The organism is Pseudacidovorax intermedius (assembly GCF_003350475.1).
Taxonomy (GTDB): Bacteria; Pseudomonadota; Gammaproteobacteria; order Burkholderiales; family Burkholderiaceae_C; genus Xenophilus; species Xenophilus intermedius.
Genome location: NZ_QQAV01000001.1, coordinates 1,305,539 through 1,362,175, shown reverse-complemented (window position 1 = coordinate 1,362,175; position 56,637 = coordinate 1,305,539). Strand labels below are relative to the sequence as shown.

General features: G+C 70.8%; 49 protein-coding genes (2 of these 49 only partly in view). 27 read left to right on the top strand and 22 right to left on the bottom strand.

Annotated elements, in window-relative coordinates:
• From DFR41_RS06085 to DFR41_RS06065, 5 genes are all read right to left on the bottom strand, one after another.
• Positions 1-685, bottom strand: partial view of a ShlB/FhaC/HecB family hemolysin secretion/activation protein gene (locus tag DFR41_RS06085; RefSeq protein ID WP_244917660.1) — the start only. 971 nt of this gene lie to the left of the window's left edge; only the first 685 of its 1,656 coding nucleotides appear in the window; the start codon lies at positions 683-685; its stop codon lies off the left edge, out of view.
• Positions 686-693: 8 nt separating this feature from the next.
• Positions 694-2,829, bottom strand: coding sequence for a CHAT domain-containing protein (locus DFR41_RS06080; protein WP_211322552.1), 2,136 nt, complete (start codon positions 2,827-2,829; stop codon positions 694-696).
• Between the two features lie 240 nt (positions 2,830-3,069).
• The gene (locus tag DFR41_RS06075) at positions 3,070-3,558 is read right to left on the bottom strand and encodes a hypothetical protein (RefSeq protein WP_147284322.1); all 489 of its coding nucleotides are present in this window, start codon (positions 3,556-3,558) and stop codon (positions 3,070-3,072) included.
• Complete coding sequence (locus DFR41_RS27320) at positions 3,555-4,817, bottom strand: DUF6402 family protein (protein ID WP_147284321.1); 1,263 nt, start codon at positions 4,815-4,817, stop codon at positions 3,555-3,557. Before DFR41_RS27320 ends, DFR41_RS06075 begins: the two co-directional genes overlap by 4 nt.
• A 465-nt stretch (positions 4,818-5,282) precedes the next feature.
• The gene (locus DFR41_RS06065) at positions 5,283-5,798 is read right to left on the bottom strand and encodes an Mpo1 family 2-hydroxy fatty acid dioxygenase (protein WP_017759549.1); all 516 of its coding nucleotides are present in this window, start codon (positions 5,796-5,798) and stop codon (positions 5,283-5,285) included.
• Between the two features lie 96 nt (positions 5,799-5,894).
• On the opposite strand from DFR41_RS06065, the gene DFR41_RS06060 reads away from it, so the two are divergent.
• The 8 genes from DFR41_RS06060 to DFR41_RS06025 all read left to right on the top strand — a co-directional run bounded on the left by DFR41_RS06060 (position 5,895) and on the right by DFR41_RS06025 (position 15,481).
• Complete coding sequence (locus DFR41_RS06060) at positions 5,895-6,590, top strand: Crp/Fnr family transcriptional regulator (protein ID WP_114802034.1); 696 nt, start codon at positions 5,895-5,897, stop codon at positions 6,588-6,590.
• 120 nt (positions 6,591-6,710) lie between these two features.
• Entirely contained in the window at positions 6,711-7,415 is a 705-nt protein-coding gene (locus DFR41_RS06055) for a MerR family transcriptional regulator (RefSeq protein WP_114802033.1), read from the top strand.
• Positions 7,416-7,425: 10 nt separating this feature from the next.
• Complete coding sequence (locus DFR41_RS06050) at positions 7,426-8,850, top strand: TolC family protein (protein ID WP_244917659.1); 1,425 nt, start codon at positions 7,426-7,428, stop codon at positions 8,848-8,850.
• A 2-nt stretch (positions 8,851-8,852) separates the two neighbouring features.
• Entirely contained in the window at positions 8,853-9,839 is a 987-nt protein-coding gene (locus tag DFR41_RS06045) for an HlyD family secretion protein (RefSeq protein WP_114802031.1), read from the top strand.
• Between the two features lie 74 nt (positions 9,840-9,913).
• Complete coding sequence (locus DFR41_RS06040; RefSeq protein WP_114802030.1) at positions 9,914-11,119, top strand: ABC transporter permease; 1,206 nt, start codon at positions 9,914-9,916, stop codon at positions 11,117-11,119.
• Entirely contained in the window at positions 11,119-12,291 is a 1,173-nt protein-coding gene (locus tag DFR41_RS06035) for an ABC transporter permease (RefSeq protein ID WP_114802029.1), read from the top strand. The genes DFR41_RS06040 and DFR41_RS06035 overlap by 1 nt, the downstream gene beginning before the upstream one ends.
• A 63-nt stretch (positions 12,292-12,354) precedes the next feature.
• Positions 12,355-13,746: a class II fumarate hydratase gene (fumC, locus tag DFR41_RS06030; protein ID WP_114802028.1), complete on the top strand. Its 1,392-nt coding sequence runs from the start codon at positions 12,355-12,357 to the stop codon at positions 13,744-13,746.
• Positions 13,747-13,768: 22 nt separating this feature from the next.
• Positions 13,769-15,481 carry a phosphoethanolamine transferase gene (locus tag DFR41_RS06025; protein ID WP_342354295.1) on the top strand — a complete coding sequence of 571 codons (1,713 nt, stop codon included), beginning with the start codon at positions 13,769-13,771 and terminating at the stop codon, positions 15,479-15,481.
• A 284-nt stretch (positions 15,482-15,765) separates the two neighbouring features.
• On the opposite strand, the gene katE is transcribed toward DFR41_RS06025, so the two are convergent.
• A complete protein-coding gene (gene katE, locus DFR41_RS06020) occupies positions 15,766-17,949 on the bottom strand; it encodes a catalase HPII (RefSeq protein WP_114802027.1) in 2,184 nt (727 codons plus the stop codon).
• A gap of 29 nt (positions 17,950-17,978) precedes the next feature.
• Positions 17,979-18,128, bottom strand: a complete 150-nt coding sequence (locus DFR41_RS27655; protein ID WP_017761439.1) for a hypothetical protein — start codon at positions 18,126-18,128, stop codon at positions 17,979-17,981.
• A gap of 300 nt (positions 18,129-18,428) precedes the next feature.
• On the opposite strand from DFR41_RS27655, the gene DFR41_RS06015 reads away from it, so the two are divergent.
• Complete coding sequence (locus tag DFR41_RS06015) at positions 18,429-19,247, top strand: transglutaminase-like domain-containing protein (RefSeq protein WP_017761438.1); 819 nt, start codon at positions 18,429-18,431, stop codon at positions 19,245-19,247.
• Here DFR41_RS06015 and ligD read toward each other — a convergent pair.
• The 4 genes from ligD to DFR41_RS05995 form a co-directional block, all read right to left on the bottom strand.
• Complete coding sequence (gene ligD / locus DFR41_RS06010; protein ID WP_114802026.1) at positions 19,237-22,035, bottom strand: DNA ligase D; 2,799 nt, start codon at positions 22,033-22,035, stop codon at positions 19,237-19,239. The two genes, DFR41_RS06015 and ligD, sit on opposite strands and share 11 nt — an antisense overlap.
• Positions 22,032-23,018: a non-homologous end joining protein Ku gene (gene ku, locus DFR41_RS06005; RefSeq protein WP_114802025.1), complete on the bottom strand. Its 987-nt coding sequence runs from the start codon at positions 23,016-23,018 to the stop codon at positions 22,032-22,034. Before ku ends, ligD begins: the two co-directional genes overlap by 4 nt.
• A gap of 92 nt (positions 23,019-23,110) precedes the next feature.
• On the bottom strand, positions 23,111-23,911 hold the full coding sequence (locus DFR41_RS06000; protein ID WP_114802024.1) for an SDR family oxidoreductase: 801 nt from the start codon (positions 23,909-23,911) through the stop codon (positions 23,111-23,113).
• A 225-nt stretch (positions 23,912-24,136) separates the two neighbouring features.
• Positions 24,137-24,928 carry a YecA/YgfB family protein gene (locus tag DFR41_RS05995; RefSeq protein WP_114802023.1) on the bottom strand — a complete coding sequence of 264 codons (792 nt, stop codon included), beginning with the start codon at positions 24,926-24,928 and terminating at the stop codon, positions 24,137-24,139.
• A 104-nt stretch (positions 24,929-25,032) separates the two neighbouring features.
• Between DFR41_RS05995 and DFR41_RS05990 the strand changes: the two genes are divergently transcribed.
• The 3 genes from DFR41_RS05990 to DFR41_RS05980 all read left to right on the top strand — a co-directional run bounded on the left by DFR41_RS05990 (position 25,033) and on the right by DFR41_RS05980 (position 27,379).
• The gene (locus tag DFR41_RS05990; protein ID WP_114802022.1) at positions 25,033-25,914 is read left to right on the top strand and encodes a BUD32 family EKC/KEOPS complex subunit; all 882 of its coding nucleotides are present in this window, start codon (positions 25,033-25,035) and stop codon (positions 25,912-25,914) included.
• Positions 25,911-26,498, top strand: a complete 588-nt coding sequence (locus tag DFR41_RS05985) for a nucleotidyltransferase family protein (protein WP_211322551.1) — start codon at positions 25,911-25,913, stop codon at positions 26,496-26,498. Before DFR41_RS05990 ends, DFR41_RS05985 begins: the two co-directional genes overlap by 4 nt.
• A 125-nt stretch (positions 26,499-26,623) precedes the next feature.
• Positions 26,624-27,379: a TetR/AcrR family transcriptional regulator gene (locus DFR41_RS05980; RefSeq protein WP_170159315.1), complete on the top strand. Its 756-nt coding sequence runs from the start codon at positions 26,624-26,626 to the stop codon at positions 27,377-27,379.
• Between the two features lie 228 nt (positions 27,380-27,607).
• On the opposite strand, the gene DFR41_RS05975 is transcribed toward DFR41_RS05980, so the two are convergent.
• The 4 genes from DFR41_RS05975 to pdeM all read right to left on the bottom strand — a co-directional run bounded on the left by DFR41_RS05975 (position 27,608) and on the right by pdeM (position 31,741).
• Positions 27,608-28,813, bottom strand: a complete 1,206-nt coding sequence (locus tag DFR41_RS05975) for an ABC transporter substrate-binding protein (RefSeq protein WP_114802020.1) — start codon at positions 28,811-28,813, stop codon at positions 27,608-27,610.
• Positions 28,814-28,912: 99 nt separating this feature from the next.
• On the bottom strand, positions 28,913-29,941 hold the full coding sequence (locus DFR41_RS05970; protein WP_114802019.1) for an aromatic ring-hydroxylating oxygenase subunit alpha: 1,029 nt from the start codon (positions 29,939-29,941) through the stop codon (positions 28,913-28,915).
• Positions 29,942-30,467: 526 nt separating this feature from the next.
• On the bottom strand, positions 30,468-31,031 hold the full coding sequence (locus tag DFR41_RS05960; RefSeq protein WP_114802017.1) for a Crp/Fnr family transcriptional regulator: 564 nt from the start codon (positions 31,029-31,031) through the stop codon (positions 30,468-30,470).
• Positions 31,019-31,741, bottom strand: a complete 723-nt coding sequence (pdeM, locus tag DFR41_RS05955; protein WP_114802016.1) for a ligase-associated DNA damage response endonuclease PdeM — start codon at positions 31,739-31,741, stop codon at positions 31,019-31,021. Before pdeM ends, DFR41_RS05960 begins: the two co-directional genes overlap by 13 nt.
• 180 nt (positions 31,742-31,921) lie before the next feature.
• Here pdeM and DFR41_RS05950 point away from each other — a divergent pair, with 180 nt between their 5' ends.
• Together DFR41_RS05950 and DFR41_RS05945 are read left to right on the top strand one after the other, a co-directional pair.
• The gene (locus DFR41_RS05950) at positions 31,922-33,640 is read left to right on the top strand and encodes an Hsp70 family protein (protein WP_114802015.1); all 1,719 of its coding nucleotides are present in this window, start codon (positions 31,922-31,924) and stop codon (positions 33,638-33,640) included.
• Between the two features lie 8 nt (positions 33,641-33,648).
• Positions 33,649-35,451 carry a TonB family protein gene (locus DFR41_RS05945; protein ID WP_114802014.1) on the top strand — a complete coding sequence of 601 codons (1,803 nt, stop codon included), beginning with the start codon at positions 33,649-33,651 and terminating at the stop codon, positions 35,449-35,451.
• Between the two features lie 39 nt (positions 35,452-35,490).
• Here DFR41_RS05945 and DFR41_RS05940 read toward each other — a convergent pair whose 3' ends face one another.
• Entirely contained in the window at positions 35,491-38,223 is a 2,733-nt protein-coding gene (locus DFR41_RS05940) for a ligase-associated DNA damage response DEXH box helicase (protein ID WP_114802013.1), read from the bottom strand.
• Positions 38,224-38,465: 242 nt separating this feature from the next.
• On the opposite strand from DFR41_RS05940, the gene DFR41_RS05935 reads away from it, so the two are divergent.
• Complete coding sequence (locus DFR41_RS05935; protein ID WP_114802012.1) at positions 38,466-39,437, top strand: tripartite tricarboxylate transporter substrate binding protein; 972 nt, start codon at positions 38,466-38,468, stop codon at positions 39,435-39,437.
• 100 nt (positions 39,438-39,537) lie between these two features.
• Entirely contained in the window at positions 39,538-40,326 is a 789-nt protein-coding gene (locus tag DFR41_RS05930) for a GntR family transcriptional regulator (RefSeq protein ID WP_114802011.1), read from the top strand.
• A gap of 12 nt (positions 40,327-40,338) precedes the next feature.
• Here DFR41_RS05930 and DFR41_RS05925 read toward each other — a convergent pair whose 3' ends face one another.
• Genes DFR41_RS05925 through DFR41_RS05900 form a run of 6 tightly spaced genes read right to left on the bottom strand, consistent with a single transcriptional unit; the run spans position 40,339 to position 45,469 of the window.
• A complete protein-coding gene (locus DFR41_RS05925; RefSeq protein WP_017758158.1) occupies positions 40,339-40,620 on the bottom strand; it encodes a BrnA antitoxin family protein in 282 nt (93 codons plus the stop codon).
• Positions 40,601-40,873 carry a BrnT family toxin gene (locus DFR41_RS05920; protein WP_114802010.1) on the bottom strand — a complete coding sequence of 91 codons (273 nt, stop codon included), beginning with the start codon at positions 40,871-40,873 and terminating at the stop codon, positions 40,601-40,603. Before DFR41_RS05920 ends, DFR41_RS05925 begins: the two co-directional genes overlap by 20 nt.
• 53 nt (positions 40,874-40,926) lie before the next feature.
• Positions 40,927-42,735, bottom strand: a complete 1,809-nt coding sequence (locus DFR41_RS05915) for an ATP-dependent DNA ligase (protein ID WP_114802009.1) — start codon at positions 42,733-42,735, stop codon at positions 40,927-40,929.
• The gene (locus DFR41_RS05910; protein ID WP_114802008.1) at positions 42,732-43,763 is read right to left on the bottom strand and encodes a ligase-associated DNA damage response exonuclease; all 1,032 of its coding nucleotides are present in this window, start codon (positions 43,761-43,763) and stop codon (positions 42,732-42,734) included. Before DFR41_RS05910 ends, DFR41_RS05915 begins: the two co-directional genes overlap by 4 nt.
• 56 nt (positions 43,764-43,819) lie before the next feature.
• A complete protein-coding gene (locus tag DFR41_RS05905) occupies positions 43,820-45,088 on the bottom strand; it encodes an RNA polymerase sigma factor (RefSeq protein ID WP_017760773.1) in 1,269 nt (422 codons plus the stop codon).
• A 30-nt stretch (positions 45,089-45,118) separates the two neighbouring features.
• The gene (locus DFR41_RS05900) at positions 45,119-45,469 is read right to left on the bottom strand and encodes a YciI family protein (RefSeq protein WP_425326681.1); all 351 of its coding nucleotides are present in this window, start codon (positions 45,467-45,469) and stop codon (positions 45,119-45,121) included.
• A gap of 154 nt (positions 45,470-45,623) precedes the next feature.
• Here DFR41_RS05900 and DFR41_RS05895 point away from each other — a divergent pair, with 154 nt between their 5' ends.
• From DFR41_RS05895 to DFR41_RS05845, 11 genes are all read left to right on the top strand, one after another.
• A complete protein-coding gene (locus tag DFR41_RS05895) occupies positions 45,624-46,529 on the top strand; it encodes a LysR family transcriptional regulator (RefSeq protein WP_114802007.1) in 906 nt (301 codons plus the stop codon).
• Between the two features lie 154 nt (positions 46,530-46,683).
• Positions 46,684-47,730 (top strand): tripartite tricarboxylate transporter substrate binding protein, encoded by a 1,047-nt coding sequence (locus DFR41_RS05890; RefSeq protein WP_114802006.1) that lies wholly within the window; start codon positions 46,684-46,686, stop codon positions 47,728-47,730.
• 144 nt (positions 47,731-47,874) lie between these two features.
• Complete coding sequence (locus tag DFR41_RS05885) at positions 47,875-48,804, top strand: polysaccharide deacetylase family protein (RefSeq protein WP_114802005.1); 930 nt, start codon at positions 47,875-47,877, stop codon at positions 48,802-48,804.
• 63 nt (positions 48,805-48,867) lie between these two features.
• On the top strand, positions 48,868-49,578 hold the full coding sequence (locus DFR41_RS05880) for a GntR family transcriptional regulator (protein ID WP_170159314.1): 711 nt from the start codon (positions 48,868-48,870) through the stop codon (positions 49,576-49,578).
• Positions 49,579-49,641: 63 nt separating this feature from the next.
• Positions 49,642-50,340, top strand: a complete 699-nt coding sequence (locus DFR41_RS05875) for an aspartate/glutamate racemase family protein (RefSeq protein WP_114802003.1) — start codon at positions 49,642-49,644, stop codon at positions 50,338-50,340.
• Positions 50,341-50,467: 127 nt separating this feature from the next.
• Positions 50,468-51,703, top strand: a complete 1,236-nt coding sequence (locus DFR41_RS05870; protein WP_114802207.1) for a ring-opening amidohydrolase — start codon at positions 50,468-50,470, stop codon at positions 51,701-51,703.
• A gap of 6 nt (positions 51,704-51,709) precedes the next feature.
• Entirely contained in the window at positions 51,710-53,113 is a 1,404-nt protein-coding gene (locus DFR41_RS05865) for an amidase (RefSeq protein WP_114802002.1), read from the top strand.
• Entirely contained in the window at positions 53,110-54,366 is a 1,257-nt protein-coding gene (locus DFR41_RS05860) for an FAD-dependent monooxygenase (RefSeq protein WP_114802001.1), read from the top strand. The genes DFR41_RS05865 and DFR41_RS05860 overlap by 4 nt, the downstream gene beginning before the upstream one ends.
• Before the next feature lie 31 nt (positions 54,367-54,397).
• The gene (locus DFR41_RS05855; RefSeq protein WP_114802000.1) at positions 54,398-54,934 is read left to right on the top strand and encodes a VOC family protein; all 537 of its coding nucleotides are present in this window, start codon (positions 54,398-54,400) and stop codon (positions 54,932-54,934) included.
• Positions 54,921-55,907, top strand: coding sequence for an ABC transporter substrate-binding protein (locus tag DFR41_RS05850; RefSeq protein ID WP_114801999.1), 987 nt, complete (start codon positions 54,921-54,923; stop codon positions 55,905-55,907). The genes DFR41_RS05855 and DFR41_RS05850 overlap by 14 nt, the downstream gene beginning before the upstream one ends.
• A gap of 8 nt (positions 55,908-55,915) precedes the next feature.
• Positions 55,916-56,637, top strand: partial view of an ABC transporter ATP-binding protein gene (locus tag DFR41_RS05845; protein ID WP_114802206.1) — the 5' portion only. It continues 112 nt past the right edge of the window; the window shows 722 of its 834 coding nt (coding positions 1-722); it begins with the start codon at positions 55,916-55,918; its stop codon lies off the right edge, out of view.

Genomic DNA, 56,637 nt, shown 5'->3' with positions numbered 1-56,637 from the left:
CGCGGTAGCGGCCCGACTCCTTGGTGCCATGGTTGTCGGCATCGGCGCTGAAGGAAAAGCGCTGTCCCGGGTTCACCTCCACCGCCAGGTCGGTGGTGCCGGGCTGGCTGCCTTCCTGCAGGCCGGAGCCGACGGCGATGCCAGGCTGGTCGGACAGCAGCAGCATGGCGCGTTCGTAGGCCGGCGCGCTCACGGCCGCCCCGGGCTGCAGCGCGGCCAGGAAGCCGCGCACCCGCGCCTCGCTGGTGGGCGCCTCGGGCGCCACCTGCACGTCCACCTTGCCGATGCGGCCTTCGGCGATGCTGATCTCGACCACGCCGTTCTGCACCGTCTGCACCGGCACCACCGCCTGGGCCAGGAAGTAGCCGCGGGCGTGGTAGCGGTCGGTGATGGCCTGGGCCAGCTGCTCCAGGTCGGCCAGCGTGACGTCGCGGCCAATGTAGGGGCCGGTGATCTCCCGCAGCTCCTCCGCCGACAGGGCCTCGGCGCCCGTGAGGCGCAGGTCGTTCAGGCGGAAGGAGACGGCCGGCGCGGCGGGCGCCGCGGGCAGGGCCTGCGCACCGGGCGCGGCGCAGCTGGTGCACGGCGGCTGCACGGGCACCAGCTGCTGCTGCGCCAGCGCGGGCACCATGGCCGTCAATGCAGCGGCCAGTGCCGTTGCACGGATCGCGAAGGATGAGGTCATGGCGGGCTTCATTGGACGGTCAGGCGCCAGTTGCCGATCAGGTTGAAGGGGGCCCAGAAGAAGGGATGGGCCATCTTGGGATCGCGCAGCACCGCCAGCTGCCCGGCCTGCATGGCCTGCTGCAGGTCGCGGCCCTTGGCGAGTTCGCCGTAGAGCGTGCTCATGAGCACCGCGGTGGCGTCGTCCGACACCGGCCACAGCGAGGCGATCAGGCTGCTGCTGCCGGCCGACAGGAAGGAGCGGGTGAAGCCCAGCACCTCGTCGCCGGAGGCGATGCGGCCGAGGCCCGACTCGCAGGCCGAGAGCGTGACCAGCGCCGTGCCTTGCATGGGCAGCTCCAGGATCTCGTGCGCCTCCAGGAAGTTCTGGCGCCCGTTCTCGTTGGCCAGCAGGATGCGCGAATAGAGCGGGTCGACCTGGTCGGCCTCGGCATGCGCGGCCACGTGCACCAGCGGCGAGCCGCCGGCCGCCTGGCGGAACTGCGTCTTGGTGGCCTGCGCGCCCATGAAGACGGTGTGGCGCGGAAAGAGCTGCTCCAGCCGCTGGACCTCGGCCTCGGAGCCGGGCAGGTCGTACTTGTCCTCGATGCGCGGGTTGCCGAAGGCGGTGAGCCGCCCTTCCACCCGCGGCGTGCGGCGCGCCAGCTGCACCGCGATGCTCATGGAGGGCGAGACCGACACCGGGTTGGTCTCGATCAGGTAGCGGCCGTTGACCCGCAGGGCCTGGAAGGGCAGGTAGTGCAGCGGTCCGTGCGGCACCACCACGATGCGCTGGCCGGGCTGCAGGCCCAGCGGGCCGATCAGCGCCGCGCCCATCTTGTCGGCATTGCCGATGGCCGTGCGGCGCCCGCGCACCACCGAGTTGCGGAAGGTGTCGACCAGCTCCACCAGCTCGTCGCGGCGGATCGGCAGGCTCTGGCTGCGCACCTCGGTGCTGCTCACCACCCACACCTGCAGCCGGTCGGGCAGCGCGTGGTACTGCACCAGGCGCTCGTCGGGCGCCAACGTGGCCTGCAGGCTGGCCAGGTCGACCACGGCCGTGGCCTGCGTGGCCAGCTGGGCGCGGCCGCGCACCGCGTCGAGCAGGGCGCGCGAGCGGCTGTGCTCGCTCACCTCGAAGGCGCGGCGCGGCTCGCCCATGTCGGCATACAGGCCCACGGCGCGCTCGAAGAGCTGCTGCAGGTCGGAGAACACGCCCATCTTGAATTCGTCGCTGCGGAAGCGCGCGCGCACCTTGTCCACGCCGGCCAGGGCGCGGTCCAGCGCCTGCGCGGCCTCGGCCTTGCGGCCCAGCGCCAGTTCGCTGCGGGCCACGCCGTCCCAGGCCCAGAGCTGGAAGTAGCCGGCGTCGGTGCCGGCGCGGCGCGTGGTCAGTTGCTGGAAGACGGTCAGGGCCTCGGCGGGCAGGCCTTCGGCCAGCAGCAGGTTGGCGCGGGTGCGCTCCACCTGCGCGGCCAGCGAGGCGTCGCGCTGCGGGGGCAGGCTGTCCACCAGCTGCCGCGCGCGCGCCAGGTCGGCGGGCTTGCCGCTGTCGATCAGCGCATTGGCCAGCGAGGCCTGCACCAGCGGCGCATAGCGCGGCGAGCTGGCGGCCAGGGCCTCGTCGTAGCTGCGGATGGCGCCGGCCAGGTCGCCGCGGCGCGCGTCCACATCGCCCAGCACCTTGAGGGCCGGGCCGCGGATGAGCTGCGGCTCGCGCGTGGGCAGCTGCAGCGCTTCGCGCGCGAACTGCTCGGCCTTCTCCAGCTGGCCGGCATAGCTGTAGACGATGGCCAGGTCGCGCTTGGCGGCGGCCAGCAGGGCCGGGTCCTGCGTGGCGCCGGCCAGGTGCAGCGCCTTGCTGGCGGCGCGCACGCTCTGGCGGAAGTCGCCCGCCTCGGCCAGCGACACGGCCTGGCTGCAGTACTGGTAGGCACTGAGCTTGACCTTGTCCTGCGAATACAGGATGGCGCCCTCCTGCGTGAGCGCCAGCAGCGTGTCCGAATCGGCCAGCCGGGCCTGCTCCTGCTGGCGGGCGGCGGCTTCGGCATCGGGCGCGGCGGCCTGTGCCCAGGCGCCGGCGGCGGGCCAGGCCAGTGCCGCGGCCACGGCCCAGGCGCCCCACCCGGCGCGGTGGCGGCCGGCGCGCCCGGCCGGCTTGTGCATCTTGCGTTCCATTCGACCCCCAGGCGTCCGGCCGTGGGGCACGCCCGGGCGGCGGGCCCCGCAGGCGCAGGATGCGACCTGCCCGTCGGACGTCGTCGGGGCAGTCTAGGAACGGGCCCCCGCGGGGCCAATTTGCAGGAAGGTCTAGGGCGAACGGCGTAGGGGCACGCCGAGGGTGCTTTCGGCACCGGCAGAAATCCTCAGCGGCCCATCCAATTTGCTCGCTGGTCCCATGGACGATTACCTTTCGAATATTTTGGCCGACAGCCGGTCCCAAATCGACGGAGGCAAACGAATATTGAGGCGCGCATTTCCGGAAATCATAGCTTGGCCGTCTTGCCATTCCACATTTTTCCATGCCGCGTCGAATTCCCGTACATCCTCCCAGGTGCGGACGGCGAGCAACTCACCGGACTTCGCGTCATAGACGTGCAGACTATTCCAGCAGTACAGCGCCCGGAATTGGGCGTCGGGCGACACCGACCATATGCACGATTCGCGCAGACTTCGCAACTTTTCCTCGTGCCAGTAGAGATAGGAGAAAAAAAGCAACCCAGCCAGAATGGCAGTGACGTTAAGCATTCTCAGGCGCCGCCACGATCCCGCCAAACCGTGATCGTGGATTGAAGCCAGCCAGGCGACCAAAAACACCAGAAGCAAGCCGAAAAATAATACGGCAATCCAAAACCCGGTCAACACCCCTGAAAAATCAAATCCGCCATTTGTCATAGCTCAACGACGATAGGTGGACTTAGCCTGACGGGCTTCTCATCAGAGAACAACAGCATGTCGCCTCCTTGTTTATGCAAGATCTGCCAAGCACGGAAATCCTTATTTCTCACACTGTAGTACACCGCATCTCTGATGTTCACGTCTTCCCCGACCAGTACCGGAAATTCAGCCCACCCTTCAATGCCTGCGGGCGTACTGTTGCTGCGCGTTTTGATGTGCGCTTCCAGGTCGCCCATGCCGATCTTCGACGCAATGAAACTGGCTGGCGCCAGTAATACACCTTTCTTGTTCCAATGGCCAAGATATTGGGAACTACCGTCATTACCGTCGTCGAAGAAAGAATACGGATTCTTCATGTAGAAAAAAGCGTGCGTAATGGTCGCCACACGCCTGCCGCCGTGAAAATGCTCAATTTCCGCGGCACCGATTCTGGCGTAGAAGGCAAAGCCACCGAGTGCGCCAGCCAAATCGTCAGGAACACCACCGCGTGCGTCTGAATCGAGGTATTGCTTGGCCTTTTCCGTCCATGTCGTGTCCACCGTAATGATCTGGAATTGGAACATGTCGTGGAGTTTTCTTCGATCATTGCCGACTTCTCTGTGCGGCATGACGCTTCGCGTTCCCCTGGGAAACTTGTTAATTATTCTTTTGATCTGTGTAATGCTCTCTGGCGTCGTCAGATACTCATGCGTCTGCAATTTTTCGAATTTCTCTCTTGCTCTTGGAAATCCGAGGATCCAATCCAACTTCAAGGTGGTCGTGTCGATGTTGGCGGCGGAATAGGGATTGCCGTTCTGATCTATACCAGAGGTCTTCCCGCTTTTTGAAGTTGGATACGTCAGCGCCAAGCGGAACCACTTTCTGAGCAGCGCAGCACTTATGCTCATGCCCATGTTGTCCATAGCACCAGGCACATCCTGCAAATCAAATGGTGGTACCAGCTTTGGTTTTTTCGGCGGAGAACTACGCGCGCCCGCTCTTGGCGGCGCAGGAGCGGCCACGTCGTGTACAAATTGCGCAAACGCCGCAATATTCTCCAGAAACTGCTCATTCCTCGTCTTTTTTGTTGCCCGTATGGCTGGCGAGGGCGCCGCAACGACTGGCGAAGGATTAAGCAGTAGAGGCGGGGATTTGGCCAATGACAGCGCAACTTCATCCATATCGACGCGATGCCCAGTCGTCCTCTCCCAATAAGGTGGCGTCAGAAGTGCATTTTTTGGTTTGAAGCAAATTAACTTTTCATCGCTGCGGCTCACGATTGTCCCTTCGTGAGTACTGATGCGCCGACCGCCAAGGTGCTGATGCCTTGACAAGTTGAAACATTTTGCATTGCCGTTCCTGTTTGATGTGTGACGCGGCAGAGCTTAGCAGCACCTATGCGGTGGCCACGCTGAAAGCAAGCAACTTCTACATGACAGGAGCGCGCGGATTTCCCGCTGAGGGGCAAATCGGCTTATTTTCCAATTCAGACACAAATGTGGAGGGACTATTCAAACCACCATTGGAATGGCTGCATGTTCATTCAAAGATCAGGCCTAACGAGTTCGCTCGGGCCGACACCGCGGCATTCCGGCTACAGCCAGACGTCGTCGGCCCAATGTGGCAACTGGACCGCGCGGGACCCACTTACATCAGCCGACCCGGCGGGGCTGTCCAAGATGCGCTCACCTACGCCATTCGGCTCCGCTAACAGTCTCCCGCACCCGGCCGGGCCGGGCTACTCAGGCGGTCACGCGGTGGCGCACCGGGCCGGCGCGCTGCTCCACCGCCTGGCGCAGCGGCTGGCACAGGCCGAGCATGAAGGCGGCCTCGGCCACCACGAAGAGCGGGCCGATCAGCAGGCCCATCAGGTCGTCGACGAAGGCCGGCTTGCGGCCCTCATACCAGTGGCCGACGAACTGGAAGGCCCAGCCGACCCCGAAGCCGCCGACGCCCACGGTCAGCCATTGGGCCGTGGGCAGCGCCGCGGCCCAGCCGCCGAACCACAGCGCCAGCACCAGCAGTGCCGCCATGACGGCGCCGAAGCGCAGGTCCAGCCGCAGGTAGTAGGCCATCGCCAGCAGACTGGCGATGACCGCGGGCGTGAGCGACAGCCCGGCCAGCATGAAGCCAGGCCGCGACAGCAGCACGACGACCGCCAGGACGATCATGGGAATGCCGACGAAATGCGTGGCGATGTTGCGCGGGTCCCGGTGGTAGCCCGCGTAGGTGGCCAGTTGCTCGGTCAGTGTCTTCATCGTTGTCTCCTTGGCGCAATGCGGCGATGCTAGGGCGGGCCCCCCGCGCGCCACTGTCGGCTGCCGGACACAAGGCGCCCGACGCCCTTCCGCCCCATGAACGACGACAACTGGCCCCGCATCGCCGCCGGCGGCAGCTGGTTCAAGGCCGCGCCCGCGCCCCTGCAGCAGGCGCTGCTGGGCCTGGCCGTGGCGCGCCGCCATGCGGACGGCGCCTGCCTGTTCCGGCGCGGCGACCCGCCCGACGGCCTCTATGGCGTCGCCGAGGGCGCGGTGCGCATCACCGGCCTGGCGGCCGATGGCCGGGAAGCCCTGCTGGCCATCGCCGAGCCCTCGCAGTGGATCGGCGAGATCGGCCTGCTCGACGGCCTGCCGCGCACGCACGACGCCCACGCGCAGGGTGCGGCCGTCACGCTGCATGTGCCGCAGGCGGCGCTGCTGGCCGTGCTACAGGCGCAACCCGCGCTGTGGCAATCCATCGGCCTGCTGGCCACCAGCAAGCTGCGCGCGGCCTTCCAGGCGCTGGAGGACATGGCGCTGCTGCCGGCGGAGAACCGCATCGCCGCGCGCCTGCTGGCGATGTCGCAGGGTTACGGCGAGTGGACCCATCAGACGCGCCGCGTGGTCCGGCTGTCGCAGGAGCAGCTGGCGTCCATGCTGGCCCTCTCGCGCCAGACAGTGAACCAGGTGCTGCAGGGCCTGGCGCACCAGGGCATCGTGCGGCCGGGGCGCGGCACGGTGGAGATCCTGGATGCGGCGCGGCTGCGCGTGCTGGCCGGCCGCGTCGGCTGATCTGCACGCCGGGGCTGCACGTACACCAGGCGCTGGCGGGTGTTGCGGACCGACGTCGATCCGGCCTTGTTATTTGACATGAGGCATGTAACATAGAAAACGACACATCACGCCCACCCCATGCCCACCGACCCGACCGCCACCGATGCACTGACCATCGAAGCCCTGGCTTCGGGTTCGGGCGTGACGGTGCGCAACATCCGCGCCTACACCACGGCCGGCCTGCTGCCGCCGCCGAAGCTGCGCGGGCGGCTGGGGCTGTACGGCGAGGAGCATGCGCAGCGGCTCGAACTGATCCGCGCGCTGCGCGAACAGGGCTTCGGCATCGAGGCCATCCGCCGCGTGTTCGAGCAGGCGCCGGCCAGCTCCTGGCGCAGCCTGGCGGCGGTGGCGCAGTCCATCTCGGACAACCTCTTCGCGGCCGAGGCGCCGCTGGTGGTGCCGGCCGAACAGCTCAACGCCAAATGGCAGGGCCGCCTGACGCCCGCCCTGCTCGACCGCGCGCTGCGCGCCGGCTTGGCGCGCCGCCTGCCCGACGGCAGCCTGCAGCACCTGAGCCCCGCCCTGGCCCGCATCGCCGAACAGCTGGCGGCCCTGGGCCTCTCGCCCGAGCAGGCCATCGACATGCAGGAGGCGCTGGTGCGCACCCTGCGCAGCGTGGCGCGGCGCTGGCTGCGCACGCTGGTCGATGCGGTGCTGGCGCAGCCCGAGCGCGCATCCGCGCTGCTGCAGCAGGCCGGGCCGCTGGCCACGGGGGCCGTGCAGGCGGCCTTTCCGCTCATCCTCCAGCAGGAGCTGGATGCTTTCGTCGCCCGCCAGAAATGACCCTCACGCCATGACCCACCTGCGACGCCCTTTCCCGCTTGCGGCCTTCGCGCTGGCCGCGGGCCTGGCCGCTTCGGCGGCGCATGCGCAGACCGCGCCCGACGGCCTGGCGCTGAGCTTCGAGGCCGCCCGCCAGCGCATGCTGGAGCGCTCGGACAAGCTGGCCGCTGCGCGCGCCGGTGTCGAGTCCAAGTCGCTGCGCGCCGATGCGCTGCGCAACCTGGGCGGGCCGGTGGTCAGCGTGACCGGCGTGGGCTATGCCTACGACGCGCGGCTGAACGTCGATCTGTCCTCCTTCGATTCGGGCCTCACGCAGATCGGCCAGCTGCTGCCCGCCAGCCTGCAGAGCAGTCTGGCCCGGCTGCCGGTGCGGCTGCCCGACAGCTACACGCTGCAGCGCGACGGCCATGGCTTCACGTCCTCGGTGTCGGCCATCTGGCCGCTCTACACCGGCGGTGCCACCGACGCGGTGCGGGGCTTTGCCGGCGCGCAGACGCGCGAAGCCCGCGCCGATGCCGACCAGACCGGTGGCGAAGTGGACCAGACGCTGGTGGAGCGCTACTTCGGCGCCCAGCTCGCGCAGCGCGCCGCCGACCTGCGCGCCCAGGCCGAGCGCAGCATCGCCGGCCACGACGAGGCGGCGCAGAAGATGCTGGCGGCCGGCGTCATCTCGCGCGTGGAGCGCCTGCAGGCCCGCAGCGCCTATGAAGAGGCGCGCCGCAACGCCGCCAAGGCCCGGGACGATGCCGAGCTGGCCGCCGTCGCGCTGGCGCGCACCGTGCGGGCCGACCAGCCGGTGCTGCCGCGCACGCCGCTCTTCGTCCTCAGCCAGCCGGTCGAGCCGCTCGGCTACTTCCTCGATGCGGCGCAACTGCACCATCCGGGCCTGGCCAAGGTGGCGGCGAAGAAGCTGCAGGCCGAGGAACTGCATGCCGGCGAGGAAGCATTGCGCCGCCCGCAGGTGCTGGCCTTCGGCACGCACGACCTCAAGCGCCGCGAAGAGGCCGGCTGGGTGGCCGGCGTGGGCGTGTACTGGACCCTCTACGACAGCATCGACCGCGACCAGCTGGCCGCCGCCAGCCTCAAGCAGGTGGAGCAGGCCGAGCGCACCGATGCGCAGGCGCGCAGCGACATCTCGCTGCTGGTGGAGCGCAACTGGCGGGCGCTGGAGAACGCGCGGCGCCAGTTCGCATCGATGCAGGCCGGCGTCGACCTGGCGCAGGAGGTGGTGCGCCTGCGCAGCGCCGGCCTGCGCGAAGGCACCAGCACGACGCAGGACCTGATCGACGCCGAGACCAACCTGGCCAAGGTGCAGACCGAACGCGCCCAGGCCGCCAACGAGTACGTGCAGGCCCTGGCCCGCCTGCTGCAGAGCGCTGGCATCTCGGAGCGCTTCACGGACTACATCGCCCGCGCCGATATCAAGATCGAATGACCATGACCCAACGTCGCAAGACCCTGCCCCTGGCCATCGTGGCCGGCCTCGTCGTCCTCGGCCTGATCGGCTGGGGCTTCTGGCGCGCCAGCCGGCCGGCGCCCGAGGTGTTCCAGGGCCAGATGGAGGCGAAGGAAACCGACATCGCCGCCAAGATCCCCGGCCGCATCGCCGAGGTCATGGTGCGCGAGGGCGACCGCATCGCGGCGGGGGCGCCGATCCTGCGCATGGCCTCGCCCGAGGTGGACGCCAAGCTGGCCCAGGCGACAGCCGCGCAGCAGGCCGCGCAGGCGGTGGCGAAGAAGGCCGAGAACGGTGCCCGCCCGCAGGAAATCGAGATGGCCCGCATGCAGTGGCAGCGCGCCGAGACCGCCGCCGAGCTGGCCCGCAAGTCCTTCGACCGCGTGGACGGCCTGGCGCGCGACGGCCTGGTGGCCGCGCAGAAGCGCGACGAGGCCGAGGCCAACTGGAAGGCCTCGCGCGATGCCGCCATCGCCGCCCGCGCGCAGTACGACCTGGCCCGCCAGGGCGCCCGCGGCGAGGACAAGGCCGCCGCCGAGGCCCAGGCCCGGCAGGTGGCCGGCGTGGTGGCCGAGGCCCAGGCCGCCAAGGCCGAGACCGAGCTGCGCAGTCCGGTCGCCGGCGAGGTGGCCAAGGTGCTGGCCCGCGCCGGCGAGCTGGTGCCGCAGGGCGTGGCCGCCGTCACCGTGGTCGACCTGGCCGACCAGTGGGTCGTGCTGAACGTGCGCGAGGACCGGCTGTCGCGCTTCGCCGTCGGCCAGGAGTTCGACGCGCGCCTGCCCGCGCTGGGCCCGCAGGCGGCCACGGCCCGCTTCAAGGTGACGTACAGCGCGCCGCTGCCCGACTTCGCGACCTGGCGCGCCACGCGGGCGGGCGCGGGCTTCGACGTGCGCACCTTCGAGGTCCGGGCCAGGCCGCTGCAGCCCATCGCGGGCGCGCGGCCGGGCATGAGCGTGCTGGTCGACTGAGGCTGGGTGGACGAAGCCGCCATGCCTCTTCGCCACGCGCACGGCCCATGGCGCCCCATCGCGACCTCTGCCCGATGAGCGTGTTCACCCGCAGCCTGCGCCGCGAAGCCCGGCGCCTCGCCGGCCAGCCCTGGGAGTTGGCCATGGTGAGCTGGGTGCCGGCCCTGGCCGCCGCCCTGATGTGGTGGATCTTCTCGGCCGGCCTGCCCAACCGTCTACCCATCGGTGTGCTGGACGAGGACCATTCGGCCATCTCGCGCCAGATCGAGCGCTTCCTGGAAGCCTCGCCGGGCCTGCAGGTGGCCGAGCGATATGCCGACGCCGCCGAGATGGACCGCGCGCTGGTGGCCGGCCGCGTGCATGCGGCGGTGTGGCTGCCGCGCGAACTCTCGCGCGACCTCAAGCAGGGCCGCGCCGGCCAGGTGGTGCTGCTGCACAACGCGCAGCGCGGCACGCACTCCAGCCTGATCCAGCGCGACGTGCGCACGGCCGTGGGCACGGTGTCGGCCGGCATCGAGCTGACGGCACGCGCCAAGCGCGGCGAGTCGGCCCCGGCGGCGCGGGCGCACCTCGACCCGGTGCGGGCCAACACGGTGGCGCTGTTCAATACGTCGAGCAACTACGAGCAGTTCCTGGGCGCGGCGCTGATCCCGGCGCTGCTGCACATCTTTGCCATGACCGCGGGTGCGTGGACGCTGGGCCGCGAGTTGCGCGACCACAGCCTGGGCGAGTGGCTCGCGCCGGGCGCGGGTGCGAATGCGGGGATGGCGGCCGGCACCGGCTGGGGCGAGGCAGCCGCAGCGCTGGCCGGCAAGCTGCTGATGCCGTGGCTGTCGCTGTCGATGGTCGGGCTGCTGGCGCTGCTGGGCCTCACGCTCGGGCGGGGCTGGCACCCGGCCGGCTCGCTGGCATGGGTGGGCGTGGCGCTGGTGCTGTTCCTGGGGCTGTCGGTGGCGATGGGGGCCTTCCTGGCGGCGCTGACCCGCTCGCTGCGCACGGCGCTCTCGGGCACGGGCTTCATCACCGCGCCGGCCTTCGCCTTCGGCGGCGTGGGCTTTCCGCTGGTGGCCATGCCCGCGGCGGCGCGCGCCTGGGCGCTGGTGCTGCCGTACACGCACTACGCCCGCGTGCAGATCGAGCAGTTGCAGATGGGCGCGCCGCTGGCCTATTCGATGGCCACGCCGCTGTGGATGGCCGTGGCCGCGCTGGCCCTGCTGGCCGCCAGCGCCGGCCTGGTCGGCCGCGCGGCGACGGCGCCCGAGAGCTGGGGCAAGCGCTGATGACGAACGAGAACGTGCCCGCCGCCGACCGCACCCGGCAGCGCTTCGCCGACGCCTGGCGCGCCACGGCCCTGGCCGTGCTGCGCGATCCGGGCGTGCTGCTGATCCTGCTGCTCGCGCCGGTGATCTACGGCTTCTTCTATCCCTGGCCCTACGGCACCGAGGCGGTCACGCGCGTGCCCGTCGCGGTGGTGGACCAGGACGGCAGCAACCTCTCGCGGCAGATCACCCGCTTCGCGCAGGCCAGCCCCCGCATCGACGTGCGGCTGGTGACGGGCGACGAGCAGGCTGCACGGCAGGCCCTGTGGCGCGGCGAGATCGAGGGCTACGCGCTGCTGCCACGCGACCTCAAGCGCGACGTGGTGCGCGGCGCGGCGGCGGGCGTGACCATCGAGGGCAACGGCGCCTATGCGCTGCTCAACAAGTCGGTGCTCTACGGCTTCTCGGAAGCGGTGGGCACGGTGTCGGCCGGCATCGAGATCCGCCGCCTGCAGGCCGCCGGCCAGAGCGCGCCGCAGGCCCAGGCCAGCCGAAGTCCGCTCAACACGCAGCTGGTGCCGCTGTTCAACCCGACCGAGGGCTACGGCAGCTATGTGGTGCCGGCGGTGGCGCTGCTGATCCTGCACCAGACGCTGCTGATGGGCTGCGCCATGCTGGCCGGCACCTGGGCCGAGGCCGACCGGCTGCGTGCGCGCCCCGCAGCCTGGCTGGGGCGCCTGGCGGCGCTGTCGGGCTTCGGGCTCATGACGGGGCTGTTCTTCTTCGGCTGGATCTTCGTGCTGCAGGACTATCCGCGCGGCGGCAATCCGCCTGCGGCCGCACTGCTGCTGGCCTTCTACGTGCCCACGGTCTGCGCGCTGGGCCTGCTGCTGGGCTGCTGGTTCCGTGACCGGGAACGGGCCCTGCAGGTGATCCTGTTCAGCTCGCTGCCGCTGGCCTTCCTCTCGGGCTTCTCCTGGCCCAGCGAGGCACTGCCGATGCCGCTGCAGTGGCTGGGCGGCTGGCTGCCCAGCACGGCGGGCATCCAGGCCTCGCTGCGGCTCAACCAGATGGGCGCGCCGCTGGCGGACGTGCTGCCCTGGCTGGGCAAGCTGGCCACGGTGTTCGGCCTGGCACTGGCGGGACTGCTGTGGGCGGGACGGCTGCGCGTCGGGCCATACCCGCGCCGTTGAGAATTTCTCTCATCGCGGGGGATACTGGCGGACTTTTCCTTCCTCCATCCGACACTCGCCGCCATGAGCTCCAGCACCCGCATCGAGAAAGACACCTTCGGTCCCATCGAAGTCCCCGCCGACCACCTGTGGGGCGCGCAGACGCAGCGCTCGCTGCAAAACTTCGACATCTCGGGCGAGCGCCAGCCGCTGGAGATCATCCAGGCGCTGGCCCTGGTGAAGCGGGCCTCGGCCGTGGTCAACCAGCAGCTGGGCCTGCAGGACGCGAAGAAGACCGATGCCATCGTGGCCGCCGCCGACGAGGTGCTGGCCGGCAAGCATCCGCATGAGTTCCCGCTGGTCGTCTGGCAGACCGGCTCGGGCACGCAGACCAACATGAACGTCAACGAGGTGCTGGCCAACCGCGCGAGCGAGCTGCTCGGCGGCCAGCGCGGCGAAGGCCGCCTGGTGCACCCCAACGACGACGTCAACCGCAGCCAGTCCAGCAACGACGTCTTTCCCACCGCCATGCACGTGGCGGCCGTGCAGGCGCTCACGCACAAGCTGCTGCCGGCCATCGCCAAGCTGCGCGCCACGCTGGCGAAGAAGTCCGAGGACTTCATGGACATCGTGAAGATCGGCCGCACCCACCTGCAGGACGCCACGCCGCTGACGCTGGGTCAGGAGGTCTCGGGCTGGGTCGCGCAACTGGACCAGAACGAGCGCCATGTGCGCGCCGCCCTGCCCCACCTGTGCGAACTGGCCCTGGGCGGCACCGCGGTGGGCACCGGCCTGAACGCGCCCAAGGGCTATGCCGAAGGCGTGGCGGCCGAGCTGGCCCGGCTGACCGGCCTGCCCTTCGTGACGGCGCCGAGCAAGTTCGAGGTGATGGCCGCCTGCGATGCCTTCGTGCACGCGCATGGCGCGCTCAAGACGCTGGCGGCCAGCATGAACAAGATCGCCAACGACGTGCGCTGGCTGGCGAGCGGCCCGCGCAGCGGCATCGGCGAGCTGAGCATTCCCGAGAACGAGCCGGGCTCGTCGATCATGCCCGGCAAGGTCAACCCGACGCAGAGCGAGGCCGTGACCATGCTGGCTGCGCAAGTCATGGGCAACGACGTGGCCATCAACATCGGCGGCATGTCGGGCAACTTCGAGCTGAACGTGTTCCGTCCCATGGTGGCCCACAACTTCCTGCAGAGCGTGCGCCTGCTGGCCGACGGCATCGTGAGCTTCAACGACCACTGCGCCGTGGGCATCGAGCCCAACCGCGACCGCATCGCCGAACTGGTGAGCCGCTCGCTGATGTTGGTGACGGCCCTGAACACGCACATCGGCTACGACAAGGCGGCCTACATCGCCAAGAAGGCGCACAAGGAAGGCACCAGCCTGCGCGAGGCGGCCATCGCCTCGGGGCACCTGACGGGCGAGCAGTTCGACCAGTGGGTCATCCCCGAGAACATGACCGGCCGCTGAGCCCACGCAGGAAGCGCAGCGCTTGAACGCCCCCTCGTCCGCCGGCCGCACCGGCCGATCCGCAGCGCCCGCCCGCAGCTGGCCGCTCATAGCGCTTGCCGCCATCGCCATCGGCTTCGTCGTGCTGGGCCACGACGGCCGCCGCGTGGCGCAGATGCTCGTGCTGCTGCTGCCCGCGCTGGCCTGGATGGCCTGGCCGGTGCGCAGCACGGCGGTGCACCGCGCCCGGCGGGTGGCGGTGCTGGCGGCGGTGATGGCCTTTGCGGCCGACGGCGTGGTGCGGGCCTACCTGCTGGACACCTACCAGTCCGCGCCCGACGGCGCGGTGGTGCTGGGGGCGCTGGCCAACACCAATGCGCGGGAAAGCGGCGAGTACCTGCAGATGCACTGGCGCACGGCGGCCCTGTGGTGCGCGGTGCTGGGGGCCGCGGGCTATGCCGTGTGGCGGCTGACGACCTACGGGCGGCGACGCCGCATCGCCACGGCCGCCGGCGCGCCACGCGGTGCCATCGATGGCGGTGCAGCGGGCACGCCGCCCGAGATCGAGGCAGCACCGCACCGGGCCTGGCTCGCCCTGCTGCTGCTGGCCTTCGCCTTCGGCGCTCTCGCCCATGCCAGCAAGCCCTGGCGGCGGCTGCACCCGGTCGTCTTCTGGACGCAATGGGCCGACGATGCGCGCGACCTGCGCACCGCCTGGGCCGATCAGCAGCGCATGCGCGACGCCGCCCTGCAGCATGCCCATGCGGCGGCGCCACAGGTGATGCGCGCTGGCCCGTCGACGGTGGTGCTGGTCATCACCGACAGCATCAACCGCGACAACCTGGGGCTGTACGGCTACGGCCGCAACACCACGCCGCGTCTGGCCGCCGCGCAGCGGCGTGAGCCGCAGCAGATGACGGTGCTGCGCCACGCCTGGTCGGTGGACGCCAGCACGCTGCCGGCCATGGCCAACATGATGCGATTCGGTCAGCCCACGGCCGCCGACGCGCAGCACCTGCTGCCGCTGGCGCGCGCCGCCGGCTACAAGGTCTGGTGGATGAGCAACCACGACGATGTGGCCATCGAGCAGCAGCATGCGCGCCTCGCCGACGAGGTGGAGATCGTCAACCGCGTGCCGGGCCGCGCCAGCGCCTCGCTGGACGGCGAACTGCTCGACTGCGTGCAGGAAGCGCTGGAGGATCCGGCCGAGCGCAAGCTGATCGTGGTGCACCTGCTGGGCGCCCATCCGCACTACCGGCTGCGCTTTCCGGGCACGCAGGAGAACCCCTTCGACGACACGGTGGACGCGGTCGAATCGGGCCTGATCGCCCAGGGCCGCCCGGCATGGGTGCGGCGCTTTCGCCAGGACTACGACAACGCCCTGCTGTATCACGACTTCGTGGTGGCCGAGACGCTGCAGCTCACGCGCACGGTGGGCAGACTGGCCGAGTACCGGGCCTGGTTCTATGTCTCCGACCACGGCCAGGAAGTGGGCCATGGCAGCGACCATGTGGGCCACAGTCCGAGCACGGCCTCTGGCTACCGCATTCCGGCCATCGTGTGGCGCAACCAGTTGCCGGCCGATGAGGCTTCCGTTTCGGAGCGACCGTTTCGTGCGGACTGGCTGGGTTGGACGGTCGCGGACCTGCTGGCGCTGCAGTGGAAGGGCCAGGTTGCCGGGCGCGACGTTCTGGCGGACGACTACCGGTGGGAGGCGCCGGTGCTGCCGGTGAAAGTGCGGTCGTATCTGGATTGAGATCGTCGCTGCTGCTTCGGCGATGCTTCGGGGTGCGCGGTGGTGTCGGGCTCAGGGTGCGCGGGCTCATACGGGGTCGGTCGGCCCGTCTGTCCGAGCACCGCAGGGAAGTCGGCGCGCGGCGCCGACCGCCCCACTTGAAGCGCCGACACGCCCTCACCGGCACCAGGGCCGGACCACGGACCACACAACACCAAGCACCCACACCGACCACTGCAAAGCAAAAAGGGCCAACGCGACCACAGCCGCATTGACCCTTGCGTGAAGACCGGCGAAGAGCAGACTCAGGCCGGCACAGCCTCCACCCCCGCACGGTCCCAGTGCCGGTGCTTGGCAATCGCAGCGACGAAGGTCTGCGCAATGCCCTGCGCCTCTTCGTTCTCGCCCAACTGCTGCGCAGGGGTCGCGGCGACCACCACACCGGCCGGCGCGTCGGTCTTGCCCTCTTCCACACCGACCGAAGCGAGAAGCTGCGCCCCCTCACCCACCACGCAGATGGACTTCAGGTGCTTGAAGGCCTCCAGCACGAAATGCTGCGCCTCGCCATTGGCCATCAGCGTCTTGGCGTTCTCGGTGCCCGCCGGCACCAGCACCGCGTCGAACATCACCGACGGCATGTTGGTGAAGGTGGCATCCACCTCGACCTGCCGCTTCGATGCGCTCGTGACGCTGCCCAGACGCGGACCCACCACCTTGCACATCGCACCCGCCGACTCCAGCGCCTCGCGGATCGGCTTGAGCGATGCCGAGTCGACGCCGTCGCTCACCAGGATCGCGATCTTGCGCGTCTTGATGCTGCCGTCACCGGTGCCGATCATGCTCAGCGCGGGCGACTCCTCGATCGGCAGGTTGATGCGCGCCTCGCGGTAGCCGGCCTGGCCGGCCGCGGCCTTGGCGTCGGGCGACTCGATGCCCAGCGGCTCGGCCACGCGGCGGGCCAGCTTTTCGTCCACATGGGCCAGGTTGTCCACCATGCGCTGGCGCACGGCGGGCACGTCCACCTTCGACAATTCGAAGCGGAAGGCCGCAATGATGTGCTCCTTCTCCACCGCCGTCTGGCTGTTGAAGAACAGCCGCGCTTGCGTGAAGTGGTCGTCGAAGCTCTCGCTGCGGCGCCGCACCTTGGGCGATTCGACCGTCTCGGGATAGGTCTGGAAGCCTTCGCTGTCGCCATCGACCCGGAACTCCGAGCCATTGCCCAGCGAGTTCGGCTCATACGCCACCTGCCCGCGCGAAATGGTCTGGCGGTGCATGCCGTCGCGCTGGAAGTTGTGGAAGGGGCACACGCCGCGGTTGATCGGCAACTCGTGGAAGTTGGGGCCACCCAGGCGGGACAGCTGCGTGTCGGTGTAGCTGAACAGCCGGCCCTGCAGCAGCGGGTCGTTGCTGAAGTCGATGCCCGGCACCACATGGCCCGGGTGGAAGGCCACCTGCTCGGTCTCGGCGAAGAAGTTGTCGGGGTTGCGGTTGAGCACCATCTTGCCCACGGGCGTGACGGGCACCATCTCTTCCGGGATCAGCTTGGTCGGGTCCAGCAGGTCGAAGCCCAGCGAATGCTCCTTGTCCTGCGGGATCAGCTGCATGCCCAGCTCCCACTCGGGGAAGTCGCCGTTCTCGATGGCTTCCCACAGGTCGCGGCGGTGGAAGTCCGGGTCCTTGCCGGCGATCTTCTGCGCCTCGTCCCAGACCAGGGCATGGCTGCCCAGCTTGGGCTTCCAGTGGAACTTGACGAAGTGCGCGTCGCCCCGGCTGTTGATCAGGCGGAAGGTGTGCACGCCGAAGCCTTGCATCATGCGCAGGCTGCGCGGAATGGCGCGGTCGCTCATCGCCCACATCAGCATGTGGGTGGTCTCGGGCATCAGCGAGGCGAAGTCCCAGAAGGTGTCGTGCGCGCTGGCTGCCTGCGGCATGCCGTGGTGCGGCTCCTGCTTGACGGCATGGACCAGGTCCGGAAACTTCATCGCGTCCTGGATGAAGAACACCGGGATGTTGTTGCCCACCAGGTCCCAGATGCCTTCCTGCGTGTAGAACTTGACCGAGAAGCCGCGCACGTCGCGCACCGTGTCGGCCGAGCTGGAGCCGCCCGCCACGGTGGAGAAGCGCACGAACACCGGCGTCTTCAGCGAGGGGTCGTTCAGCAGGCCGGCGCGCGTGAATTGCGACATCGACTTGTAGACCTGGAAGTAGCCGTGCGCCGCACTGCCACGTGCATGCACCACCCGCTCGGGAATGCGCTCGTGGTCGAAGTGCGTGATCTTCTCGCGCAGGATGAAGTCTTCGAGCAGCGTCGGGCCCCGCACGCCCGCCTTGAGCGAGTTGTGGTTGTCCGCGATCCGCGTCCCCTGGTTGGTGCTCAGGTGCGGCAGCGGCAGCTCGGCGGTGGTGCCGGCCAGCTGCTCGATCTTGGCGTTCGTGGTCTCGGCCGTACGGCCGCGGCGCGGGGCGGGGGACTTGCTCTTGGTGGGCATCGGGTGCGTGGAGAAGGAGGTGGGGCCGCTCAGCCGGCTTCGTTGTCGAGGAACACGTCGACGGCGTTGACCAGGGCGACCAGGGCGATCACGGCGGTCATTCCGGCGACGCCCCAGACCAGGAATTCGTCCAGCCAGGCGCTGTTGAGTGCGCTGACAAGGGCAGAGGTCAGTTCCATGGGAATCCTGCTTCGAGAAGGAAGTTGGGTGGGGACGCAGGCCGCTTCGTGCGAGGCATGCCCCTGACAGGTGGGCCGCGAATGTGACAAAGCGTAGGCCCGCGGTTCCGCCGGACGCGTAGTGACGCCACGCCGGCAGATGTGGGAGCGCCGAGCCCGACGAGGTAGGACATGGCCGACGCGCGGCGCACGCCTACACGGCGGGGCGCGAAGGCCTGTGGCACGAACGGTGCAAGGCCGTCTAGGCTCACGCACCCGCGCCGCGACAGTCCACCCTGGACGAAGGCCCGCCCTCCTCCCATGCTCATCCGCATCGGCTACGACATCGAACTGGCCCTGGCTGGACCCACCGCCGTGGTCTACCTGCTGCAGGTGCACCCCGACCGCGCGCACGATCTCGTCGCGCCGGAGCATCCGGTGGTCGATCCCCCCTTCTGGACCGACCACTATGTGGACGGCTTCGGCAACCGTTGCGCCCGCGTACGCGTGCCGGCCGGTCAGCACCGGCTGCGGCTGCACGGACAGGCCACCATCCACGATCCGGGTTGGCCCGACCAGCAGGACTGGGGCGCGCTGCAACATCCGGTGGACGAGCTGCCGCCCCAGACGCTGGCCTTCCTGCTGCCCAGCCGCTATTGCGAGGTGGACAGCGAACTGCTGGCCTTCGCCTGGGCCCAATTCGGCCAGACGCCGCTGGGCTGGGCCCGGGTGCAGGCCATCTGCGACTGGGTGCACCACCACATCCGCTTCGACTACGGCTGCGCCGATGCCGGCCGCACGGCGCTGGGCGGCTGGCGCCAGGGCGTGGGCGTGTGCCGCGACTATGCGCACCTGGCGGTGGCGCTGTGTCGCTGCATGAACATTCCGGCCCGCTACGTCACGGGCTACCTGGGCGACATCGGCGTGCCGCCGGTGCCCTACCCCATGGACTTCAGCGCCTGGTTCGAGGTCTACCTGGGCGGCCGCTGGCACACCTTCGATGCCCGCCACAACATTCCGCGCATCGGCCGCGTGGTCATCGCCCGCGGTCGCGATGCCGCCGATGTGCCGATCACCATGGTGTTCGGCCAGCACCAGCTCAACCGTTTCGACGTGATCACCGAGGAAGTCAGGGGCTGAAACCCAGCACTTGCATGGCCCGGGCCAGGCCCTGGTTGGGCAGGGGAGGCTTATCCCAGGGGGCGTTGCCGGTCGAAAGCCGCTCGCCGACGCTGGCCAGCGTCCAGTGCGCGCCGCTGGTCAGGGTGGGCAACTCGTCCCACGCAACCGGCACCGACACGCCCAGGCCCGGCCGGGAGCGCACCGACCAGGCGCTCACCGTCGTGGCGCCGAAGCCGTTGCGCAGGTAGTCGACAAAGATGCGGCCCACGCGGTTCTTCGGGCCGCTCTTGGCCACGAAGCGCTCGGGCAGCGTGCGGGCCAGGTGCTGCACCACGGCGCGCGAGAAGTCCTTGACGGTGTCCCAGCCATGCTGGCGCCGGATCGGCACCACCACATGCAGGCCCTTGCCGCCGCTGGTCTTGAGCAGGCCGTCCAGGCCCAGCTCCTGCAGCAGCGTGCGCATCAGCAAGGCACCCTCCTGCACATGCGCCCAGGAGACGCCCTCGCCCGGGTCGAGGTCGAAGGTCATGCGGTCGGGCTTGTCCAGCCCGCGCGAATGGCCGTTCCAGGTGTGGAATTCGAGCGTGTTCATCTGCGCGGCGGACAGCAGGCCCTTGGCACTGTCGATCTGCAGCAGCGGCTCGTGGCCCGGGTCCAGCGCGGGATCGAGCAGGCGCACGCCGGGCAGCGGTGCGTTCTGCACATGCTTCTGGAAGAACAGCTCGCCGCCCACGCCGTCGGGCGCCCGCACCAGGGACACGGGGCGGCCGCGCAGGTGCGGCAGCATCAGCGGTGCGACCTGCGCGTAATAGGCGATGACCTCGCCCTTGGTGGCGCCGCTGGCGCGGTCGATCACGCGGTCGGCATGGGTCACGCGCAGGTCGCCGGGCAGCGCGTCGTCGGACTTTGCCGCGGTGGTGGACTTGCGGCCACGGACCGAAGCCGCAGCCTTTCCCTTGGCCGCCGCAGCGGCCGCTGGTTTTGCCGCGGAACTCGCCTTGTCGGCCTTTCCTGAGGCCTGGGGTGCCGCCTTGGCGGCGCTCACTGGATCCATTGCCTGCTCCCGAACGATCTGCCGCGCCGGCTTGTCGCTGCGCAGGCCCTGGAAGACGGCCTGCCGCACCTTGCCTTCGCGCGTCCACTGGCCGAAGGCCACCTCCGCGACCAGCTCAGGCCGCACCCACTGCGCCTTCTCGCCCGCCGGCCGCGGCGTGAAGGGGCACTCGTCCTGGTCGAGTGCCTGCAGCTGCGCATGCATCTCCGCCAGGCGCCGCTGGTCGAAGCCGGTGCCAACATTGCCGGCGTGCTTCAACTCACCCTGTTCGTCGTACACGCCCAACAGCAACGCGCCGAAGCCGCTGCGGCTGCCGCGCGGTGCGGTGTAGCCGCCGATGACGAACTCCTGCCGCAACTGGTGCTTGAGCTTGATCCACGCCGGCGAACGGCCGCCGAGGTAGGGGCTGTCCAGCCGCTTGCCGACGATGCCCTCGAATCCGATGCCGGCCGCAGAGGCCAGCAGGTCGCGCGGCGTGGCGTCGAAGGCCTCGCTGAAGCGCAGCGAGGGCGGCAGCTCGCCAGCGTCGAAGATGGCGCGCAAGGCTTCGCGCCGCAGCGTCAGCGGCTCGTCACGCAGATCGCGCCCGCCCACGAAGGGCGCGTCAAACAGCCAGTAGACGATGGGCGCCGTGGCCTGCAGGTCGAAGGCGTTCTGCAGGGCCTGGAAGTCGGGCGCGTCGTTCGCGCCCAGCACGCCGATCTCGCCGTCGAGCCAGGCATTGCGCACCGGCAGCTGCGCCAGCGCGCGCGCCAGCTCAGGCAGGCGGTCGGTCCAGTCGTGGCCGTTGCGGGTGAAGCAGCGAATGCGGCCACGGCCATCGATGCGGGTGAGCAGGCGGTAGCCGTCGAACTTGAGCTCCCAGGCCCATTGCGCAGGCTCGGGCGGCGGGCCGTCGGCCAGCACGGCGAGTTGGGGGGCGAGGGTGTCGGGCAACGCGGCGGCCACGCCCGGGAGGTGCGCCTCTTCGGCGTCCTTCGGCCTTCCCTTCCTGGCTGTGGCGTCGGCGCGTTGGGTGGCGGCTTTGCTCTGGCCGCGGACGGCAGGCTTGCTGGCGGCCGGGGCGTCGGGTTCTGCCGGCTCGGCGACGGGGTCGGCCTCGGGTTGGCCGATGTGGCGCACGCTGTCCGGCTCGGCCTCGGTCACGTCGTAGTCGGCGAGTGGCCGGGCCGCGGCGTCCTCGTCCTTGATCAGCAGCCAGCTGGGCTTCTTCTCGTCCTTGCCGTGCATGCGCACCAGCGTCCAGCGGCCTTGCAGTTTGTGGCCCTGCAGCGTGAAGCTGAGCTTGCCGGCGCGCAGGCCGGCACGGGCGTCGCCTTCGGGCGCCCAAGTGCCGCGGTCCCACACGATCACCGTGCCGGCGCCGTATTGGCCTTCAGGAATGCGGCCCTCGAAGTCGCCGTAGGCGATGGGGTGGTCCTCCACCTCCACCGCCATGCGCTTGACCGTGGGATCGAGGCAGGGGCCCTTGGGCACGGCCCAGCTCTTGAGGGTGCCGTCCAGCTCCAGCCGGAAGTCGTAATGCAGCCGCGTGGCGTCGTGCTTCTGCACCACGAAGGCCAGGGCCTCGACACCCGGCGCGCCGCCGTGGCGGGGCTCGGGGGTGCGCTGGAAGTCGCGTTTGCGGTGGTAGTCGGCCAGGGCCTGGGCGGCGTCCGTGCCCGCAGGCCGCGCCTTGCCACCACTGGGCACAGAAGTCCTGCGGGTCGCGGTACGGGCCGCCTTGCGGACCGTCTTGCGGGCGACGCTCATGCCGCCTTGCGGCGCGGTGCCGTCTTGCGGGCGGGCGCGGACTTGGCGGCGGCTCGCTTGGCGGGTGCCTTGGCGGCAGCGCGCTTGCCTGCAGCGGCCTTGGTGCGCGTGTTGCCCTCGTCCTCGCCCTCGTCCGCCTCGTCGTCTTCGTGGTCCTTGGCCGCCGCTCGGCCCTTCCCACCCCGCAGGCTGCGCTGCAGCAGCTCGGTCAGGTCCAGGATCTTGGCGCCGGAGCTTGCCTGCTCCTGAGGCTCCAGCTTGGCGACGTCCTGCGCCTGACCGGCCTCGGCCTTGCGCTCGACCAGCGCCATGATGCGGTCGCGAAAGCGGTCCTCGTACTCCTCGGGGTTCCACTCGCCCGACATGTCGTCGATCAGTTGCTCGGCCATCTTCAGCTCGCGGTCGTTGACGCCGGCCTTGCGCGCATCGGCATCGGGCAGCGGCAGGCCTTCCCAGGAGCGGATGTCCGCGCCCCAGCGCAGCAGGTTGAGCACCAGCCCCGGCCCCGCGGGCACCAGCGCCGCCAGGTGCTCCTTGGTCTGGATCACCACCCGCGCCACGCCGATGCGCCCGGTGCGCACCAAGGCTTCGCGCAGCAGGGCATACACCTTGGCGCCGCGCTGGATGGGCGCGGTGTAGTAGGGCCGGTCGAGGTGGATGAAGGGGATGCCATCCGCCGGCACGAAGCGCTCGATCTCGATGGTCTGCAGCGTGCGCGGATAGGCGTCCGCGATCTCCTTGTCGGTCAGCACCACGTACTGGCCGTCCTCCCATTCGACGCCACGCACGATGTTCTCGCGGGCGATCTCCTTGCCCGTCTTCTTGTTGATGCGCTTGTAGCCCACGTGGTCCATGGTGCGCTTGTCCAGCCAGTCGAAATCGATGCTGCCGTCCTGCGTGGCCGAGTACAGCGCCACCGGGATGTGGACGAGACCGAAGCTGATGGCGCCCTTCCACAGGACGCGCGGGCTGGATGCGGGCATGGCAGGGCTCTCCGTGCGGGGGAGCGCCAGCCTATGCGGGCCGGCAGGGCACGGCCTGTAGGAGGAAGAAGCCGCCGGCCGCCGTGCGGCGCCTACACCACGATGGGCGTGACCGCGCCATCCATCGCCAGCACCGCGCCGGTGACGTAGCTGGCCCGCGCCGAGGCCAGGAAAAGCACCGCATCGGCCACCTCGCGCGCCTCGGCGATGCGGCCGAGCGGCAGTTTGGCCGTGGATTGCGCCAGCGCCTCCTCGGGCGAGACACCCTGCTGCGCGGCCTGGGCCTTGAGGCCTTCCTGCAGCCGCTCAGTGGCGGTGAGGCCGGGGTTCACCACGTTCACCCGCACGCCCTTGCCCGCATAGGCATTGGCCAGGCCCACGCTGGCGAGCATCAGCGCGGCATTGGCCGAACCGCCCGGCAGGTGGATGGGACTGGCCACCTTGCCGCCCGCGCCCACCACGTTGACGATGGCCCCATGCCCCCGCGCGGCCATGCGCTTGATGAGCGGGTCCATCATGTGGATGTAGGTGAAGTACTTGGCCTGCATGGCCGCCTGCCAATGGGCGGCCTCGAGTTCCTCGGCCGGCGTCCGGCGCGCGGCGCCGGCCGAGTTGACCAGCACGTCGACCGGGCCGTGGGATTTCTCGATCCGGTCCAGCACCGCGATGGCGGCCTGCGGGTCGCTCAGGTCGGCCGCGAAGGTGGCGACCATGCGGGCCGCATCGGCCCGGGCGTCGGTCAGTGCCAGCGCCGCGTCGACCAGCCCCGCCTCATGGCGGGCCACCAGGCTGACGCGCGCGCCCTCCTGCAGAAATCCCCGTGCGCAGGCCAGGCCGATGCCCTTGCTGCCGCCCGTGATCAAGACATGTTTGCCGGCGAGTTCGAGGTCCATGGCCGCATCCTGCGCCTCGGGCGCGAACTGTCAAACGACCGCCGGCAATGTCCCTGCCCGTTGCTGCGGTGTCACGGCACTGTCGTTGCACGTGCCGTTCACGACCGGCGGCCGCGGAGCAGGCCATGCGCGGGGCACCCGCGGAACCGGCTTCGCCGGGCCGCCGGGTGCGCCCCCTTGAGGGGGGAGGCGGCTACACGAAGTGAGCAAGCAACGGGGGTGGACTCAACTGCCGTGGCACTTCTTGTACTTCTTGCCGCTGCCACAGGGGCAGGGGTCGTTGCGGCCGGGCTCGTCGGCGCGGCGCGCGGCCTGCACGCGCGGGCCCAGGCTGCGCCACAGCTGGCGCAGGTCGTAGACGGCCCAGATGGCTTCGCCGAAGTCCTCCAGCCGCTGCTGGCTGACGGTGGGCGGGCCGTCTTCGGCGTACATCGACAGCGCGGGCGGGTGGGTGTCGTCCTGGGCCAGGGTCTCGATGCAGTCCAGGCCGTCGGCCAGCATCTCGGCCACTTCCTTGTCGCGCGGCGCTGCCCAGTCCTCGGACCATTGCTCCACCGCGGCCAGGAAACCCAGGGCCCAGACCTGGGCGAAGGACGGCAGTTCGCCCTCGGGCGCTTCGGCGCGCTCCTCGGGCGGCAGGGCGGCGATGGCGCCGCGCAGGTCCAGGCACTCGGGCTGGAAACAGCGATCATCGTCCAGCGACTGCACGTCGGCCGCGTCGAGGGCGGTCTGCATCTCGTGCCAGCGGCGCTTCCAGCGCCAGACGAACTCCATGTGCTGGGCGGGCGAGAAGCCGGGGCCGAAGAGGGCCGGCCAGTATTCGCTGGGCTCGACCACGCGGCGGGTGCAGACCAGCGCGGCCATGAAGCCATCGCAGAACTCCCACTGGGGGATGTCCTCGTCGTGCTCGCGCATCGCGTCGAGCGCGTCGTCCAGGGCGTCGAAGTCCTCGGGCGTCAGGGGAGGCAGGGCGGCAGCGGTGCCGACTTCGGCCGGCTGGGGGGTGTCGGAAGTCATGGGAAAAGGTGTCGGGGAATGCCCCCTATGATGCAGCACACCGGGCCGCCGGCCGGCGAGCGCCTCTGGCGGCCCTGCGGCCGGCCCGGCCGATTTCCGTTTTCATGGCAGCGCTCCGCCCCTCCTTCCGACGTTCCTCGTCCTCCTCCTCCCGCCGCGACGACGCCGGCGGCGGCGAGGCCCCGCCCCGGCGCGACCCGCATGCGTTCCTGCGCGAGATGCTGCCGAAGCAGGCGCGCAGCGTGGCCGACCACCGGCTGGACGACCGGCGCGTCTGGCTCAAGAAGGCCGGCCCGCGCCATGGCCCGCTGCGCTATCGGCTACTGTCGCTCATCGCCCGCACGCTGCGGCTGGAGGTGCTGACGCCCGTGCCCAACCCGGGCGGCGCGGCGGCCATCGCCATCGAGGCCGCGCGCCTGCGCAGCCTGGCCGCCAGCGGCCTGCGCGTGCCGCAGGTGCTGGCCGAGCAGCCCGAGGGCCTGCTGATCAGCGACCTGGCCGGCAGCGGCCGCAGTGCCGCCATGCTGATGGAACGCCTGGAGCAGGCCGCCACCCAGGGCCCGGCCGTGCTGCTGGCCGCCTGGGCGCAGGGCCTGGAGGCCATCGCCCGGGTGCATGCCCGCGGCCAGTACCTGAGCCAGGCCTTCGCCCGCAACATGGTGCTGTGCCCCGACGGCGAGATCGGCTTCATCGACTTCGAGGACGACCCCGGCGCCACGCTGCCCACCGACCAGTGCCAGGCCCGCGACTGGCTGAGCTACCTGCATTCCACCGGCGCGCTGATCCTCGCCGCCGGCCCGCAGGCCGCCGCGGCGCACTGGCAGGCGGCCATGGCCGCGGCCGAGCCCGGCGTGCGCGAGCGCGTGGCCGAGGCGGCCCGCCGCATGCGCTGGCTGCGGCACCTGCCCCAAGGCCGCCGCTGGGGCCGCGACACGCAGCGCGTGCGCGCCGCGGCGGTGCTGCTGGGGCGCTGGCACGCCGCATGACGGTGCGGCCCGGGCCGGACGCGGCACTGGAAGCGCGCTTCCTTGCCGACGTGCTGCGCAACCCGCACAACGCCTGCATCCTGGCGCGCTGGGACGCCCTGGCCCTGCCGGACGGCTGGCTGGTGGCCGGCTGCCTGTTCCAGACCGTCTGGAACCAGCGATCAGGACGCCCGCCGGCCGCGGACATCAAGGACTACGACCTCTTCTACTTCGACCCCGACGACCTGTCCGCGGCCGGGGAGCAGGCCGTACAGCGGCGCGTGGATGCCCTGTTCGCCGACCAGGGCATCACGCTGGAGGCCTGCAACCAGGCCCGCGTGCACCTCTGGTACGAAGCGCATTTCGGCCAGCCGTACCCGCGCCTGCACAGCAGCCGCGACGGCATCGACCGCTTCCTGATCCCTGCGACCTGCGTCGGCATCGCGCCCGGCCGGCTGTATGCGCCGTACGGGCTGGACGGTCTGTATGCGGGCACGCTGGCGATGAACCCGCTGGTGCCGCACGCGGCGCTGTATGAGCGCAAGGCGGCCTCGTACCGGGCGCGGTGGCCATGGCTGCAGGTCGCGCCGGCGTCGTTGCCGTGAGCGGGGAGCAGGCGGCAGCGCCACCATCGCGCAGGGCCGTTGCGACGCCATCACGCGCACCCGGGCGGACCACCGGCCTGCGCGAGAATCCGCCTCCTTCCCGTCCCCCGACACCGCCCGGCACCGTGCCTGCCAAGAACACCCAATCGCCCGCCAAGAAGACGCGCCGGACCGCCGCTGCCGCCGCGCCGGCCGATGCGACGGCAGCGCCGCCACCCGCGGCGCCGCTGGCCGCCCCGGCCCCTGGCGGCCCCACGCGACGCATGCGCGTGCGCGAGCCCGAGGAACAGATCGAGCATCGCATCCTGGCCGCCGCCGTCGCCGAGTTCGCGGAGCACGGCTTTGCCGGCGCGCGCATCGAGCGCATCAGCAAGCAGGCCGGCACGGTGGACCGCATGCTGTACTACTACTACGGCAACAAGGAGCGGCTCTACCAGGCGGTGCTGGAGAAGCTCTATGCCGAGATGATCGGCGCGCAGCGCGATTTCGTGCTGCCGCCCGACCCGGTGGCCGGCATGCGCCAGCTGATCGAGCATGCCTGGGACCACTACGTGGCCAACCCCGACCTGGTGCGCGTGATCATGAACGAGAACCTGCTGCGCGGCCGGCACATCCGCCAGTCGCAGCAGGTGGGGCGCACCTCCTTCCCGCTGGTGGAGACGGTGGCCGAGATCCTGTCGGCCGGCCAGGCCCAGGGCGTGTTCCGCCGCGACGTGAAGGCCGAGCATGTGCTCATGAGCATCATGTCGCTCGGCTTCTTCTACATCTCCAACCAGTACACCTGCTCAGCCTGGATGGGCGTGGATTTGATGAGCCGCCCGCGCCGGGCCGGCTGGCGCGCGCATATCTGCGAGGTCGTTCTGCGCAGTATCCAGGCGTGAACACCCCCCATGCCGCTTCGCGGCTCCCCCCTCTCTGTCGCCTTCGGCTTGGAGGGGGGCGCACCCCACGGCCTGGCCAAGCCAGTTCCGTGGGTGCCCTGGCTTGGCCTGCTCCGCGGCCATTTGATCGTTACTGATGCGCCGGTTTCATGTGGCCCCGGGGTGGGGTGCAGCGCTAGCCACAACTGAGATCACATCGAGACGCCGCGAAGCGGCATGGGAGGTGTCTCAGTTCCGCAATTTGCGGATCACATCGTCCGGCGGCGCCAGCTTGCTGCCGTCGATGTAGGTGCCCGCGGGCATCACGCCCTTGCCGTCCTTCACCGCCGTGCGGCCCACGTAGATGCCCATGGTGGACTGGTTGTCCTGCGGACGGAAGGTGGCGGGCCCGAAGGGCGTGGAGAAGTTCAGGCCCTTGAAGGCGGCGATCAGCTTCTCGGTGTCGGTGCCGCCGGCCTTCTGGATGCCGGCCGCCAAGGCCTTCACCGTGGCATAGCCCACCACCGCGTTCAGGCGCGGATAGTCGCCGTACTTCTTCTGGTAGGCCGCATAGAAGGCGCGGTGCTCGGGCGTGTCGATGGCGGTGTAGGGGTAGCCGGTGACGATCCAGCCCTCGGGCGCATCGTCCTTGAGCGGGTCCAGGTACTCGGGCTCGCCGCTCAGCAGACTCACCACTTCGCGGCCCTGGAACAGCCCGCGCGTCTTGCCCTCGCGCGCCAGCTTGGTGAGGTCGCTGCCGAACATCACGTTGAAGATGGCATCAGGCTTCGCATCGGCGATGGCCTGCACCACGGCGCCGGCGTCGATCTTGCCCAGGGGCGGCGCCTGATCGGCGACGAACTCCACGTCGGGCTGCAGCTTCTTGAGTTGCTCCTTGAAGGCGGCCGTGGCCGCCTGGCCGTACTCGTAGTTGGGGTAGATGAGCGCCCAGCGCTTCTTGCCCAGCTTGGCGGCCTCGGCGACGACCGAGGTGGCCAGGGCATAGGTGCCCGAGCGCAGCCGGTAGGTGTAGCGGTTGCCGTTCTCCCACACCACCTTGTCGCTCAGCGGGCCGGAGGCGAGGAAGAACATCTTCTTCTGCCGCGCGAAGTCGGCCAGCGCCACACCCACATGCGACAGCGTGACGCCGGAGAGGATGTCGATCTTCTCGCGGGCGATCAGCTCCTCGGCCATGCGCACGGCGTCGCCGGGGTTGGCGTTGTCGTCGCGGAACAGCGTCTCCAGCTTGCGGCCGCCGAGCACGCCGCCGGCGGCGTTGATCTCTTCCTGCGCCAGCAGCCAGCCGTTGCGGTAGGGCACCAGGTTCTGCGGCAGGGCCTTGTAGCTGTTGATCTCGCCGATGCGGATCGGCTCCTGCGCGGCGGCAGGCAGCGCGGTGGCAACGACGGCCAGCAGGCCGACGGTCAGGGCATGGCGCCAGGGCTTGGGGATCATCGCGGGTCCTCGTGGGTGGGGTGATGGGACGGAGACGGAAGACAGACAAGTGAAAGAAGCGGGCGCGGCACCCGTTGGCGCCGCGTGGGCGGCGCTCGCTCAGGCCGATTCGGCCTCGACCATTTCCTGCACGATGCGGCGCATCTTGATGGCCGAGGCATCCAGGCCGAGCTGCACGCGCTGCCAGTCGCGCGGCTTGTCCTCGTTGCGCTGGATGGCTTCGAGCACGGCCTTGTCCTCGTTGAAGGCCACCCGCAGACCAGCGCGCAGGCGCTCGTCGGTGGCGGCATCGGCGGGCGAGTTCTTCAGCAGCAGCCAGTGCTGCACGCAGCTGCGCGCGTCCACCGGCGTGATGAAGTGGCAGGCGAACATCTGGATGCAGTCGCCGCGTGCGCCCTCGGGCGCGCCGGTGCCGGTGGCGGCGGAGCCGAAGTCGATGACGGCGATGCTGGGCGCGTGGTAGTGGTAGTAGTGCCAGCGGTCCACGTTGCCGCCGAAGTCCTTCAGGCCCTGGAAGATGGGGATGAGCGGCCCGTCGATGACCCAGCGCCAGGTGACGACCTTGCGGCCCTCGCGCTGGTGCTGCACGCGCGTCTCTTCACGGCCGGTGCTGCCCAGCGTGGTGGGATGCACGTAGACCACGTGCGTGGGATCGCACAGGTTGTCGGCCAGGCTCAGGTAGTTGGCGGCCACGGGCAGCGCGTCGCCCTCGATCACGCTGTAGGCCGGGTCGTCGTACTCGGGCAGATGGAAGACCTGCGTGGCATCGGCCAGCGCCGCGTTGCCCATCCACACCCAGACCATGCCCATGCTTGTGGCCGTGGGATAGCTGCGCACCTGCGCATTGGCCGGCGCGCGCTGCATGCCCGGCGCCTGCGTGCAGTGGCCGCTGCAGTCGAAGGCCAGGCCGTGGTAGCCGCATTCCACCGAATCGCCGCGCAGCCGGCCCAGCGACAGCGGCGCGAGGCGGTGCGGGCAGGCGTCGTCCAGTACGGCCACCTCGCCGGTGCTGGTGCGGAAGACCACCAGGTCTTCGCCCAGGACGCGCCGCTTGGCCAGCGACTGGCCGATATCGCGGGCCCAGCCGAGCGGGTACCAGGCGTTGCGGGGATAGGGCGTGCTGCTCATCGTGCGTCGACTCCGTGGGATGTTTGACCCGCATCAGCATACGGCGTGCCAGCCTTGGAGTAAGTGTTTTCTTCACTTAATGGAGTATTCACTCCATTTTGATTGCATCATGGGCGGGAACGGTGCGTCGGGTGCACTCTCGCAGGGCATGGCGAGAAGCGTCGGGGCCGCTTGCGATGAAAGTCAGTCAGCCTGTTTGCCCCGGCGTGGGGCGGCAGGCTTCGACAGGCTCAGCCTGAACGGTCGTGGGTGAACGAGCCCGCATGGGGATGCGCCCTTGGCTTGGGAATCGTCCGGTCATGGCGCCACGCCACGCCACGCCACGCCACGCCACGCCACGCCACGCCACGCCATGCCATGCCATGCCTGCCACGCCACGCGAAGCGCAGCCGCCCGGCCTTGCGCCGCGCCGGCGAGGACACGACCCTGGCCCAGCCCGCCTTCGCGCCAAGCCAAGCCAAGCCAAGCCAAGCCAAGCCAAGCCAAGCCAAGCCAGCCCACGCCACGCGCCGGCCCGCAGGAAGTCTCAGCCGGCCTTGCGCGCCTGCGCCGCCAGCAGGCGCTTGTTCACGGCGTGCACCGCGCCCAGCTCGGCCTGCATGGCGCGGCTGATCTGCGACAGGGTGCGCAGGCGGCGGTTGCTCTCGCGCAGGCGCTCGGCCAGCGCGCGAGAGATGGACAGCATCAGCCGCGCGGCCACGGCGGGCTGCACTTCCACCAGGCCGCGCAGCGCGCGGCGGGTGAGCACCGCCAGCTTGAGGTCGGTGAGGGCCGTGCAGGTGGCCGAGCGCGGCGAGCCGTCGATCAGGCCCATCTCGCCGAAGAGCTGGCCGGCGTCGATGACCGAGATCACCACCTCGTCGCCATCGCCCACGCCCGAGCCCTCGGCCCGCACCTGGCCTTCAAGCACCAGCGCCATGTAGTCGACGTCGTCGGTCTGCCCCTCGGTCATGATGACCGTGCCGGCCTTGACGGCCATGGGGCGCATGGCGTCGACGATGATCCGCGCGTCGTGGATGTCCAGCTCGGCCACGATGGACGAGCGGGTGAGCATCAGCGCCGCTTCCTCGCGCAGGTTCACCGAGGCCATGGCGTCCCTTCGTCGCGGTCGCCGGCCGCGGGTGGCAACAGCCACACGCCCCCGCCACCCACCGCATGCAGCCGGCGCTGCGGCATCCGCGGCAGCAGCAGGCCGCCGGTGAATTCGCCGAAGGCCGGCAGGATCGCCAGGCCTGGCTCGCTGACGAAGCAGGGCAGGCGCAGGCTGTCGCGGCCCGGGCCCTGCAGCGCGCAGGCCGGATGCAGGTGGCCCGCCAGCACGAAGCGGCCCGGCTGGGTCTGCGGATGGTGGCAGCAGGCGAAGGGACCGAGCGCAAAGGGTTCGTCGGCCAGCGCGATGCGCAGTTCGGCCGGCGGATCGCCGGCCCGGTCGTCATGGTTGCCGCGCACCAGCGTCATGCCCAGTTGGGGATGGCGCGCGCGCCAGGCGGCCAGCGCCTGCAGCACCTGCGGCGTGCGGGCCTGCGGCGCGTGCAGGAAGTCCCCCAGGAAGACCACCTCGCGCGCACCCTGCCGATGGATCAGCGTATCGAGGCGGGCCAGGTTCTCGTGCGTGGTGCCGCCGGGCACCGGCTGGCCCAGTGCCCGGAAGGTGGCGGCCTTGCCGATGTGCAGGTCGGCGATGAACAGGGTCCGGGCCGCCGGCCACCACAGGGCGCGCTCGGGCAGCAGGTGGAGGCGCTCGCCAGCCCAGAGCACTTCATGGGCGGCAGGGGCATCGGAACGGGGCAGGAAGGACATGGGAAGGTGGAGGAAGGCAGGAGTTTACGTTTCGCAACGGATAGTGCGCTTGGCCCGACGAGGCGGCCGAGGCAGCCGTCCGAGCCGATGCCCGCCCCGGGCTCGGCCGTCCGATGCAACGCCTGAAGCACAAATGCTCAATACCATGCGCTTTCGAACCAACATGTCCATGGAGTCAAGATGATCGTCGGCATCGATCTGGGAACCACCAACAGCCTGGCGGCCGTCTGGCAGGAGGGCCGTGCGACGCTCGTCCCGAATGCATTGGGTGAGACGCTCACCCCGTCCTGCATCAGCCTCGACGACGATGGGACGGTGCTGGTCGGCCGTGCAGCGCGAGAGCGTCTGCAGACCCATCCCGAGCGAACCGCTGCCAGCTTCAAGCGCTACATGGGCAGCGCCAAAACGCTGGCGCTGGGTGAACGAGATTTCCGGCCCGAGGAGCTGTCCTCGCTCATCCTCCGGTCGCTGAAGGCGGATGCCGAGGCATTCCTGGGGCAGGCCGTCGAGGAGGCGGTCATCACCGTGCCCGCCTATTTCTCCGACGCACAGCGCAAGGCGACGCAGACGGCAGGCCGCCTGGCCGGGCTGAAGGTGGAGCGCCTGCTCAACGAACCCACCGCTGCAGCGCTCGCCTACGGGCTGCACCAGCGTGACGCGGAGACGCGCTTTCTGGTGTTCGACCTGGGCGGCGGCACCTTCGATGTCTCGATCCTGGAGATGTTCGAAGGCGTCATGGAGGTCCGCGCCTCGGCCGGCGACAACTTCCTTGGCGGCGAGGATTTCCTGATGGCGCTGGTGGACCTGTTCATCGAGAAGGCCGGCCTGCCCGCGTCCGTGCGCCAGGATCGCCTTTTCCTGCAGCGGCTCCTGGGGGCGGCAGAGCGGGCCAAGAAGGCACTCAGCGAACAACCGAAGGCCGAGATCAAGGTCGCCTACAAGGGCCAGGACCTCTCGCTCGCCATCGACGAGCCCATGCTGGAACATGCCTGCGCCACATTGCTCAAGCGGCTTCGGATGCCGGTGGAGCGGGCGCTTCGAGACGCCAACCTGCGCAGCGCCATGCTCGACAACATCGTGCTCGCCGGCGGCGCCACGCGCATGCCCATGGTGCGGCGACTGGCCACCACCATGTTCGGCCGCTTCCCCGCCATCGACTTCAACCCCGACGAGGTCGTGGCGCTCGGCGCGGCCGTGCAGGCAGGACTCAAGGCCCGCGACGCCGCGCTCAAGGAAGTGGTGATGACCGATGTGGCGCCCTACTCCCTCGGCGTGGCGGTCAGCAAACGCCTGCCCGACGGCAGCACCACGCCAGGGCACTTCGACCCCATCATCGAACGCAACACCACCGTCCCTGTCAGCCGGGTGAAGAACTACGTGCCGATCTCGGAAGGCCAGCACTGCATCGATCTGCACATCTTCCAGGGCGAATCCCGGATGGTGCGGGACAACATCCACCTGGGCGAACTGCGGGTGGATACGCCGTCCGCCAACATCGAGGACTCGGCAGTGGACGTGCGTTTCACCTACGACGTCAATGGCCTGCTGCAGGTAGAGGCGACCGTCCTCAAGACGCGCAGGACCGTCAGCGTGGTGATCCAGGGCAACCCCGGACTGCTGACCGACGCCGAGGTCGCCGAGCGGCTGGATGCGATGCAGGGGCTGAAGATCCATCCGCGCGACACCCTCGAAAACCGGACCACCCTGGCCCGGGCCGAACGCATCTATGCGCTCTTGCGCGGGCAGGTGCGGGAATGGCTGAGCGCGCAGATCCTGCGCTTCGAATCCGACCTGGCCACGCAGGACATGCGGCTCGCCGCGCAGGGACGCGCGCGGCTCGAGGCGCAGCTCGATCAGATCGAGCAAAGCGGTGCCGTCCTGGCCGACGACGATCACTGAGGCACCCGATGGGCAAGACGCCTCCCTTTCTGCGCCGGCTGGGGCTGGGCCCCGACGCGGACGAGCGCGCCGTCCGCCGCGCCTATGCGCGACTGCTGAAGGAAACAGATCAGGAAGCCGATGCGCAAGGCTTCCAGTCCCTGCGCGAAGCCTACGAACAGGCCCGGTCATGGCTCTCGCACCAAGCCGTCCAGGCCGCCGGCCAGGGTGAGGATGCCATTTCGACGCAACAGCCACCGCCTGCTGCCGGGCCCGCGGACGCGTCGACGGAAGCGCCGGCCGCCGCCGGTGGCGCCGATGCCGGTGCCGGCGCCGCGGATACCCCGGCCAGCGCCGTCATGGCGCCCCTTGCGCCTGCGCAGCAGGTCGCCGCCGACCAGGCTGCCCAGCAGATCGCCCGCGAGGCATTGGACGAGCTGTGCCGCCATATCCTGCCCGGCGGAGAGCAGCGGCGCGCGGCGTTGCAGACCTGGCTCACCCAATGCCTCGAAGGGCCGCGCCTGGTCGACGTGGATGCGCGCTTCTACTTCGAATGGGGTGTCGCGCAAATCCTTGCCGAGGGCTGGGCGCCCGGCAAGGAGCATCTCTTCGGCCCCGCCATCGCCTGCCTGGGCTGGAAGGCCGACCGGGGTCGCCTGGCCGCGTTCTCGCGGGCGGGCGCCATCGTCTCGGCCGCGCTGGCCGAGATGGAGTTCTACGACGGCCTGCCCAACAAGCTGCGCACGGCCCAGAGAGAGCTGATCCGCCAGTTGCGCTCCGATCGTCGCCCGCGCACGGGCGCCCTGCTCGCGCAACAGCCGATGCTCGATCAGATCGTGCAGCTCTATCCGCACTGGCTGCATCTCATCACCAACACGCGCAACATCGGCCGATGGCGCGAATGGGCGGAACAGGTGCCTCGCTGGCGCCGGATGCTGGCGCCCCGAGCGGCACGACGCCGTGCGGTGCCGGCACCCGCACCCCGCGCCAAATCCTGGGGTTCGCGCTATGGCTGGGCTTTCATGGTGCTGATGGCAGTGGGCGCGCTCGGCAAGCTGCTCGACTCACCCAGTTCGACACCCGCCCCGTCCGCCACGCACGCGAGCTCCATGGGCCAGCCCAGCGTCAGCACACCCGTGCTGACGAGGGCACCGGGACAGCCGGGCACGACGCCTGACGCCGAGCAGCGCAAGGCCGTGGACCAGTTGCTCGGAGGCATGACGCAGTCCGGTTCGCCGGGCGGCGGGTTGGCCGGGGTGGAGCGGGCGGCCGTTGCGGCCTCCTATCTGTCGCCGCCCAAGGTCGTCTACCCGGCCGAAGCCCGTCGAGCCTCGATGGAGGGCGTGGTCCTCCTCGCAGTGCGCGTCGAGGCCGACGGAACGGCGAGTCGCATCGTGGTGGAGAAAAGCTCGGGCCAGGCCGTGCTGGACGAGGCTGCGCTGGCGGCCATGCACAGCGCGCGGTTCTCGCCGGCCAGGAACGCGGCGGGTAAGGGCATCGTCAGCGTGATGCGCGCGCCCTTCAACTTCACGCTGGCCGAAAACACCCGGCCCGCCCGGGAGCGTCCGGCGAGCTATGCCCAGTCCATCACCGACGCGGTGCGGCCCTACATCATCTTTGGCGACCCCGTGAGCGGCAACCCGGCCGCGGAGGTCACCCTCCAGCTCGCGGTGGATGGGCGGATCGAGCAATACCGGCTCACCCGCTCAAGCGGTGTCGCGGCATGGGACGCCGCCGTGCTGCGCGCCATGGCGCGCGTGCCCAGCCTGCCGGCAGACCGCGACGGCAAGGTGCCGCCGCAGATGGTGATCGCCTTCCGCCCCAAAGCCTAGCCGGGGCGCGGCACCGCTTGCGGCGCGCAGGCACCGCGGTCACAGCGGCGGCAGCGGCTTCGAGGGCTTGCGGGGCCGACGGGCGCGCCGCGGTGCCGGAGTCGCGTCCTCGCTGCCCTTGACCGGCTTGTCCGGCGGCTGCTCCTGCCCGAAGGCCAGAGTGCGCCGCACGTCCTGCGCGTCGCCCACCGGGATCTCGCCGCCCGCAGCCTCCTCCAGCTGGGCCACCATGCGGGCGATGCGGTCGGCCACGCTCTCGTTGCTGAGCTTCTCGCGAAAGCGCTCGACCATCAGCGGAAAGGCGAAGGGTGTTGGCCGCTTGGGCTGGACCAGCTCCAGCCGCTGGCCGGCCATGCGCACCAGGCTCTCGCGCAGGCGGGCGATGTCCAGCTCCTGCGCGAGCAGCTCGGTCTCGGCCTGGGCCAGCAGGCGGTTGGCCGGGTCGTACTTGCGCAGCACCTCCCAGAACAGGGAGGAGGAGGCCTGCAGTTGCCGGCTGCTGCGCTTCTCGCCCGGGTAGCCCTGGAAGATCAGGCCCGACACCCGCGCGATCTCGCGGAAGCGCCGCTGCGCCAGCTCGCTGGCATTGAGGCTGGCCAGCACCTCGTGCAGCAGCGCGCCGTCGTCGTCGTGCGCGGCCAGGGCCTCCTGCGCTGGCGCGTCGTGGCCGGCGCGCAGCACTTGGGGCAGCAGCTGCGGCCAGTCGACCTCGGTGGCGCCCAGCAGCTCGAAGCCATAGTCGTTGACCGCGATGGAGAAGGTGCGCGGCGCGTGCTGCGCCACCCGCCAGGCCAGCAGGCTGGCCAGCCCCAGGTGCACATGCCGACCGGCGAAGGGATAGAGGAACAGGTGCCAGCCCTCGCGCGTGCGCAGCGCCTCGGCCACCAGCGTGTCGGGCGTGGGCAGGCGCGACCAGGCCTGCTGGATCTCCAGCAGGGGCCGCGCGGCCTGCAGCTCGGGCGAGTCGTAGCGGCCTTCGGCGGCCAGCGCCAGCTGCTGCACGGTGGCATCGGCCAGCGTGGTGGACAGCGGCATGCGCCCGCCGTTCCAGCGCGGCACGGCCGGGCGCTGGCCGCTGGCGCGGCGCACCCAGGCCGTCATCTCGCGGATGCGCACCAGCTCCAGCATGCGGCCGCCGAAGAGGAAGCAGTCGCCCGGCTTCATGCGGGCGACGAAGCTCTCTTCCACCGTGCCGATGCGCGCGCCGCCGACGAACTGCACGCTCATGCTGGCGTCGCTGACGATGGTGCCGATGTTGCTGCGGTGCCGCCGCGCCAGCCGCGCATCGGGCACGCGCCACACGCCCTCGGCATCGGGCATCACCCGGTGGTAGTCCGGGTAGGCGGCGAGCGAGGGGCCACCCTGGCGCACGAAGTCCAGGCACCACTGCCAGTTGGCCTCCGACAGATGCGCATAGGCCGCCGTGCGCCGCACCTCTTCCAGCAGCGCCTCGGGCCGGAAGCCACCGCCCAATGCCACCGTCACGAGGTGCTGCACCAGCACGTCCAGCGGCTCGCGCGGCGTGTGGCGCGATTCGATGTGGCCGGCCGCGATGGCGTCGCGCGCGGCGGCGCCCTCGACCAGCTCCAGGCTGTGGGTGGGCACGATGCTCACGCGCGAGGGCCGGCCCGGCGCGTGGCCCGAGCGGCCGGCGCGCTGCAGCAGCCGCGCCACGCCCTTGGGCGAGCCGATCTGCAGCACGCGTTCCACCGGCAGGAAGTCCACGCCCAGGTCCAGGCTCGACGTGCACACCACCGCCTTGAGCTGGCCGCTCTTGAGGCCGAGCTCCACCCATTCGCGCACCGCGCGGTCGAGCGAGCCGTGGTGCAGCGCGATCAGCCCCGCCCAGTCGGGACGGGCCTCCAACAGGGCCTGGTACCAGATCTCGGACTGCGAGCGGGTGTTGGTGAAGACCAGCGTGCTGGGGCTGGCGTCGATCTCCTGCACCACCTGCGGCAGCATCGCCAAGCCCAGGTGGCCGCCCCAGGGAAAGCGGTCGGTGCGGCCGGGCAGAAGGGTGTCGACCACCAGCGTCTTGGGCACCTGGCCCTGTACCAGCACGCCGGCTTCGCCCGGACCCAGCAGCGCGCCCATGGCCTCGTGCAGGTTGCCCAGCGTGGCCGACATGGCCCAGGCCATCAGGCCGGCGTTCCAGCCCCGCAGGCGGGCCAGCGCCAGCTGCACCTGCACGCCGCGCTTGTTGCCCAGCAGCTCGTGCCATTCGTCCACCACCACCAGGCGCAGGTGGCGCAGGCGCTCCTGCGCATCGGCGCGGGCCAGCATCAGCGACAGACTCTCGGGCGTGGTGACCAGCACGGTGGGCAGGCGCTGGTTCTGCGCGCTGCGCTCGGACGACGAGGTGTCGCCGCTGCGCGCGGCGGCCGCCCAGTGGGGCGCGACCACGGGCAGCGTTTCGGACAGGGCGCGCAGCGAGTCGGCCGCCAGCGCGCGCATCGGCGTGATCCACAGCACCGTGAGCGGGGGTGGCGCGGGTGGCTTGCCGCCGCTTTCCGCGGCGGGCGGCTCGCCGGCCAGCGCCTGCAGCGCGCCCAGCCACACCGCATAGGTCTTGCCCGCGCCGGTGGTCGCGTGCAGCAGACCCGAACGGCCGGCCGCGATGGCGGCCCACACCTCGCGCTGGAAGGCGAAGGGCTGCCAGCCGCGGGCGTCGAACCAGTGCTGGACGGCCAGCCCGGCAGGCCCGCCCGCGGGCGCAGGCCCGGACGCGCCGGACGGCTGGGCAAGAAGCGATGAAGCGGGCCGGCGAGGCATGGCGCGATTACAGCAAAGGCCATGGGGGCCGTTTGCAGGTCGAAAGGCCGTCGTGCCTCGGAGGATGTGCGGACCGACCCCGCTCCGCGCGCCGTCCTGCCCGCACATGCCCAGCCACGGCGTCTTCAGGCGCCGCGGACTGCCATCCTTGCACAAGTGGCTCCATCGATAGGACCAGTTGGTCCCATTGAACCCACGGCCCAGCCTGCCTAGCATGGCCCGATCACAAGGAGACAGCCCCGATGACCTTCCCGCGCACACGCCGCGCCACCCTGGCCGCGCTGCTGGCGGCCACCGCCTTCCTGCCCGGCCTTGCGCTCGCGCAGGAGGGCAAGCCCCTCACCGTCGTCGTGGGCAGCCCGGCCGGCGGCACCACCGACACCCTGGCCCGCATCATCGGCCGCATGATGGGCGACAGCCTGGGCCGCCCGGTGGTGGTCGAGAACCGCGCGAGCGCCGGTGGCAACATCGCCGCCGCCTATGTGGCCAAGGCGCCGCCGGATGGCAGCACGCTGCTGATGAGCTTCACCGGCCACACCATCAACGCCACGCTCTACAGGAACCTGGTCTTCGACCCGGTGAAGGACTTCACCCCCATCACCATGGTGGCGCGCGTGCCCAGCGTGCTGATCGCCCGCAAGGGCCTGCCCTTCAACGACATGGCGGGGCTCATCGCGTACGCGAAGAAAAACCCGGGCAAGCTCAACTTCGCCATCGGCGCGCAGGGATCCTCGCTGCACCTGGCCAGCGAGCAGTTCAAGATGATGACGGGCACCGACATCGTCAACGTGCCCTACAAGGGGACCAACCCCGCACTGGCCGACGTGCTGGCCGGCACGGTGGACCTGATGTTCGCCAGCGCCGTCAATGTGCTGCCGCATGCGAAGGGCGGCGCCATCCAGCTGCTGGGCGTGAGCACGCGCGAGCCGCTGCCGCAGTTCCCGGGCGTGCCGCCCATCGGCCGCACCGTCAAGGGCTTCGAGTCGCAGGCCTGGTTCGGCCTGTTCGGCCCGGCGCGGATGCCGCAGGACGTGACGGACAAGCTGTACGCCGCCGTCAAGGCCGCCATCGACTCGCCGGCCTACCAGGAGCGCATGCAGACCGAGGCGGCCACCGCCGTCCACATGACGCCGCCGCAGTTCGGCCAGTTCGTGGCGCAGGACGTGCAGGACTGGGCGAAGATCATCAAGGCCTCGGGCGCCACCGTCGATTGATCCGTCCGCGCTGGGGCGGCCGGCCGTACACCGCGGACAAGGACGACCGACGCCAGGGCCTGCCTTGCCCGGCGCCAACGGCCCTCCTACATTCGGCCGCATGCCTGCCGCCGCCGAACCCTCTCTCCTGCCGCGCTTCCAGCAGGTGCGGCTGCTGCTGCGCGAGCGCCTGAAATCCGGCCACTACGAACGGGGCCTGCCGCTGCCGGGCGAACGCCAGCTGGCCCGGGAATTCGGCGTCGCCCGGGTGACCGTGCGCACGGCGCTGGCGCGCCTGCAGGAAGAAGGCCTGGTGATGCGCATGCGCGGCAAGGGCACCCTGCCCACCGGCACGGGCGAGCCGCCGCGGCACCTGCCCCTGCGCGCCGGCCTGCTCGACAGCATCGTCAGCCTGGGCGAGCGCACGCGGGTGCAGGTGCTGGACCACGGCGTGGTGGAAGCCCCCTCGCACGCGGCCGAGGCGCTGGGCCTCGCGGCCGGCGCGCCGGTGCTGCGGGTGGTGCGCATCCGCAAGTTCAAGACGCAGCCCTTCCTGTACTCCGAAGTCTTCCTGCCGGCCGACCTGGCCACGGCGGTGCAGCGGCACACACTGCAGGACACGCCCATGCTGGTGGCGCTGGAGCAGCATGGCGTGCAGGTCGATTCTGCCGAGCAGACCATGGGCGCCGCCCTGGCCGACCTGCAGGTGGCCCAGGCCCTGCGCATGCAGGCCGGCGAGCCGCTGCTGCGCATCGCGCGCGTGGTGTGCGATGCCACGGGCCGACCCGTGCAGTACCTCACCGGCCTGTACCACCCCGGCCGCTACGAGTACCACATGCGCCTGTCGCGCGTGGGTGGGCCGACGCGGGTGTGGATCGAGAACAACCGGCCGCAGAACGGGCTGGCTTGAAGGAGCGCGCGTTCAGTGATGGGCGCTCAAGGCCAGGGCGTTGCGCAACAGGCTGTTTACCCGCGTCTGCCACCCCGGTCCGCTCCGCTTGAGGGCTTCGAGCACATCGGCGTCCACCCGCATGGTGAGGGCCACCTTGGGCTGGGCCAGCCTGGGGCGTCCGCGCGCGGGCCGCAGTGCCGCCAGTTGCGCATCATCCAGCGGCAGGTTGTCCGGATCGGCCAGGGCCGCCGCAGTGAGGGCGTCGTCCTCGACGGCCGTCGGGGCTGTGAGTTCAGGGCGCTTCTTGTTCATAACGTCGGAATTCCCGCAGGTTGGCCTTGCGAAGGCTGATCACCCGGCGCACGTCCGCCCGGTCGGTGAACACCACCACCCAGAGCCTGCCGGCCATCGGCGCCAGAGCCACCTGACGCGGCTCGCCACAGTCGCGCCGCAGGTCGGGCGCCACGAGCGCATGGTCCCAGTCGAGTTCCCGCGCCTTGGCAAGCGATACGCCGTGCTTGGCCTGGTTGAGGGCATCCTTGCCCGTGTCGAAAATCCATTCCACCCTGATTTTTTGTGTTGGCGAAAAATATCGCCTCCGGGGAGGTTATCAGACGATCATGCCGGCAACAAAGCCTGCAGTGTCTGCAAGGTGTCCGCCTCTTCCACCGGCTTGTCCTGCCGCCAGCGCAGCATGCGCGGGAAGCGGGTGGCGATGCCGCTCTTGTGGCGCGGGCTGCGGGCGATGCCCTCGAAGCCGAGTTCGAAGACCAGCGTGGGCCGCACGCTGCGCACGGGGCCGAAGCTCTCGATGGTGGTCTTGCGGATGACGGCGTCGACCTTGGCCATCTCGGCGTCGGTGAGGCCCGAATAGGCCTTGGCGAAGGGCACCAGCTGGCGTCCCTCCTGCTCCGGCGGGCCGTCCCACACGGCGAAGGTGTAGTCGCTGTAGAGGCTGGCGCGGCGGCCGTGGCCGCGCTGGGCATAGATGAGCACGGCATCGACCGTGAGCGGATCGATCTTCCACTTCCACCACAGCCCCACATCCTTGGTGCGGCCCACGCCGTACTGCGCATCGCGGCGCTTGAGCATGAAGCCCTCCACACCCAGGCTGCGCGAGGCCTCGCGCTGGCGCGCCAGGTCGGCCCAGCTGTCGCCCTTGAGCACAGGGCTGGGGCGCAGCACCGGGTGGTTCACGGCCGCCAGCAGCGCGTCGAGCCGGGCGCGGCGCTCGTGCTGAGGCAGCGGGCGCAGGTCCTGGCCGGCCTCTTCGAGCAGGTCGTAGGCCAGCAGCACCACGGGCAGCTCGCGCAGCAGCTTGGGCGTGAGGGTCTTGCGGCCGATGCGCTTCTGCAGCTCGGCGAAGGGCTGCACGCGGCCCGCCGTGCGCGCGGGCGTCGGAGCGACGCCGACAGCGGCGGCCTTGGCGGCGCGAGCGCCGGGCGCTGCGTCCACGGCGGGCTCATCCGCATCCGCATCCGCATCCGCATCCGCATCCGCATCGGCGCTGGCAGCACGCGCTTCCTCCTCGACCGGCCCATGCCGCCACACCACGATCTCGCCATCCAGCACCGTGCCGTCCGGCAGCACGCCGCCCAGCGCAGCCAACTCGGGAAAGCGCTCGCTGACCAGCTCTTCGCCACGCGACCACACCCAGGCCTGGCCCTCGCGGCAGACGATCTGCGCGCGGATGCCGTCCCACTTCCACTCGACCTGCCAGCCGGACGGCGGGCCCAGCAGCTCGTCGAAGCGTTCGAGCGGCTCGTTGAAGGGATGCGCCAGGAAGAAGGGATAGGGCTGGCCACCGCTGATGGCCGAGCCCTCGCCATCCGTGCCTTCGGGCGCGATCAGGGCTGCATAGTCCGCCTCGCCGGGCCGCGCGCCGATGTGGGTGTAGCCCATCAGCCGCTGGGCGACACGCTTGGGGTCCAGCCCGCCCACGGCCGCGAGGGCCTGCGTGACCTGCAACTTGGAAACGCCGACGCGGAAGGCGCCGGTGATGAGCTTGAAGTAGACGAGCCGCTCCTCCGGCGCCAGCAGCCGCCACTGCGCGCGCAGCGTGTCGGGCAGGCCCTCGGCCGGCGCGCCGCGCAGGGGCAGCAGGTGCTGCTCCACCCAATCCGCCAAACCCAGCTCGTGGGTGCCGTCGGAAGGCGGCAGCAGCAGCGCGATGGTCTCGGCCAGGTCGCCCACCGCCTCATAGCTTTCGACGAACAGCCATTCGGGCAGGCCGGCGGCTTCCTGCGCCAGCAGACGCAGCAGCTTGACGGGCACCAGCTGTCGCGGCTTGCCGCCGGCCAGGAAGTACACCGCCCAGGCCGCATCGCGCGGCGACGCGGCGCGCAGGTAGCGCTGCAGGGCGGCCTGCTTGACCAGGTTGGAGGTGCTGGCGTCCAGCTCGCGGTAGAGGGCGGCGAAGGCCTTCATGACGCCGCCACCTCCGGCGCATCGGCAATGTCCTCGTCGCCGTACTCGGTGGCGAAGGCCTGCGCATCCAGGCCGTTCTCGCGCAGCCAGCGCACCATCACCGCGACGCTGCCGTGCGTGACCATCACCCGCTCGGCGCCGGTGGCGGCGATGGCCTTGTGCAGGCCGGGCCAGTCGGCATGGTCACTCATGACGAAGCCACGGTCCACGCCGCGGCGCCGGCGCGTGCCGCGCAGCAGCATCCAGCCGCTGGCGAACGCATCCGAGGCATTGGCGCCGAAGCGGCGCATCCACGGCGTGCCCTGGGCCGAGGGCGGCGCCACCACGAGGGCGCGGCGCAGCATCGCGGCATCGACACCGGGGTCGGTCACGCGCAGGGTGGGCGGCAGCGCCACGCCCGCGGCGCGGTAGACGGCATTGAGCGGCTCGACGGCGCCATGCACCACGATCGGTCCGATGGAGGCGTCGACGCCATGCAGCATGCGTTGCGCCTTGCCGAAGGCATAGCCGAGCAGCACGCTGGCGCGGCCTTCCTCGGCATTACGCCGCCACCAGGCGTCGATCTGCGCGAAGAGCTCGGGCTGCGTGGGCCAGCGGTAGATGGGCAGGCCGAATGTGGATTCGGTGATGAAGCAATCGCAGCGCACCGGCTCGAAGGGCGTGCAGGTGCCGTCGGGCTCGGTCTTGTAGTCGCCCGAGGCCACCCAGACCTGGCCGCCATGCTCCAGCCGCACCTGGGCCGAGCCCAGCACATGGCCGGCCGGATGCAGCGAGATGCGCACACCGTGGTGCTCGATGGCCTGGCCGTAGGGCAGGGTCTGCAGCGTGATGTCCGCGCCCAGCCGCGCGCGCAGGATGCCCTCGCCCTGCTCGTGCGCCAGGTAGTGGTTGTGGCCCCAGCGCGCGTGGTCCGAATGGCCATGGGTGATGACGGCCCGGTCGACCGGACGCCAGGGGTCGATATAGAAGTCACCGGGCGGGCAGTACAGGCCCTCGGGGCGGGCGACGACGAGGTCCATGCGCGGCATGCTAGTGCCGGCCGGCGGGCGACTCCGTAGGAGAGCGCCACTGCGCCGCCGTGGCCTCACACAGGACGCGGTGTGCTCAGCCGGGCCGCGGCACCTGCGAGGTATTCGCGCACGGCGCGGCTGGCCGACAGCCCCATGGCCCGGACGTAGGCGTCGCGCGCCTGTTCGACGTCCCCTCGTCGCGCCAGCCAGTGCGCCCGCGCGGCCCACCATGGCTGGTAGCCGTCCAGCTGCACAGGCGCTTCGGCATGCACCGCGTCCAATGCGGCAAGGGCGGCATCGGCGCCCTGCGCCTCGCCCAGGGCACAGGCTCGGCTCACGCGCGCCCCCAGGGACGGCGTCAGCGCGACCCGTGCGTCATGCAAGGCCAGCAAGGCCGCCGCCGGAACGACGGCGCCCAGCCGGCGATGCGTGTGCGCGGACTGGATGGCCGCCTCGTACTGATAGGCGCCGGGCACGCCCATCGCCGCGGCTCGACGCAGTGAGGCCTCCGCCTCATGCAGCGCATCCTCGTCCCAGCACGAAACGTCCTGCTCGCTCAGCGGAACGTATCCGCCGTCGGGACCACGCCGGGCGCTGCGCCGCGATTCGCAGAACAACATGAGCGCCAGCAGACCCAGCGGCTCGGGTTCGCGGGGCATCAACCCGCACAGGATGCGCCCCAGTTCGACGGCCTCGGCCGTCAGGCCCTGGCGCGCGGCGTCGGCCCCATCCACTTCATCCCAGCCGGTCCCATAGGCGGCATAGATGGCCTCGAGCACGTCCTGCAGACGGGCGGCCAGCTCGGACGCTCGCGGGAACTCGAAGGCCACGCCCGAGGCCCGCACCTTCGCCTTGGCCCGGACCAGCCGCTGCGACAGGGTGGCCGGCGCCGTGAGGAAGGCGCCCGCCATGCGGGCCACGTCCAGCCCCAGCACCGCCTGCAGCATGAGCGGCGCACGCGCCGCAGGCTGGATGGCTGGATGCGCGCACACGAAGAGCAGGCGCAGCCGTTCGTCGGGCACCGCCGCCGCAGCCGCCACGTCATCGCCGCCCAGTTCGTCGGCCAGCAGCAGGAGCTCGGCCTCCGCCTCGGCCATGACGTGCGAATGGCGGTGCTGGTCGAGCAGCCGCCGGCGAGCGACGGTCAGCAGCCAGCCGGGCGGGTTCTGCGGCAGGCCCTGCCGTGGCCAGTCGTGCAATGCCGCTTCGAAGGCATCCGCCAACGCGTCCTCGCTGGCGGCAATGTCGCGGCTGCGCGCGCAAAGCAGCGCGAGCAGCCGCCCATAGGAGTCGCGGGCCGTGCGCTCCACGACCGCTCGCACCTCGTCTCGCGGTGCCGTCATGGCTTGGTTCGAAGCGGAGGCCGCGACCTTTCAGACGGACGGCGGCACGGGCATCACCGGCCGGACTTCCACACCGCCGGTGGCCGCACAGGGTGCGCGCGCGGCCCACTCGAGCGCCGCGTCCAGGTCCTCGACCTCGATCACGAAGTAGCCGCCGATCTGCTCCTTGGTATCGGCAAACGGTCCGTCCTGGACCTGGCGCGCATCGCCGCGAACGCGCACCGTCGTGGCGGTCTCCGGCGGCTGCAGGCCGTGGCCGGCCCGTGAGATGCCCGCCTGGTGGACAGCGCCCACATACGCCATCCAGGCGCCGTGGTAACGCTCGGCGCGATGGTCCGCCGCCGCAGCGCGGTCGTCTTCGGAAATCATGAAGATCAGCATGAATTGCATGACAAGGGTTCCCCGAGAAGTGGCGAGCAGGATTGCTCGCTGGAATGTCGCGCCAGCGCAGACCATTTCGACAGCCGCACGCGCTTTTTTTGCGCCGGCCCCCTGTGCTACTGTGCCAGCCGCCCCAGACCCTTCTCCACGGCCCGTGTTGCACCCCCCGCGCTCCTTCGTCTACCTGGATGCCGTCGCCCGCGCCGGCTCGATCCGCAAGGCGGCCGAGAAGCTGCACGTCGCCTCGACCGCGCTGAACCGCAAGATCCTGGAAATCGAGGCCGAGATCGGCACGCCCCTGTTCGAGCGCCTGCCGCGCGGCGTGCGGCTGACGGCAGCCGGCGAGGTGCTGCTGACCGCCGTGCGCCGCACGCTGGGCGACCTGCGCTCGGCCGCCTCGCAGATCGAGCAGTTGCGCGGCCTGGTGCGCGGCACGGTGCGCATCGGCTGCGCGGAGTCGGTGGCCAGCGACCTGATGCCCCGCACCATCGCGCACTACCAGCAGGCGCATCCGGGCGTGCAGTTCCAGGTGGTGTCGGGCGTGACGGCCCAGCTGGTGCAGCAGCTGATGGCCGACGATGTGGAGATGGTGCTGGTGCACGACCCGCAGCCGGCCGAGTCCCTGCGCGTCATCAGCGCGCTGGACCAGCCGCTGTGCGCCATGCTGCGCCCCGACCATCCGCTGGCCGGCCGCGAGAGCCTGCGCCTGGCCGACTGCCAGGAGTACACCGTGGCGCTGGGCGACCGCTCCTTCGGCAGCCGTCGGCTGCTCGACGCGGTGATGGCCCGCTCGCGGCTGCAGCTGAAGGTGGCGCTGGAGGCCAGCGCCGTGCAGACGCTCAAGGAGTTCACGCGGCAGACCGGGGCGATCAGCTTCCAGTTCCGGATCGGCACGCTGCGCGAGGTGCGCACCGGCGAGCTGGTGTCGATCCCGCTGACAGACCGGTCGCTCACCAGCAGCCAGCTGGTGCTGGCGACACGCGAGGGGCGGATGCTGCCGATCGCGGCCCTGTCGTTCCAGGAGGCGCTGGTCAACGCGCTGGCGGCGCTGCCGCACTGAGCTCCACGTTCTTCCGGGCCGGCCTGGCCGCCTGGCACGAAAGCCGCTAGCGGCTTCAATTGTGCACAATCAATCAAGTGAAGTGCACAATTCAGGTGCAGGCACTTCCCAAGGCGAAGCGCGGCACCCGCCCATCCCTTTCGCTGGAGCCGCCATGCACCGTCCCGTTGTCCACCCGCCCGCCGCGCCCCTGCCGGCCCGATCCACCCGCCGCACCCTGGCCACGGCCTTGCTCGGCGGGCTGCTGGCCGCGGCCGGCTGGGGAACCTCGGCGCCCGCCAGTGCCGCCGACGTCGCAGCCTGGCCCGACCGCCCCGTGAAGATCGTCGTGCCCTTCCCGCCCGGCGGCGCCGCCGACGTGTACGCCCGCCTGGTGGGCCAGAAGCTGGCCGACATCACGGGCAACCGCCAGCCCATCGTCATCGACAACAAGCCCGGCGCGGGCGGCATCATCGGCACCGACGTGACGGCCAAGTCGCCGGCCGATGGCAGCACCTTCCTGATGGTGACCATCGGCCATGCGGTCAACCCCTTCATGTATGCCAAGCTGCCCTACGACACGCGTGCCGACTTCGTGCCCGTGGGCGTGGTGGCCGAGGTGCCCAGCATCATCGTGACCGGCCCGGCGCTCAAGGACAAATCGCTCAAGGACCTGCTGGCCATGGCCCGCGCCAGGCCCGAGGAGGTGCAGTACGCGTCCTCCGGCGTGGGCTCCACCAGCCACGTGGGCGCGGCGCTCATCGAGTCGATGGCGGGCGTGCGCATGACCCACGTGCCCTACAAGGGCGCCGCCCCCGCGCTGCAGGACGTGATGGCTGATCGCGTGCCGCTGTCGGTGGACATCATCACGTCCTCGCTGCCGATGGTGACGAGCGGCAAGCTCAATGCCGTGGCCGTGACCGGCGCCAAGCGCGCGCCCAAGCTGCCCAACGTGCCGACGGTGGCCGAGGCCGGCATCCCGGGTTACGAATTCGTCTCCTGGTACATGCTGCTGGCGCCGGCCAAGACGCCCAGGCCGGTGCTGGAGCAAGTCAACGCCGAGTTGCGCAAGGTGGCCGCGCTGCCCGACTTCCGCACCCGCATCGAGGACACCGGCGGCCAGGTCATCACGACCACACTGCCGCAGGCCAACGACTACCTCAATGCCGAGTTCACGCGCTGGGCGAAGGTGGTCAAGGAACGCAACATCAAAGCAGATTGAGAGCCCACCCCCGTTGCTTGCTCACTTCGTGTAGCCGCCTCCCCCCTCAAGGGGGCGCACCCGGCGGCCCGGCAAAGCCGGTTCCGCGGGTGCCCGCGCATGGCCTGCTCCGCGGCCCTTCGAACGCTCCGAGCACCACGCTCCATGACCTCATCACTGACCAACAATTCCCGCGACTTCATCGGCTACGCCAACCGCCCGCCCGCCGTGGCGTGGCCGGGTGAGGCGCGGGTGGCGGTCTCCTTCGTGCTGAACTTCGAGGAGGGCGCCGAGTTCTCGGTGGCCGATGGCGATGCGCGCAACGAGTCGGTGTACGAGGTGATCGACCCGCGCACCGGCTGGGATCCGTGCATCGACAGCCACTTCGAGTACGGCACGCGCGCCGCCTGGTGGCGCATCGCCGAGCTGTTCGACCGCCACCGCGCGCCGATGACCGTCAGCGCCTGCGGCCGGGCGGTGGCGCGCAGCCCCTGGCTGGCGCAGGACGCAGTCGCCCGCGGACACGAGGTGTCGGCCCACGGCTGGCGCTGGGAAAGCCACGCCGGCATGGCGCCCGCGCAGGAGGCCGCGGCCATGGACACCTGCATGGCCGCCATCGAGGCCGCGTGCGGTCGGCGGCCGGTGGGCTGGCACACGCGCTCGGCCTGCACGCCGAACACCCGGGCGCTGCTGGCCGAACGCGGCTTCCTCTACGACAGCGACGCCTACAACGACGACCTGCCCTTCTTCGTGCCGGTGGCCGGCCGGCCGCACCTGGTGCTGCCCTATGCCTTCGACACCAACGACATGCAGTTCCAGCACACGCAGCGCTTCGCCACCGCCGCGCAGTTCGCCGAGTACGTGTGCGACGCCTTCGACTGGCTGCACGACGAGGGCGCCACGCGGCCGCGCATGATGTCGGTGGGCCTGCACCTGCGCATGATCGGCCGGCCGGCGCGCATGAAGGCGCTGGCGCTGATCCTCGAGCACCTGCGACGCCGCAGCGGTGCCTGGATCGCCACGCGCGAGCAGATCGCCCGCCACTGGCTGGCCCACGCGCCGCGCCCGGACGCTGCGGCCACCCCCGCCGGATGACGGCTTCCGCCGACAGGGATCGCGCGGATGGGCGCCCCGAGGGCCTGCGCTAAAGTCGTCCGGATGCATCCGACGGAAGAGGCCATCCACCGCACTCTGGCGCAGACCCTGCTGGCCGGGCGGCTCGCACCCGGCACCCAGCTGGTGGAAACGCGGCTGGCGCAGGTCTTCGGCGTCTCGCGCGAGCGGGTGCGCAAGGTGCTGCACCGGCTGGGCCACGAGCGGCTGTTGGACCTGATGCCCAACCGCGGCTGCTTCGTCAGCAACCCCACGCTGGCGCAGGCGCGCGAGATCTACGACGCCCGCCGCATCATCGAAGGCGGCATCGTCGGCAGCCTGGCCGGCACGCTCAGCCCCTCGCAGCTGGAGGCGCTGGCCGAACACGAGCGGCGCGAGCATGCCGCGCTGCATGCGGGCGACCGCGCCGCCTCGATCCGGCTGTCGGGCGAATACCACCTGCTGCTGGCCGAATTCACCGGCAGCCCCTTCGTGGTGCGGCAGCTGCAGGAGCTGGTCAGCCGCACCGCCATGCTGGTGGCCTTCTTCGAGCCGGCCAGCGCCTCGGGCTGCGGCTGCGAGGAGCACGAGGCCATCGCCCAGGCCCTGCGCCGCGGCGACGCGGCCGGCGCCATGAAGGCCATGCAGGTGCACCTGTCGCTGATCGAGACGCGGCTCAAGCCCCGCGCCGCCCCTGAAGCCGAAGTGGACGCCGAGCAGACCATCGCCGAGGCCTGGGCCGACGCCCAGGCCGGACTGGCCCAGCCGACCGCCTGACCCCGCGGGCACGGGCGCTGCTTTCGTCAATCGGCACCGCTGTCACATCCACCGGGCACTTCCATGACCCAGACCGCTCCCGCCCTGCCGCCCCGCCCCCGGCTTCTGGTGCTCAACCCCAACCGCACGGCCGCCATGACCGACGCCGTGCTGCACGAGCTGCGGCGGCTGACGGCCGGCCAGGTGGAGCTGCGCGGCTTCACCTGCGACGACGGACCGCCGGTGATCGCCACCCGCGAGAGCTTTGCCGCCGGCGCCCAGGCCGCTGCCCGCGCCTGGCCGGCCGTGGACGACGGCTGGGCCGATGCCGTGCTGCTGTCCTGCTACGGCGACCCGGGCCTGGCGGCGCTGCGTGCGGCCAGCCGCGTGCCGGTGCTGGGCATGGCCGAATCGAGCATGCTGCAGGCGCTGGCCCGCGGGCGGCCCTTCCACATCGTCACGGCCGGCAAGGCCTGGGGGCCGATGCTGCATGAGCTGGCGGCCCGCCACACCAGCGCCTGGCCCCTGCTGCACGGCATCACCACGCTGGACACCACCGGGCTGGCCGGCAGCCAGAACCCGGCGGCCTTCTCGGCGCTGGTTCAGCGGGCGCTGGACGACCTGGACGGTGCACACCCGGGCGGTGCCGCACCCGACTGCATGCTGGGCGGCGCCGGCTTCGCGGGCATGCGGCCGACGCTGCGCTACGGCGGGTTGCTGGAGGACGGGCTGCAGGCGGCGCTGGCGCAGTGGCGCGCGCTGCCGATCACGCCGAGCGCCTGATCCGCCGCCCTGGCGGCTGCCAGCGGCCGAATCGACTGCACACAATTTGCGCTCGCTCCGAGCGAAACAATGCGCTGGAAGTTGGCGCAGCCGCTGCCCATACTGCGGCCATCTTGTGCAGCGCATCATGACTTCCGCCCCCCTTTCCACCCCCGCCCACCTGCGCCCACAGCTGGCCGTGCACCGCCTGGGCATGGCCCATCCCGGCGACCTGTCAGCCCTGGCCGCGCTCTTCGACGCCGGCACCATGGCGGCGGACGAGGTGGTCGCCGTCATCGGAAAGACCGAGGGCAATGGCGGCGTGAACGACTTCACCCGCGGCTATTTCACCCAGTCGCTGATGCAGTTGCTGGCCGAGCGCACTGGGCGGCCGGCCGAGGCGATCTGGCGCGAACTGCCCTGCGTGCTTTCCGGCGGCACCGAAGGCGTGCTGAGTCCGCATTACGTGGTCTTCTCGCGCCGGATGGTGCCGGCTGACGCGGGGTGCAGCGGCGGCAGCCATGTTGTCGAGCGCGAGACCCGCATCGCTCCCGGCACGGCCGCCGACACCGACGCGCCGGCTCGCCGTGAAGCGGTAGCCCCCGGCGCCCTCGCCATCGGCACTGCTTTCAGCCCCCCGACGCCCGCGCAGGACATCGGCCGCTGGACGCACGTCCGCGCCGTGGCCCACGCCGTGCGCGCCGCCATGGACCAGGCCGGCATCGACCGGCCCGAGGACGTGGCCTTCGTTCAACTGAAGTGCCCCTGCGTGACCTCGGCCCGGGCCCAGGCGGCCGTCGCAGCCGGGCACACCGTGCTGACGGCCGACCCGGGGCGCTCCATGGCCTTCGCCCGTGCGGCGGGCGCCTTCGGCGCGGCCATCGCACTGGGCGAACTGCCGGACGACCCGGCGCTGGAGGGTGCGATGCTGCGCGACTTCGACCGCTTCTCGGCCCGCGCCAGCGTCTCCTCCGGCGTGGAGGTCAGCGCCAACGAGGTGATCGTGCTGGGCCACAGTGCCCGCTGGCAGGGGCCGCTGCGCATGGGCTGCGCGCCGATGCGCGACGCGCTGGACATCGCCGCCGTCGGCGAGGCGCTGCGCCCCCTGGGTCTGCAGGCCACGCCACAGCTGCCGGCCGATCAGGCGACGCGCGTGGCCGCCGTCTTCGTCAAGTGCGAGCCCGACCGCCGCGGCCAGGTGCGGGGCACCCGCCACACCATGCTGGATGACACCGACATCAACGCCCAGCGCCACATCCGCGGCGCCGTGGGCGGGCTGGTGGCCGGGGTGCTGGGCGACGGGCGGCTCTTCGTCTCCGGCGGCGCGGAACACCAGGGCCCCGACGGCGGCGGCCTGGTGGCCGTGATCGCGGACGTGGGCTGATACGCCATGACCGGAACGTCCGCCTGGCAGATGAGCGCCGAGGCCCTGTCGCAGGCCTATGCGCGGCGCACGCTGTCGCCGGTGGAGGCGCTGCAGTCCGTGCTGGAGCGGGCAGACACGGTCCACCCCGTGCTCAACGCCCTGGTGGTGCGCGATGACGCCGCGGCCCTGGCGGCGGCTCAGGCCAGCGAGGCCCGCTGGCAGCGCGGCGCGCCGCTGTCGCCGCTCGATGGCGTGCCGCTCACCGTCAAGGACAACCTTCCCGTGGCCGGCCTGCCCTGCCGCTGGGGCAGCCGACTCTTCGCCGACCACTGGCCGGCGCGCGACGAAAGCCCCGTGGCGCGGCTGCGCGCAGGCGGCATGGTGATCCTGGGCAAGACCAACGTGCCCGAATTCACCCTGCAGGGCTACACCGACAACCCGCTCTTCGGCCCCACCGGCAACCCGTGGGCCCCGGCGCTCACGCCCGGCGGCAGCAGTGGCGGCGCCGTGGCGGCGGTGGCCGCCGGCATCGGCCCGCTGGCCCTGGGCACCGACGGTGGCGGCTCGATCCGCCGGCCCTGCGGCTTCACCGGGCTCTATGGCTTCAAGCCGGGCCGCGGCATGGTGCCGCGCGCGGACGGCCTGCCGGCGCTGCTGCCGGGGCTGGAAGAAGCCGGCCCCATCGCCCGCAGCATGGGCGACCTTCGGCGGGCGCTGCGCCTGCTCGCACCCCGGCTGACGCCGCGGCACGACACCCCCGGCCCGCTGCGCATCGCGTACTGGCGCGCCATCGGCGACAGCCCGGTCGATGCGGCCATCCTGGCGCGCAGCGATGCCGCCGCCGAGCGTCTGCAGGCCATGGGGCACACGGTGGCCGTGCAGCCCTCGCTGCCCGAGGTCGAGGCCTTCAACCGACAGGCCTGGCCGGTCATCGCCAGCACCGGCTTGGCGGCCGTGCTGCACGAGCGCATCGACGGCCACGATGAGGACGCGCTCACGCCCGCCATGGCCGCCCTGCTCGCGCAGGGCCGCAACCACAGCGCGGTCGACCTGTTCCAGGCCCAGGCGCTGCAGCGCGCGCTGGCGCAGGCCTTGCAGGGCCTGTTCGCGCAGCACGACCTGCTGCTCACCCCGGCCAGCGCGGCCCTGCCCTGGCCGGCCGACCAATCCCATCCCGCGACCATCGCCGGCCAGCCGGTGGACGGCCGCGGCCATGCCGTGTTCACCGCCTTCGTCAACGGCGCTGGACTGCCCGCGCTGGCCGTGCCCGCCGGCCCGACGGAAGACGGCCTGCCGGTGGGCCTGCAGCTGGTCGCGCCGCGCGGCGGCGATGCGCTGCTGTGCGCCGTCGGCGCGATGTGGGAACGCGAGGCCGCACCCGCCTGGTGCTGGCCGCCCGCCCTCGACAAGGAAGAACTGCCCTCATGAAGATCGTGATCGTGGGCGCCGGCGTGGCCGGTGCCATCCTCGCCCGCCGCCTGGCGCGCCTGCCCGGCGTGGAACTGCACTGCCTGGAGCGCGTCGGCCCCGACGACCATGCCGAGGCCGGCACCGGCCTGAACGTGGGGCCCAACGCCATCAAGGCGCTGCGCCGGCTCGACGCCGAACTGGCTGCCGAAGTGGAAGCCGCCAGCCTGCCCTGGACCCGCTGGGACATCGCGCTGACCAACGGCACGCCGCTGATGGCGCTGCCGCTCGCGCAGGTGGCGGACAACCCGGGCATCCGCATCCGCTGGTCGGAGCTGTACCGCGTGCTGCGCCAGGGCGCGGGCCCGGCCATCCGCTACGGCTGCACGCTCGAATCGGTGGGCGCCAGCACCGCGGCGCCGGGCAAGACCCGCGTGCGCTTCACGCAGGACGGTGCCACGCACGAGATCGACGGCATCGACCTGCTGGTGGGCACCGACGGCCGCTACTCCCGCGTGCGCGAGACCTTCTCCGGCGCGCCCGAGCCGCGGCACATCGGCGTCGCCATCCTGCGCGTGCTGGTGCCCGACACCAGTGCCGGCCTGGTGGACGACTACGGCCAGTGGTTCAGCGGTTGCCACCGGCTGCTGGCCTTCCGCGTGCCGCCGGACCATGTCTACATCGCCGCCACCTACCCGGTGGCGCCCGGCGCCCCGGTGCAGGACGCCTGGAAGACCGAGGCCGTGATGCGCGCCACCTACCAGCCCGCGCAGGGCGAGGCCAGCCCCGCCGTGCGCTGGCTGCTGGACGCCATGTGCGCGCAGTTGCACGACGCGCACTGGGCCCGCATGCAGGAGGCCGACGTGCGCTTCGCCGAGCCCGACGTGGACGTGCTCTACCTGGGCGACAGCGCCCACGGCATGGCGCCCACGCTGGGCCAGGGCGCGACGCAGGCCATGGAAGACGCCTGCGCCGCCGCGCTGATCGTGGAGGACGCCTGGGCCCGCGACCAGCGCACGCCGCGCGTCTGGCTCGACCGCATCGCCGAGGCCCGCAGCGAGCGCCTGCGCTTCGTGATGGACCTGTCGGTGCGTGCCACAGACACCATGCTCGAAGGCGCCGACCCGGTGGCCGGCACGCGCTGGAAGACCGAGGCGCCCTTCCAGGCCGAGCTGGCGGCGCTGTTCCGCGACGTGGCGCTGGGCGTGCCGGATGACGCCTCTGCCCAGGCCGGCGCCGCAACGACCAGCGCCGCCGCGATGCCGGCGGCCTGATTCCTGCTCGTCCTCCTGCGCCCCACGCCCCATGGACAACGCACTCACCCACGGCCTCTTCCACCTGGCCATCAAGACCGCCGACCTGGCCGCCACGCGCGCCTTCTGGATCGGCGTGATCGGCCTGCGCGAAGTGCCCCGGCCCGACTTCGGCTATCCCGGCGCCTGGCTCGCCTGCGGCCAGCCGGGCGGGCAGGCCATCGTCCACGTCTATGCCGGCGGCCCGGCCCTGGGCGGCCAGGCCCGCGTGCCGCAGGGCACGGCCGCCATCGACCACATCTCGCTGGCCTGCAGCGGCTACCACGCCTACATCGCGCGCTTCAAGGCCGCGGGACTGGCCTGGCGCGAGTTCCTGGTGCCCGGCACCACGCTGTGGCAGCTCTTCGTCTACGACCCGAGCGGCGTGCAGCTGGAGCTGACCTTCGAGGGCGCGGTGGAAGCCGGCGCCCCGCCGGACATGTCGCCCGGCCGCGTCTACCGCGCGGGCGAATCCTTCTTCGACACCGAACCCTATCCCGTCCTTTCCCTGAACACCCCCTCCGGAGAACCCGCCCATGCTTCGCACTGACTTCCTGCGGCTTGCCGCACGCGCCACCGCCGCATTGGCACTGGCCCTGCCCTTCGCGGGCGTCGCCCACGCGGCCGACAAGATCAAGTTCGGCGTCTTCCCGTCCAGCGCCGCGCTGCCCTTCTACATCGCCCAGAACCGCGGCTGGTTCAAGGAGGCCGGCCTGGAAGTGGAAGAGGTGCCGATGACCAGCCACCCCCTGACGGTGCAGGCCCTGGTGTCGGCCAGCATCGACGGCGCCGCCAACCTGGTGACGCTGGAAGGCGCCAACATGGAGTCGCGCCGGCCCGGCACCCTCAAGTACATCTCGCTCAACGGCCAGAACAGCCAGCATGTGATCGAGCAGTTCGTGGTCAAGGCGTCGAGCCCGGCCAAGTCGCTCAAGGACTTCAGGAACGGCTTCAAGCTCTTCTCGGCGCCGGGCCCGGCCAACATCGGCGCAGCGCGCGCGGTGCTCAAGAAAGTGGGCCTGGTCGAAGGCAAGGACTTCACGATCCAGGAGCAGCAGATCGGCGTGCACGTGGGCGCGCTGCAGTCGGGCAACTTCGATGGCGGCTACACGCTGGAGCCCTCGGCCACCATCATGGTGGCGCAGGGCGTGGGCCGGCGCGTGGAGACGGGCGTGATCGCCACCTACCTGCTGGGCCGCAAGGAAGCCTCGGCCTTCGCTGCCGGGGCCGTGCTGTCCGACAAGTTCATCGCCGAGCGGCCCGAGGTCGCCAAGCGCTTCGCTGCCGTGTGGGCGCGCGGCGTGAAGGCGGCCCAGACCGACACCAGCACCCGCGGCTACCTGATCCAGGGCATGAAGGTGCCGCCCGAGCTGGCCGCCACCGTGCCCCTGCCGCGCATCGTGATGACGGGCGACCTGTCGCCGGCCGACGTGGCGGACTTCCAGAAATTCCTGGACATCGGCACCGAGCTGGGCGTGATCAAGGACAAGATCGACGGCAAGGCCGTGGTCAAGGCGCTCTGATGCGGGCCATGGACGTTTCCCCGCCGCGCGCTGCGCCCGCCCATGCCACCGCCGCCGAGGCGGCCGCAGGCCACCGCTGGTTCGCGCCCGGCACGCACATCACCATCCGCGGGCTGACCAAGCGCTTCGGCGATGCGGCGGTGTACGAGAACTTCGACCTCGACATCCCCCACGGCAAGATCACCTCGGTGTTCGGCCCCAACGGCTGCGGCAAGAGCACGCTGATCAACATGATCGCGGGCATCCTGCCGCACGACGGCGGCCAGATCCTGTTCGAGGGCAAGACCGCACGCGAGACGCGCATCGGCTACGTCTTCCAGAACTACCGCGAGGCCGTGTTCCCGTGGATGCGGGCCATCGACAACATCCGCTATCCGCTGCAGTACCTGGGCCTGTCGAAGGCCGAGCGCGAGGCACGCATGGACCGGCTGATGGCCGACTTCGACGTCAAGCTCGACCTCTCGCGCTATCCCTACCAGATGTCGGGCGGCCAGCAGCAGCTGGTGTCGATCATGCGGGCGCTGGTGGTGGAGCCGGAGGTGCTGTTCCTGGACGAGCCCTTCTCGGCGCTCGACTACGAGATGGTGATGTTCCTGCGCGAGCGGCTGCAGAAGGTACTGGTGGGGCGCAAGGTGACGACGCTGCTGGTGTCGCACGACCTGGACGAGGCGGTGCTGCTGGCCGACCACGTGCTGCTGCTGACCAAGCGGCCCACGCAGGTGGCCGACAA

Bases quoted from the DNA above. Each gene is read 5' to 3' on its own strand.
- DFR41_RS06080 (WP_211322552.1), bottom strand. From the start codon at position 2,829: ATGCACAAGCCGGCCGGGCGCGCCGGCCGCCACCGCGCCGGGTGGGGC.
- DFR41_RS06075 (WP_147284322.1), bottom strand. From the start codon at position 3,558: ATGACAAATGGCGGATTTGATTTTTCAGGGGTGTTGACCGGGTTTTGG.
- DFR41_RS06065 (WP_017759549.1), bottom strand. From the start codon at position 5,798: ATGAAGACACTGACCGAGCAACTGGCCACCTACGCGGGCTACCACCGG.
- DFR41_RS06060 (WP_114802034.1), top strand. From the start codon at position 5,895: ATGAACGACGACAACTGGCCCCGCATCGCCGCCGGCGGCAGCTGGTTC.
- DFR41_RS06055 (WP_114802033.1), top strand. From the start codon at position 6,711: ATGCCCACCGACCCGACCGCCACCGATGCACTGACCATCGAAGCCCTG.
- DFR41_RS06050 (WP_244917659.1), top strand. From the start codon at position 7,426: ATGACCCACCTGCGACGCCCTTTCCCGCTTGCGGCCTTCGCGCTGGCC.
- DFR41_RS06045 (WP_114802031.1), top strand. From the start codon at position 8,853: ATGACCCAACGTCGCAAGACCCTGCCCCTGGCCATCGTGGCCGGCCTC.
- DFR41_RS06040 (WP_114802030.1), top strand. From the start codon at position 9,914: ATGAGCGTGTTCACCCGCAGCCTGCGCCGCGAAGCCCGGCGCCTCGCC.
- DFR41_RS06035 (WP_114802029.1), top strand. From the start codon at position 11,119: ATGACGAACGAGAACGTGCCCGCCGCCGACCGCACCCGGCAGCGCTTC.
- fumC (WP_114802028.1), top strand. From the start codon at position 12,355: ATGAGCTCCAGCACCCGCATCGAGAAAGACACCTTCGGTCCCATCGAA.
- katE (WP_114802027.1), bottom strand. From the start codon at position 17,949: ATGCCCACCAAGAGCAAGTCCCCCGCCCCGCGCCGCGGCCGTACGGCC.
- DFR41_RS27655 (WP_017761439.1), bottom strand. From the start codon at position 18,128: ATGGAACTGACCTCTGCCCTTGTCAGCGCACTCAACAGCGCCTGGCTG.
- DFR41_RS06015 (WP_017761438.1), top strand. From the start codon at position 18,429: ATGCTCATCCGCATCGGCTACGACATCGAACTGGCCCTGGCTGGACCC.
- ligD (WP_114802026.1), bottom strand. From the start codon at position 22,035: ATGAGCGTCGCCCGCAAGACGGTCCGCAAGGCGGCCCGTACCGCGACC.
- ku (WP_114802025.1), bottom strand. From the start codon at position 23,018: ATGCCCGCATCCAGCCCGCGCGTCCTGTGGAAGGGCGCCATCAGCTTC.
- DFR41_RS06000 (WP_114802024.1), bottom strand. From the start codon at position 23,911: ATGGACCTCGAACTCGCCGGCAAACATGTCTTGATCACGGGCGGCAGC.
- DFR41_RS05995 (WP_114802023.1), bottom strand. From the start codon at position 24,928: ATGACTTCCGACACCCCCCAGCCGGCCGAAGTCGGCACCGCTGCCGCC.
- DFR41_RS05990 (WP_114802022.1), top strand. From the start codon at position 25,033: ATGGCAGCGCTCCGCCCCTCCTTCCGACGTTCCTCGTCCTCCTCCTCC.
- DFR41_RS05985 (WP_211322551.1), top strand. From the start codon at position 25,911: ATGACGGTGCGGCCCGGGCCGGACGCGGCACTGGAAGCGCGCTTCCTT.
- DFR41_RS05975 (WP_114802020.1), bottom strand. From the start codon at position 28,813: ATGATCCCCAAGCCCTGGCGCCATGCCCTGACCGTCGGCCTGCTGGCC.
- DFR41_RS05970 (WP_114802019.1), bottom strand. From the start codon at position 29,941: ATGAGCAGCACGCCCTATCCCCGCAACGCCTGGTACCCGCTCGGCTGG.
- DFR41_RS05960 (WP_114802017.1), bottom strand. From the start codon at position 31,031: ATGGCCTCGGTGAACCTGCGCGAGGAAGCGGCGCTGATGCTCACCCGC.
- pdeM (WP_114802016.1), bottom strand. From the start codon at position 31,741: ATGTCCTTCCTGCCCCGTTCCGATGCCCCTGCCGCCCATGAAGTGCTC.
- DFR41_RS05950 (WP_114802015.1), top strand. From the start codon at position 31,922: ATGATCGTCGGCATCGATCTGGGAACCACCAACAGCCTGGCGGCCGTC.
- DFR41_RS05945 (WP_114802014.1), top strand. From the start codon at position 33,649: ATGGGCAAGACGCCTCCCTTTCTGCGCCGGCTGGGGCTGGGCCCCGAC.
- DFR41_RS05940 (WP_114802013.1), bottom strand. From the start codon at position 38,223: ATGCCTCGCCGGCCCGCTTCATCGCTTCTTGCCCAGCCGTCCGGCGCG.
- DFR41_RS05935 (WP_114802012.1), top strand. From the start codon at position 38,466: ATGACCTTCCCGCGCACACGCCGCGCCACCCTGGCCGCGCTGCTGGCG.
- DFR41_RS05930 (WP_114802011.1), top strand. From the start codon at position 39,538: ATGCCTGCCGCCGCCGAACCCTCTCTCCTGCCGCGCTTCCAGCAGGTG.
- DFR41_RS05925 (WP_017758158.1), bottom strand. From the start codon at position 40,620: ATGAACAAGAAGCGCCCTGAACTCACAGCCCCGACGGCCGTCGAGGAC.
- DFR41_RS05915 (WP_114802009.1), bottom strand. From the start codon at position 42,735: ATGAAGGCCTTCGCCGCCCTCTACCGCGAGCTGGACGCCAGCACCTCC.
- DFR41_RS05910 (WP_114802008.1), bottom strand. From the start codon at position 43,763: ATGCCGCGCATGGACCTCGTCGTCGCCCGCCCCGAGGGCCTGTACTGC.
- DFR41_RS05905 (WP_017760773.1), bottom strand. From the start codon at position 45,088: ATGACGGCACCGCGAGACGAGGTGCGAGCGGTCGTGGAGCGCACGGCC.
- DFR41_RS05900 (WP_425326681.1), bottom strand. From the start codon at position 45,469: ATGCTGATCTTCATGATTTCCGAAGACGACCGCGCTGCGGCGGCGGAC.
- DFR41_RS05890 (WP_114802006.1), top strand. From the start codon at position 46,684: ATGCACCGTCCCGTTGTCCACCCGCCCGCCGCGCCCCTGCCGGCCCGA.
- DFR41_RS05885 (WP_114802005.1), top strand. From the start codon at position 47,875: ATGACCTCATCACTGACCAACAATTCCCGCGACTTCATCGGCTACGCC.
- DFR41_RS05880 (WP_170159314.1), top strand. From the start codon at position 48,868: ATGCATCCGACGGAAGAGGCCATCCACCGCACTCTGGCGCAGACCCTG.
- DFR41_RS05875 (WP_114802003.1), top strand. From the start codon at position 49,642: ATGACCCAGACCGCTCCCGCCCTGCCGCCCCGCCCCCGGCTTCTGGTG.
- DFR41_RS05870 (WP_114802207.1), top strand. From the start codon at position 50,468: ATGACTTCCGCCCCCCTTTCCACCCCCGCCCACCTGCGCCCACAGCTG.
- DFR41_RS05865 (WP_114802002.1), top strand. From the start codon at position 51,710: ATGACCGGAACGTCCGCCTGGCAGATGAGCGCCGAGGCCCTGTCGCAG.
- DFR41_RS05860 (WP_114802001.1), top strand. From the start codon at position 53,110: ATGAAGATCGTGATCGTGGGCGCCGGCGTGGCCGGTGCCATCCTCGCC.
- DFR41_RS05855 (WP_114802000.1), top strand. From the start codon at position 54,398: ATGGACAACGCACTCACCCACGGCCTCTTCCACCTGGCCATCAAGACC.
- DFR41_RS05850 (WP_114801999.1), top strand. From the start codon at position 54,921: ATGCTTCGCACTGACTTCCTGCGGCTTGCCGCACGCGCCACCGCCGCA.